We start from the raw sequence: 55,540 nt of genomic DNA, 5'->3' as shown, positions 1-55,540 counted from the left end.
GCCTCGACCTCGTCCCAGTCCCAGGAATCGTTCTGGTGATACTGGTGATGGGTCTTGATCTTGCCGGTGTTTGGATCGAGCGCGAGCACCGAAGAGGTGTAGAGATTGTCGCCGGGATGGGTCTCGCCGGGCCACGGCGCGGCATTGCCGACGCCCCAATAGACCGTCTTGGTGTCCTTGTCGTAATTGCCGGTCATCCAGGCCGAACCGCCGCCGTTCTTCCAGTCGTCGCCCTGCCAGGTCTCATGGCCCGGCTCGCCTTCGCCCGGAATGGTGAAGGTCCGCCACAGCTCCTTGCCGTCCTTGGCGTCATAGGCGGCGACGTAGCCGCGCACGCCGAACTCGCCGCCGGAGCCGCCGACGATGACCTTGCCGTCGACGATCAGCGGCATCAGGGTCATGTACTGGCCCTTCTTGTAGTCCTGCACCTTGGTGTCCCACACCACCTTGCCGGTCTTGGCATCGAGCGCGACGACGTGATCGTCGGTGGTGGCGAGATAGAGCTTGTCCTCCCAGAGGCCGACGCCGCGGCTGGTCGGGTGCAGCTGGAACAGATCGTCGGGGAGCTGCCGCTTGTAGCGCCAATATTCGTCGCCGGTCTTCGCATTCAACGCGATCACCTGCCCCATCGGGGTCGCCACGAACATGACGCCGTTGTTGACGATCGGCGGCGCCTCGTGGCCTTCGACGACGCCGGTGGCAAAGGTCCAGACCGGCGTGAGGTTCTTCACATTGGAGGTGTTGATCTGGTCGAGCGGGCTGTAGCCGTGGCCGTCATAGGTGCGTCGATAGAGCATCCAGTTGCTTGGCTCCGGATTTTCCAGCCGCTGCGCGGTGACCGGCGAATAACTCTCGATCGGGCCGGCCACGGCGGCGGTCGAGGCAAGACAGGTAAAGGCGACGAAGCCGGACAGTAGCCATTGCTTTCTGGTCATGAAAGTTTTCATGGACGTTCCCCTTTTTCATCCGTTTGAATTCTTGTGTTGAATTCTTGTCGTTCGTCCCGCCGTCCGCCCATCGGCGGATGCGGCCTCTCGTGACGCGGGCAGATCCCGCACCGTCCATCATCCCGGCTGCGCGCCACCTACCTTTCCGATGAAGTTGCCGGCGACACTGAGCGAGCCGTCAGCGAGCGCCAGCGGTAGCGCGGCGAGCCGTCGCGGCGCCGGCCCGAACACGACCTGTGCGCCCGCACGAGGATCGTACTCGGAGTTGTGACACATGCACTTGAACACCTCCTTGTCGCCGACATCGCTCTTCACCCAAGCGGTAACTGGACAGCCGGCATGGGCGCAGATCGCCGAATAGGCGATGATGCCATCGACGGCGCGCTCGCGCGTCTTGTCGTCGAGCTCGGCGGGATCAAGCCGGATGATCAGGATCTCGTTGAGCCGGGAAGCGCTGCGCACCACCGATGTCTTGGGATCCTTCGGCCAGGCATGCACCGGCGGTCCGCCGGCGGGCAGGTCGGCCGCGGTGATCAGCTTTCCCTCCTTGTCGCCTTCGGAGAAGACGAGCACATCGCCTTTCTGGGGCCGTTGGTCGGACCCAGGCGGATCCTCGTCCGCGCGTGCGTGCGCGGAACAACCGAGGCAGGCGGTGGTGGCGATTGCGCCAAGCAGAATCGTTCGCCGCGTCTGTTCGGCGCGCGCATCGGCTTCAGGTTCCGTGATGCTTTCGGACGATGAGGAATTGGTCGTGAACGATGCGCGGGACATGTCCACAAGCAGGCGCTGGAACTCTGCCGAAAACAAGGCGAAGAATTGGCGCCGCAGCGCATCAATATGGCTTTGCTCGTTTTGATTGAACGACGATCAACGCATTCAAGCGAGTTTTCGCAATTTCAACATCACACCGCGCGATCAGCATGATGATTTTGCAGGGCAGACCGAAGATGTCGGAATTGGTGCAGCGCGCTATCCATCACGCTGTGCGAACGCAGCGCGATATCGCTGCATCATTTGCAGGCAACCGGTTGAGGTCAGGACCTCAGCACGTGACGCGGCGCAGCGATTGAACCGGCGACGGTTGCCGATGCCATCTCGAAACTGTCGGCGATGCGGCGGGCCTTGTCGATGAACAGGCTGGCTGCCGGCGGCGGGCAGACCTCGCGCGCGGTCTGCTCGAACAGATCGAGCCAACGGTCGAAATGGCCGGCAACCAGACTTAGCGGCAGATGCGCCCGCATCGGCGAGCCATGATAGCGGCCGCTCATCAGCACGACCGAGGACCAGAAATCCCTGAGCCTGGCGAGATGCTCGTCCCAGTTCTGCACGGCGGCGAACACCGGCCCCAGCTCTGCATCCTCGCGCACGCGTCCGTAGAAGCGGGTGACCAGTTCCCCGATCATCTCCTCGCTGATCCCGGTGCGCTCGATCGCATCCTGGGTCAACAGGTTCCGCCGTGCGGCCGCAGCTTCGCGCTCGGCCTTCAGTCGATCCGACATGAGCTCAGTGTCCGTTCCGTTGTTCCCGTAGGGCCGCCCGCTCGACATTGTCGGGCCGATTGCGCGCGGCGTCTTTGTCGCAGCGCAAAGTGCGGGATCGGGCGGCGGACGCGAACAGGCCCGCCGCCGGCCGCCCTGATCAGGCGCTATAGCTGTAGAAGCCCTGCCCGGTCTTGCGACCGAGATGGCCGGCATCCACCATCTCCTTCAGCAGCGGCGCTGGCCGATATTTGGGATCGTTGAAGCCCTTGTAAAAGACCTCCATCACCGAAAGCATGGTGTCGAGCCCGACGAGGTCGGCCAGAGCCAGCGGTCCGATCGGATGGTTGCAACCGAGCTTCATGCCGGCGTCGATCTCCTCCGCCGTCGCGATGCCCTCCTGGAGCGCGAAGATTGCCTCGTTGATCATCGGGCACAGGATGCGGTTGACGGCGAAGCCCGGGCTGTTCTTGGCGGTGATCGCCACCTTGCCGACGCGCTTGGCGAAATCGAGCGCCTTGGCATGGGTGTCGTCGGAGGTCTGCAGGCCGCGGATCAACTCCAGCAGCGCCATCACCGGCACCGGGTTGAAGAAGTGCATGCCGATGAAGCGATCGGGGCGGTCGGTCGCGGCGGCAAGCTTGGTGATCGAGATCGACGAAGTGTTGGTCGCGACCAGCGTGCGCGGCGACAGGGTGGCGCAAAGGTCCTTCAGGATCTTGACCTTGAGCTCCTCGTTCTCGGTCGCGGCCTCGATGACGAGGTCGCAATCCGACAGCTTGGCGCGGTCGGTGGTGCCGGTGATCCGCTTGAGCGTGGCGTCGCGATCGGCCGCCGACATCTTCTCCTTCTTGACCAGCCGCTCGAGGCTGCCGCCGACGGTCGAGAGCCCGCGGTTCACGGCCGCTTCGGAAATGTCGACCATCACGACCGAGAGCCCGGCCGCCGCGCAGATCTGCGCGATGCCGTTCCCCATGGTCCCTGCCCCGATGATGCCAACGGTCTGGATCATTGCCTCGTATCCTTCTCATCCTTGCGGGCGTGCCGGCGCGGCACAGCCCATTGTTCCTGCGTCAGGGTCTAGCACCGCCGGCGGGCGGCGACGACCTGATCCGCCTTCTCCTTAAAGCATCCATGGCCGGAATAAAGCCGCCGCCGGGCCCGAAAAGGCCCGATTTGGCCGCCGGGCAAGGCAATTTGTCCCGAATCCCGCCTCGCCCGCCCGGGAGCCCCATAGCGGGGTGGACGGCCGCTCCAGCACCCATCGGTGGCTCTCGATTTACATCAATCGGATGACGCGGCGCCGCGACCGGCGTGATGAGGTCGCGGCGCAATGGCCCGCGCGAATGCCGCGCGGCGCGATTGTGAGATCGACCACATCGGCATCGTGCCCCACCCGTTAGCGTCGCGCAGATGAAGAAACATATTGCACTCCCGATCATCCTCGCCGTCCTCCTCGTCGCAACGCAAGGCCTGGCAGCCGAGATCAAAGGCGCCGGCTCGACTTTCGTCTCGCCCGTGATGACGAAATGGACCGACGCCTACAAGGCGAAGACCGGAAACATCGTCAGCTATCAAGCGGTCGGCTCGAGCACCGGCCTCAGCCTGATCAAGACCGACGCCGTCGATTTCGGGACCAGCGACATGCCGCTCGACCCCAACGAGCTCGACAGGCTCGGCCTGATCCAATTCCCGATCGTGATCGGAGGCGTCGTGCCCGTGGTCAATATCGGCGGCGTCAAGCCGGGCCAGATCCGCTTCACCGGGCAGGTGCTCGCCGACATCTATCTCGGCAAGCTCAAATCCTGGAACGACCCGGCGATCGCCGCGATCAATCCCGATATCAGCCTGCCGAAGGCGCCGATCATTGTGGTCCATCGCATTGACGGCTCCGGCACCACATTCAACTGGTCGAACTATCTTTCGAAGGTCAGTCCGCAATGGCAGAGAAGCGTGGGGGAAGGTACTTCGGTCGAGTGGCCGCTCGGCCTCGGCGGCCGCGGCAATGACGGCGTCGCCTCGCTCGTCGGTCTCATTCCCGGCGCGATCGGCTATCTCGAATACACCTACGCGCTGCAGCGGCTCGACAGGATTTCCTTCGGCATCGTGGAGAACAGCGCCGGCAATGACGTGGTGCCTGATGCCGCGTCATTCCAGGCCGCGGCTTCGAGCGCGAACTGGAAGGCGGAGCAGGATTTTCACCTGGTCCTCACCAACGCGCCGGGCGAAGACGCCTACCCGATCACGGCCACGACCTTCGTGCTGATGCCCAAAACAGCAAAATATCCGGAGCGCTCCGCAGCTGCCATCGACTTCCTCCGCTGGTCACTCGGGAACGGCAAGTCCGAGACCCAGACGCTCAACTACGTCCCGCTCCCTCCCGCCCTGATTGAGCAGATCGAGCGCTATTGGCGGGACAGCATTGGGACAGCGCCGACGGTTTCGGCATCTGCCATTGGCAAGCGTTGATGCCGAGCAGGCCGCGCGTCCGCCCGCCCGCGACTTGAATTCCAGCCGAATTGGGTTTGCAAACCGCTCCACCTGAGTATTCTGTGATTGGCCTGCTGCGAGGAGAGCCCCTCCCGTCGCAGGCCAAAGCACAAGTGCCTGCGGGACGCGATCGCGCCACCGCATTGCACTGCGCCACTCGCAGGAAATCCTCCGTGAAACGCCTCTCCATTCCCGACACCAACGCCCCCGCGGCACTCCGCCTGGCGCCGACGCCCAGGCTCGGATGAGCGATTTCACCCAATCCGTTGGCGCTGCGATCTCACTCATCGGCGAAGCCGACGCCGAGCTGCTCGGCATCGTCGCATTGTCGGTGCGCGTCAGTCTGACCGCGAGCGTCATTGCCCTCATGGTCGGCGCACCGATCGGGGCCTTGCTCGCGATCACCCGTTTCCGCGGGCGGCAGGTGATCATCGTCCTGACCAATGCGCTGCTCGGGCTTCCACCTGTCGTGGTCGGGCTCGCGCTCTATCTTCTGCTGTCGCGCTCGGGCCCGCTTGGGGTGGCCGGACTGCTGTTCACGCCGGCCGCCATGGTGATCGCCCAGACGCTGCTGGCGACCCCGATCGTGGTGGCGCTGGTGCACCGGCCCGCAAGTCTTTTGTGGGCGGAGTACGGCGATCTCGCACGGATCGACGGCCTGTCGGCCTTCCGCAGCATGGCGCTCCTGTTCGCGCTCGGCCGGACCTCGCTGCTGACGGCCTTTCTCGCGGCGTTCGGGCGCGCGATCGCCGAGGTCGGCGCTATCATCATCGTCGGCGGCAACATCCGCGGCTTCACGCGCACGATGACGACCGCGATCGCGCTGGAGACCAGCAAGGGCGACCTGCCGCTGGCGCTCGGCCTCGGACTGATCCTGCTGGCGCTCAGCGTGGCGGTGTCGACCGTCGCCTTCGTGCTAGTGGGACGCGTTGGGGAAAAATAGCTGCTCGCCGCCGACCTTGTAGCCGGCGATCGCGTTCTGCCCCTTCGACGACACCAGCCAGTCGATGAAGGCCTGCCCGTCCTTCACCTTGACGTTCGGGTGCTTCTCGGGATTCACCAGCATGACACCGTACTGGTTGAAGAGGCGCTTGTCGCCCTCGGTCAGGATGGCGAGTTCGCCGCGGTTCTTGAATGACAACCAGGTGCCGCGGTCCGACAAGAGATAAGCGTTCGACGACGAGGCCATGTTCAGCGCCAGGCCCATGCCCTGACCGATCTCCCGGTACCAATTGTCCTTGCCCGCACTGAGATCGACGCCCGCCTCTTTCCACAGCCTCAGCTCGGCCGCGTGCGTGCCGGACTTGTCGCCGCGCGAAATGAACGGGGCCTTGGCCGCCGCGATCTTGCGCAGCGCGTCCGTGACGTCCTTGCCGCCGGCGATCTTCGCAGGGTCGCTTCTGGGGCCGACGATGATGAAGTCGTTGTACATGACGTCGAACCGCTTCACGCCCTGCCCTTCCGACATGAATTTGTCTTCGGCAGCCTTGTCATGGACGAACACCACGTCGGCATCGCCGCGCCGTCCGATGTCGAGTGCCTGCCCGGTGCCGACGGCAACGACCTTCACGCTGATGCCTTCGGCCTTCTCGAACAGGGGCAGCAGATAGCCGAACAGGCCTGATTGTTCCGTCGACGTGGTCGAGGCCACCGTGATGGCGCGATCCTGCGCGAACGCGATGGCGGACCAGAGCAGAACCGCTCCGATGGCGACTATTCGTTTCATGTCTCGTCCTTGCAGATGCCGGGTGTCCCGAAACTACCCTGCGAGAACGGTGCAGGGAACCCTACATTCGGCGCACGCACTCGCCTGCGGTGCGGTTGGCCAGGAACGTCCGTCCCGCGCGGAGGTTGTCCTGACGATGAACCCAGGAGGACGGGATGCAGAAGATCATCTTGGCATCGGCATGCATCATGGCGTTGGCGACCGGTGGCGCTTTCGCACAGACACAACCTGCGCCGGGCGCGTCCGCTCAGAGCGCGGTCGGCCCCTCATCGCGAGGCCCCGCGACCAAGGGCATGACCACCGGACGCGCGTCGAATATGCAGAATGAGGCCAGCGACAGCAAGGGTGCGCAGCAACCTTCAGCCGGCGGCACCAACACCAATAACATGGGCAGCCAGGCCGGCGGCTCCGCGGGCTCCGGCAAATAGCCGGAAGAGCAAAATTGCGGGAGCGGATGGCGATCCCCTCCCGCATGCCCAGCAGCGTCGATCAACGACCCGGGCAATAGCGCATCACACGGCGGACGCCCTGCGGTTCCGGCTCCTTCATCCAATCGATCTTCCAGGCCAGCCAAAGCTTGTCATCATCGATGACATAGGCGAAGGACGACGTCGAAAGGCCCCGGTCGTTGCGAACCGTGACCTCGCCGCAGACCACCTCGATCGCACGGCCCTCGGGGTCGGACGCGGGGCTGGTCCAGGAGATGTGGATTTCCGCATTGGGCGGAATAAGGTGAGCGGCGATTTTCGGCGTCAGTTCGTCTGCGAGCGCCGGCATGCTGATGAAGGCGGCGATGGCTGCAGCCAGGCAAGTCCTGTGGATCACGTTTGCTCTCCTTCGCTTTGAAGAAGAGCGTGTCGATTTCCAGGCGGCTTGACTGTGGTCGCTGTCACATTGACTGTCACCCCGTAGAACCCACGGCCATCACCGGCCTCGTGGTGATGGCTGACACCTCATGCGGCACACCGCACATGCCTGACATTGCGGATGTTCTGCAATTGATCTCGCCTGCATTGACAGGGGTGTGACGGGCGGGGCAGTTTTTCACATTGCTGACGAATCAGCGATTGCCCTCACGCCGAGTACCGCTTGGACAACTCCTAGTGCTTTCGAGACTGATATCGTTGCTGCGCCGTATCCCGGCGGTGAAATGGGCATTCACCCGGCTTCGGCCCGTGCCGCATGACGGCAGCCTTGACGCCACGCCGGTCGCCGAAGACGTCTCGCCCGTCATCGCCGAAGAGAGTGTGGCTGAGTGCATTGCGGCCCAAGACGTCGTGGCCCCGGACATCACGGCCCAAGACACGACAGCCCAAGAGACGACAGCCCAAGACACCACGGCAGAGCGCACTGAGCTCGAAGGTCTTGCGGAATCCGCACCGACCGACATCAGCGAGACCAGCACAGTTTCAGTGCAGGACGATGCCGAGATCGCGGCCGTCGCGCCCTCTGCCCAGCATGATGCCGCGATCGCCGTCATCGCGGAGAGCCCGCCGGCAGCACCAACCCATGCCGGCGTCAGCGAGGGGTCCTCCCGCGAGGCGCCATCCGACATCGCGGGAGTCGCCGAGGAGGAGACTGAGGTCCCGGCCATCGAGGTCGCCGAGATCGAAACTGCTGCAGAGGCCGTTCCCGATCCTGCCACGAGCATCAATTCTGTCGCGGAGATCTCGGCTGAGGTCGAGTCCCCCGACGCGGAACCTGTCGATGTCGTCAGCGAAGTGATCGACGCCGCCGACCTCGTCGTCAGCAACGATCCCCTTCCGGCCGAAGCCGGGCCCGTCGTCACGGCGGAAGCGTCGCCGTTGCCCGTCGAGATCGAGCGTGCGCCGCTTGACGTCCCCGCCCTCGTGATCGTTGATGATCATTCCTCCGACGTCATCGTCGACGTTGAGCCGGCCATGATCGAGCCGTGCGTCACGCCGGCCGATGCCGGAGTTGTGGCAGAGGCCGCTCCGGAGGATGATCTCGACAACGTTCCCTCGCCAGCCGACGCAGTCATCATCGAGCCGGCAGCAGTGGAGATCGTGGCGCCCGTCGCCACGGTGGAGGCGGGTTCCACCAATGCCGCCAGCATCGTCACCGACATCGCGCCGGCTACGGCACTCGTGTCGCTGTCCCCCGAGGTCCGCAGCGCACCGAAGGTTCGCACGCGCCCCGCCGAGCCTGCCGATCGCGCCGCGCTGATCCGGCAGCGCTGGGCGGAAAGCGGGATCAGGATGTGGAATCCGCGCCTTCACGGCACCGGCGAAGCCACGCTGAACATCCAGGGCAGCGTTGGACTGCTGCCGCCCGAGCCCGGCGAGACGATGCCGCGCTACGACAAGCTGGAATTCAAGCTGCTCGGCGGACAGATCGTCTGTGAGGGCGTCATCGTCGAGCCCCCCGCACAGGCGAGCCATCGCAGCTTCACGCGGCTCGCCGAGCCTGGGAAGCCCGAGCGCGCCCGCGAGCCGGCGCGCGAACGCCGGGCCGCTCTCGCCTGATCCTTTCTCCTGCGACTGCCGTTCGCGATGTGCTAGGCTGTTATCCCGACATGGGAGATCGCCTATGCGCGCAAGCCCGTTGCTTCTGGTCGTGATCGCCGCCGTCTACATCTCACAGCCGGCCATCGCCGCGGACAAACGGCCACCTCATGCAGTCGCCGCGGTTCCCGCAACCGATGCAGCCGCGCCCTACAAGACCGATCGGCTTTCGTCCTCGCGCGGAGAGCCGATCTTGAACACGCCCGGCCAGACCACCGTGCTGACCCGGCAGGTCCTGGACGACATGAAGGCGACCAGTCTGCGGGATGCCATGCGCTCCACCGCCGGAGTGACGATCGGGCGCTAGGCTCGCGCGCGGCCGACACCATACGCGCCGATACGCCCACCCAACGATGATTTCTTGCGAACGCAAGGCTGTTGCCCTGAACACCGGCCACGACGTAACTTACGCACCGCTCGGACCACGAGGCCCGTGCCCGATGAAAACGACAAGAACACTGCGGGAGGCAAACTATGAGAACGCTGACGGCCGCGCTGTGCGCACTGACCCTGCTCTCGACTGGCACGCAGGCGCAAACCATCAAGGATTTTCTCGCAGCGGTCATGCAGAAATGGACGGCGCCATTCGAGCCGTTCCAGCTCATCGGCAACATCTACTATGTCGGGACCGAAGGCATTGCCGTCTACGTCATCAAGACATCGCAGGGACTGATCCTGATGGACACGGCGATGCCTCAGTCGACCGGCACGATCAAGGACAGCATCGCCAAGCTCGGCTTCAAGGTCGCCGACATCAAGATCATCCTCAACTCGCACGCGCATCTCGATCACACCGGCGGTTTCGCCGAGATCAAGAAGGAGACGGGCGCGCAGCTCGTGGCGGGTGAGCGCGACAAGCCGCTGCTCGAAGGTGGTTATTATCCCGGTGACGAGAAGAACGAGGACCTCGCTTTCCCGCCGGTGAAGGTCGACCGTGTCGTGAAGGAAGGCGACAAGGTCACGCTCGGCGACACCACGCTCATCGCGCATGCAACACCCGGCCACTCACCGGGCTGCACGAGCTGGGAAATGACCGTCAAGGATGGCGGCCAGAACCGCGAGGTGCTGTTCTTCTGCAGCGGCACGGTGGCGCTGAACAGGCTGGTCGGCCAGCCGACCTATCCCGGCATCGTCGACGACTACCGCGCGACCTATGCCAAGGTGAAATCGATGAAGATCGACGTGCTGCTCGGGCCGCACCCGGAGGTCTATGGCATGCAGGCCAAGCGGGCGCAGATGAAGGACGGCGCGCCGAATCCGTTCGTCAAACCGGACGAGCTGGCCACCTATGCGACCGGCCTGTCGGAGGAATTCGACAAGCAGCTCGCCAAGCAGACCGCGGCCCTGGAAAAGAAGTAACCGCCGCCGGATGGGGGCCTGTTACCTCTCCCCGGCAGGGGAGAGGTGCGGCAAGACGTTGCGCCGGCGCGCATGGTTAGCAAAGTGTAGCGGCAGCTCAACCGCATCGCGCGACTGATACTGCTCGCGTCCGCGGCCTGATATCGTTAACACGGCCTCACCAAAGCACGCGGCCGGACCTGATGCGGTAGCGCGCAACCCACGCCCGCCTTGCTCGCGGAACTCGTCTAACGAGCCCTTTACCCCCGCCGTGCAAGATCCCCCTCGTTTTTGAAGGGATCCGGGGCGCGTATTGCAATGCCTGTCGCAAATTTGAAGTCTCATATCGCCGCCGCAATGCGGCTGTTTCACGTTCCGGCCGACAATCCGGATCTGATGCGCGCGCAGTTCGACGCCTTCTCCAAGCAGGTCCCGCTGCTCTACTTCATCCTGATGAGCAACACGATCGCCGTCGCCTACACCTACGTGAACGTGGCGCCGGACTGGCTGACGCTGATCGTGCCGAGCGTGCTGACAGTGCTCGCAGGCCTGCGAACCTATTGGTGGCTGCGCCAGCGTCACCTGGTGCGCAGCGACGCCGACATCCTGCGCAATCTGCGCGCCACCAACTGGCTGACCTTGCCGATCGGCGCCGGCTTCACCGCCTGGTCCTTCGCGCTCTACCCCTATGGCGATCCCTTCGCCAAGAGCCAGGTCGCCTTCTACATGGCGGTCACCGTGATCGGCTGCATCTTCTCGCTGATGCATCTGCGCTCGGCGGCACTGATCGTGACGCTGATCGTCGACGTGCCCTACGTGCTGTTCTTCTTCGCCACGGGGGAGCCGACACTGAAGGCGATCGCCGTCAACAATTTGCTGGTGTCCGGCGCGATGGTGACGGTGCTGTTCATCTACTACCGCGACTTCGCCGACCTCGTCGCCAGCCGCAAGTCTCTGCTCGCGCAGCAGGCGGCGACGCAGGCGCTCTCGGACGAGAACTTCCGCCTCGCCAATCTCGATTCCCTCACCGAGCTGCCGAACCGCCGCCGCTTCTTCGCCGAGCTGTCCAGCGCCTTTGCCGACGCCGAGCGCAGACACGTTCGCGTCGCCGTCGGCATCATCGACCTCGACGGCTTCAAGCCGATCAACGACAATTACGGCCACTCGGTCGGCGACCGCGTCCTGATCGAGGCGGGCAAGCGCATCCGCGAGGTCTGCGAGGGCTTCGGCCCGCAGCGCGTCGAATTCGCCCGGCTGGGCGGTGACGAGTTCGGCCTCGTGGTGTGTGGCGATCCTGAAGACACGGACCTGATGCGGCTCGGCGAACGCATCGGCAGCCAGGTCAAGCTGCCCTACCAGCTCGACACCGCCCATACCGGGTTGTCCTGCTCGATCGGCTTTGCCTTGTTCCCGGACTCGGCGACGACGTCGGAAGCGCTCTATGAATGCGCCGACTACGCGCTCTATCACGCCAAGCGCCATCAGCGCGGCCGCACCGTGATCTTCTCGAGCGAGCTCGAAGCCGAGATCCGCAGCCGCGGCGTCATCGAGAACCTGCTGCGCACCTCCGATTTTGGCGCCGAGATGGAGCTGGTGTTCCAGCCAATCGTCGATGCCATGAGCGAGCACACCGCGGGTTTCGAGACCCTGGCACGCTGGAATAGCCCCCGCCTCGGCTGGGTCTCCCCCGCCGACTTCATTCCCGCCGCGGAGCGCATCGGCCTGATCCGCCCCCTGACGCAGGTGCTGCTGGCGCGCGCGCTGGCGACGGCCAGAACCTGGCCCGACCATATCCGCCTGTCGTTCAACCTCTCCGCCCATGACGTCTGCGCCGCCGAAGGCATATTGCCGCTGATCTCGATCATCGAGAAAAGCGGACTGTCGCCCCGCCGGATCGATTTCGAGATCACCGAGACGGCCGTTACCTTCGATTTCGTGCGCGCGCAGCAGTCGATCGCGACGCTGAAGGCAATGGGTTGCGGCATTTCGCTGGACGATTTCGGCACCGGCTATTCATCGCTGAGCCACGTGCACCGGCTGCCGCTCGACAAGATCAAGGTCGATCGCAGCTTCGTCGCCGAGATCAACGAGAACCCGGTGAGCCACAAGATCATCAAATCGCTCGCGGGCCTCTGCGACGACATGGAGATCGCCTGCGTCGTCGAAGGCGTCGAGACCAGCGCACAGCTCGACAGCCTGCGCCGGCTCGGCTGCGAATTCATCCAGGGCTACCATTTCGCAAAACCCATGCCGGCCGATGCGATCGCCGATTATCTTGCGAACGAACGGCGGCGCCTCGACGGCACCGGGGCCAAGGTGGTGGCCTGACCTCAGACCGCGCAGTAGCGCTCCTGGATGTCTTTGTCCGCCAGCAGCGCCGCAGCGCTGCTCTGGTGCACGACCTCGCCCTGATCGATGATCACCGCGCGGTCGGCCAGCCGCAGCGCCCATTCGACATTCTGCTCCACCAGCAGCAGCGTCTTGCCCTCGTCGCGCAGGCGGCGGAACAGCATGCCCATCTCCTCGACGAGCACGGGCATGATACCTTCCGACGGCTCGTCGAGCAGGATCATTTTGGGATCTGCGATCAGCGCGCGGGCGATTGCCAGCATCTGCTGCTCGCCGCCCGAGAGCGTGACGCCCTCCTGGTCGAGCCGTTCCTTCAGGCGCGGGAAGGTTTCGGCGATCTCGTCGATCGCCGCCCGTTCCTCGATGCCGCTGCCGGCCGCGACGAGCCCGAGCCGCAGGTTCTCGCGCACGGACAGCCCGGGAACGATGCGGCGCTCCTCGGGCACGTAAGCGAGGCCGAGGTGGAAGCGCTGATGGGCACGCAGCGGCAACAGCTCCTGGCCCGCAAAGCGCACGCGTCCCTCGGCCTTCGGCATCAGGCCCATCATCGCCCGCAAGGTCGTGGTCTTGCCGGCGCCGTTGCGGCCGACCAGGGCGACCACCTCGCCCTCCTTCACCTGCAGCGAGATGCCGTGGAGGATGTGGCTTGCGCCATACCAGGCGTGGAGATTCTCGATGTCGAGCAGCGCGGTCTCAGCCATAGCCTTCACTCTGTCCGAGATAGACCCGGCGGACTTCCGGATTGCTCCTGATCTCGTCAGGTGCGCCATCCGCAAGGAGCCGGCCGTGATGCAGCACCACGACGCGCTTGGACAGGCCCAGCACCATCTTCATCTTGTGCTCCACCAGGAGCACAGTGCGCTTGTCGGCGAGCCGCTCCAGCAGCGCGACCATGTCCTTGGTCTCCTCCGGGCCCATGCCGGCGGTCGGCTCGTCGAGCAGCAACAATTCCGGCTCGGAGACCAGTGCGATCGCGATCTCCAGCGCGCGCTGCTGGCCATGCGAGAGGAACTTAGCCAGTTCACCCCGTCTGCCGAGCAGCCCGACCGCATCCAGCGCCGCATCGGCCCGCGCATGCAGCTCGGTGAGCCGCGTGCGGTTACGCCAGATGTCGTAGCTCACGGTCAGCGCCTGCACTGCGACGCGGACGTTCTCGTGCACCGACAGGTCCGGAAAGATGTTGGTGATCTGGTAGGAACGCGAGATGCCCTGATGCACGAAGCGGTGCTGCGGCAAGCCGTTCAGCTCGCGCCCCCTGAAATGCAGCTTGCCGGACGTCGGCGTCAGCGCGCCGGAGAGGATGTTGAAAAAGGTGCTCTTGCCGGCACCGTTCGGCCCGATGATCGAGGTGAGCTGTCCCGCCGCGAACGACACGCTGATGCCTTCGAGCGCGACGAAGCCGCCGAAGCGTTTGCCGATCCCCTCGGCGCGGAGCAGTTCGCCGCTCATGTCACTCTTCATGGCCGCGCCTTTCCGACGCCGAGTGCATCCAGCATCGTGCCCCAGATGCCCTTGGGCAGGAACAGCACGAACAGCACGAAGATGGCGCCGACGAAGATCTGCCAATGCGGCGTCCAGAGCGAGATGACGTCCTCCAGGATCAGGAAGCTCGCCGCGCCGACGAAGGGCCCGAAGAAGCTGCGGGCGCCGCCGAGCAGCACCATCATCACGATCATGCCGGAGGTCTGGTAGTGCAGGATGTCCAGCGGCACGATCGACAGATGCAGCGCCAGCATGCAACCGCCGAGCGAGGAGATCGCACCCGACAGCATGAATACGACCAGCTTGCTGCGCTCGACGTCGTAGCCGCAGGCCCGCGCCCGTTGCTCGTTCTCGCGGATCGCCTCGATGACGGCGCCAAACGGCGAGTTCAGGATGCGCGACTGGAACCACATCGCCAATCCCGCGAAGGCCATCAGCACGTAGTATTTGTTGACGGGGTCGAGGAAATTGACATGCAGGCCGAACAGGCTGATGCGGTCGACCGTGAAGCCGCGCAGGCCGTTCTCGCCGCCGGTGAAGGACGCCGCCTGCAGCGCGACGTAATAGACCAGCTGGGCCAGGGCCAGCGTCACCATGGAGAAATAGATGCCGCGGGTGCGCGTCGAGACGATGCCGATCGCGGCAGCGAGGCAGGTGCTGAGGAATACTGCGATCGGCACCGCCGCGAACCACGGCACGCCATAGCGGCCGATCGCAATGCCGGTGAAATAGGCGCCCGCGCCGAAGAACGCGGCCTGGCCGAACGACAGCAGCCCGGTGTAGCCGAACAGGAGATTGTAGCCCATCACCACGACGCCGTAGATCAGGACGTTGACGGCCAGCGCCTTGGACGGCAGCAGCCACGGCAACAAGGCCAGCACGACGATGGAGAGCAGGACGCGATGGTCGAGAATCCGGCTGAGCCCGCTCGGCGCTGGTTCGGCGATGACCTCGCCGCTCGGTGGTGACGTCACGCCGTCCTCCCTCTCACGCCGAACAGGCCTTGCGGGCGGATCAGTAGCACCACGGCCATCAGCGCGAACATCACGATGGTCGCCATTTCAGGGGCGAACAGCGCCACCAGGCTGATCGAGATGCCGACCATCAGGCCGGCGACGACCGCCCCGACGATCGAGCCGAGGCCGCCGATCACGGTCACCACGAAGGCTTCCGCGAGCACGAGCGAGCCCATCTCCGGATTGACGCTGCGCATGGGTCCCGCCAGCACGCCGCCGAGCGCGGCCAGTCCGACACCGAGCCCGAAGATCGCAAGCCAGACCCGTCCGATATCGACGCCGAGCACCTGCATGATGGTGGGATCGCGGGCGCCCGCACGGACGATCAGGCCGATGCGGGTCTTCTCCAGCGTCAGCCAGAGCGCCAGCAGCACCACCGCCACCAGCGCGATGACGAACAGGCGATACCGCGGAAAGAAGCCGATGCCGAGATCGAGCACGCCGATCAGCTGCGGCGGGGTCGGAAACGGAATGCCGTCGCTGCCGAACACGATGCGCACGCCCTCGACCAGGATGTAGCTGAGGCCGAAGGTGAGCAGCAGCGGATCATCGATTGAGCGTCCATAGAGCCGGCGGATCAGCACGAACTCGATCAGCATGCCGAAGGCGCCGATCAGGATGGGCGCCAGCAGCAATCCCCACCAGAAGCTGCCGGTGAGGGAGGCCAGATACAGCCCCGCATAGGCTCCGATCATGAACAGCGCGCCATGGGCGAAATTCACCACCCCGAGCATGCCGAACACGATCGTCAGCCCGAGCGCAGTGATCACCAGGACCGCCCCAAGGGCGATCCCGGAGAGAAGCTGCATGATGATCAGCGACAGGTCCATCGTCACAGGTCTTAGGTCGCGTGGCCGAGCTCGCTGCAGCTGCGCAGCATGTCGTCCGAGCCGGTGTCGTTGGCGAGAATCGCGAACAGGTCGTTCTCGCCCCCCATCGCCGACTTCTTCTTTGACTCCAGCACCAGCACCGACTGCACCGACTGGTGGTCGCATTTGCGGTAATGCTGCGGGCCCTTGGTCAGATCATATTGCAGCTTCTCCAGCGCATCGACCACCTTGTCGATGTCGGTGCCGCCGGCGGTCTGCATCGCCGCCAGCAAGGAGCCGACGCCGGAATAGCCGTAGGCGCCGTAGTCGGTCGGAATGGCGCCGCCATTGGCGGCCTTGAACGCGGCGTTGAAGGCGGCGGCCGACTTGCTCTGCGCCTCCAGGCCCCAATAGTAATTGGCGCCGCCGACCACGCCCTCGAACACGTCGGGGCCGACCGCCAGGCGCTGATTGTGCAGGATCACGGGCACCACGATCTTCATCTGCTGCTTGACGCCGAAATCCACGGCCTGCTTGATTGCATTGGCCTGATCGCGGCCGAAATTGGAGATGCAGAGCACGTCCGGCCGCATCGACATCAGGCGCGGCATGAAGGTGGAGTAATCCGCCGCGCCGAACGGATGCAGTATCTCGCCGACATTGTCCGCGCCGATCGCAGCCTGCGCGCGCTTGAAGCCGCGCAGCATCTCATGGCCATAGGCATAGTCCGCGACGAGGTGCGCGACCTTCATGCCCTTCTTCAGCGTCTGCCGCGCCACCGCCGCCGTCGTCATGTGCGGGTTCAGCGCCTCGTGGAAGGTGTATTTGCTGAAATCCTTGGCCTCGTTGATGGTGTCGGACTGGCTGATCGAGACGTAGATCACGCCGCGGGCGCGGGTGACCTCGTTGACCGCGAGCTGCACGGCGCTGGAGAGCGCGCCGACCACGGCGTGAACCTTGTCCTTCTCGATCAGCTCGAGCGTGCGGGTCGCCGCTTCGCCGGCATTGAGCTTGTCGTCGCGCACCAAGAGCTCGACCTTGCGGCCGCCGATGCCGCCCTTGTCGTTGACGAGCTTGACGGCGAGCTCGGCGCATTTGACCTGATCACGGGCTTCGGCGGCGAACGGGCCGGTGAGCGGCGTCGGAAAGCCGATGCGGATGGTCTCGTCGGCAGCGCGACCCAGACGGGGCATGGCGAGCAGCGCCGCGCTGGCCGATAGGCCGGCGAGCGCGGTGCGGCGGGATATCTTCGACATTGAACCGGTTTTGGACATGATTTCCTCCAATGGTCTTTTTCTAGAAACGCTTCAGGGCTTTCAGGACTTTGGCAGGCGTGATCGGGATCGAGTTGATCGTCGCATCGAACGGCATGAGCGCATCGTTGACGGCGTTGAGCACGCAAGCCGAAGCTGCCGCCGTGCCGGCTTCGCCAACACCCTTGGCACCCAGCACGGTGTCGGCGGTCGGCGTCTCGACATGGGCGATGACGATGTCGGGCATCTCCATCGGCATCGGCACGAGATAGTCGGCGAGCGAGCCGTTCATGAGCTGGCCGGTGTCGCCGTAACGGCACTCCTCGAACAGCGCCGCGCCCAGCCCCTGCACGATACCGCCGCGCAGCTGCTCCTCCACCAGCATCGGATTGATGACGCGACCGCAATCCTCGACGATGAAATGCTTCAGCAGCTTGATGAGACCGGTCTCGACATCGACCTCCAGCGCGCAACCCTGAATGCCGTTGGTGAAGGCAAACGGATAGCCCTGCGGCGCGAAATGGTGGCTGACCGTGAGCTGCGCCTGCGTGCCCGGCGGCAGCGTGTCGGAGCGGAAATAGGCGATGCGCGCGATCTCGGCGATCGGCAGGCGCGGCTTGCGCGTCGCGGCGTCCACGACCTCGCCGTCGACGATGTCGAGCGCCGAGGGCTGCTGCTGCAAAATGAGCGCGGCGATCTCGAGGATGTTGCGCTTGAGCGCCCGCGTGGCCTGCAGCGCGGTTTCACCGCCGATGCCGGCGCCGCGGCAGGCCCAGGTGGCGCCGCCATGCGGCGTCACCTCGGTATCCCCGGTGACGACCTTGACGTGCTCCTGCGCGAGGCCGAGCTGATCGGCCACGATCTGGCTGATGATGGCCTCGGTCCCCTGCCCCTGCTCGGTGACCGAGATCAGGCAGCGCACCTCGCCGGACGGCGTCAGGCTGAGGATCGCACCGTCCTGCGAGGAGATGCGCGCGCCGCCGACGCCGTAGAACGCAGGGCTCGGATTGGTGATCTCGACGAAGGTGGCAATGCCAATGCCGCGATAGCTGCCGCGCTTGCGCAGATCCACCTGCTCGGCGCGGAGCGCGTCGTAGTCCATGATCTCGTGCAGGCGCTTCAGGCAGGCCTGATGCGACAGTGCCTCGAAGCGGTAGCCGGTCGGCGAGGTCTGCGGATAGGCATCGTCGGGGATCACGTTCTGCGCACGGATTGCGAAAGGATCGAGGCCGACTTTGCTCGCGGCCATGTCCACCAGCCGCTCGGTGACGGCGCAGGCGATGGGATGCCCGACGGCGCGGTACTGGCTGGTCTGCACCTTGTGCTGGAAGATGACCTCCAGCGTGGCGCGATAATTCTTGAAACGATAGGGTGCGCCGATCAGGCGGATCACCTGGTTGCCCTCGACCACGCTGGTGCGCGGATAGGTCGAGAACGCGCCGATCGCGGTGAGGTCCTCGACGTCCATCGCCAGGATCTCGCCCTTGGCATCGAGCGCCATGCGGGCGCGGACGCGGTGGTCGCGGGCGTGGATATCCGAGACGAAGGACTCCATGCGGTCGGCAACGTATTTCACGGGCCGACCGAGCAGGATCGAGAGGCCGACCACCGCCATGTCCTCGTGATAGACATGCAGCTTCATCCCGAAGGAGCCGCCGATGTCGGTGGCGATGACGCGGACACGCGCTTCCGGAATGTTGTAGTGCCGCGAATAGAGATCCTGAAACTGATACGGCGTCTGCGTGCCGTGATGCACGGTGAGCATGCCGGCGGCGGGGTCGTAATCCGCGACAATCGCGCGCGGCTCCAGCGTCACCGCGGTGTGGCGGCCAAAGGAAAATTCCTCCTCCACCACATGGGCCGCATGCGCAAAGGCATCGTCCACGGCGCCGTTGTCGAGCTGGCTGCGGAAGCAAATGTTGTTGGCGCTGCCGGGATTGACCAGCGCACCGCCGGCCTCTCGCGCGCCGTCGATGTCGACGACAACGGGGAGGTCCTCGTAATCAACGTCGATCAGCTCCAGCGCATCCTCGGCGATCGCCCGGCTCTCGGCGACGACGGCAACTACCGCCTGTCCGGCCCAGACCACGCGGTCGAGCGGCAGCGGCCATTGCGGCGCCGAATTCATGCCTTTGAAGTGATCGAGCGTTCCCGTCCACGGCGTGCAGATTTTCGCGAGATCCGCACCCGTGGCGACGAGATGCACGCCCTCGTACGCACGGGCCGCGTCGGCCTTGATCGAGGCGATCTTCGCATGCGCATGCGGGCTGCGCAGGAACGCGGCATGGAGCATCCGCGGCAGCTTGAGATCGCTGATATAGCGTCCGCGCCCGGCCAGCAGCCGCTTGGCGTTCGGACGCGGCACGGAGCGGCCGATATAGGAATTCGGGCGATCGAGCGAGGTTAGCGGTGCGCTCATGAGGCGCCTCCGCCTGCGTTGCGCGACTTCGAACGCTCCTTGGCCACCGCGTCGATGGCATCGACGATCGCCTCATAACCGGTGCAGCGGCAGTAATTACCCGACAGCGCGTCTCGGATTTCGTCGCGGTTCGGCTGCGCCAACTGCGAGAGCAGCTCTTGCGCGTTGACCAGCATGCCCGGCGTGCAGAAGCCGCATTGCAGGGCGTTACGGCGATGGAATTCAGCTTGCAGGTCCGCGATCACACCGCTTTCCGACAGCCCTTCGATGGTGTCGATCCTCGCGCCATCGGCCTGCACCGCGAAGACCAGGCAGGAATGCACGGCTTGGCCGTCGAGCTGAACCAGGCAGGCGCCGCAGGCGCCCATCTCGCAACCGGCATGCGTACCCGTCAGCTCGAGCTTGTCGCGCAGGCAATCGACCAGCGTGTCGCGCGGCGCGACCTCGCAGGCGACCTTGCGGCCGTTGACGACGAAGCGAACCCGCAACGTCTCGTCGACCTCATCCAGCAGGGTTTCGCCGAGGCCGTTCATGCGCCCTCACCCAGACGTCCGAGCAGGCGGCCAAGCAAGACGCGGGCGAGGTGCAGCCGCATCGCCGGCGGCACCTCGTCACTCTCGGGCGGGGCGAGATCACCTTCAAGCGCTCCCTGCGCGGCCGCGATACGTTCCGCATCGAGACTCGAGCCGATCAAGGTCGCCTCGGCCCCCTTCACCCGGATCGGCGTATTGCCAACCGAGAAAAAGGAGATGCGGATGTCATCGATACGCTCACCGGTAAAGGTTGCGAGCATCCCGCAGCCGACCAGCGCATAATCCCCGCGCCGGCGCGCCAGCTCGTCGAACGCAAAGCGCTGGTCGGCCTTGAACAGCGGGACGTAGATCGCGGTGATCAGCTCGCCGGGCTGCAACGCCGTCTCGAACAGGTCGATGAAGAAATCGTCGGCCTTGACCCGCCGACGGCCTGAGGGGCCGACGATCTCGATCTCGGCATCCAGCGCCAGCGTCATCGCCGGAAATTCGGAGGCTGGATCGGCGAGCGCGACGCTGCCGCCTAACGTGCCGCGGTTGCGGATCGCGGGATGGGCGACGAAGGGTGCTGCCGCATGCAGCAGCGGCGCGAACTCGGCGATCAGCGGCTCGCTCAGCATCTCGCAATGCCGCGTCAGGGCCCCGATGCGCAAATAACCGCCATCGCGCCTGATGCCGCGGAGCTCGTCGATGTGGGTGATGTCGATGAGGAGCCGCGGCGCCTGCAGCCGCAGCGACAGCGCCGGCACCAGGCTCTGGCCGCCGGCAATGAAGCGCGCCTCGTCTCCGGCGCGTGCGTGAGCATCCAGCGCCTGGTCGATCCTCGCCGCACGAAAATAGCTGAAAGCCCTCGCCTTCACTGCCGTTTCCTCGAGATCCATCGGCTCATCAGCCGGGATGCCAGATTTGTAACCATCTGGTCTCAAAATCCTGACACGACGCCCAGGGCCGGTCAACAGGAAATGACCATTTGGTCACAAATGCGCCATGGGCTATGAAGGTTCGTAAACACGCGATTCAGCGACGAAATGGCCCGAAAGACGCAGAAAACGGCAAAGCGACCGGTTCGGAAGCGAGCCGAGACCGACAGCAAGTCCGCGCCAAAGCGTCGCAACATGCGCGCGCCTGACCGCGAGCGCACGATCGTGGAGGAAGCCATCCGCTTCTTCGCCGAGCGCGGCTTCGAGGGGCAGACCCGCGAGCTTGCAAAACGCATGGGCATCACCCATTCGGCGATCTACCGCCATTTCCCGAGCAAGGAAGCGCTGATCGAGCGGGTCTACCAGGAGGTCTATCTCAGCCGCTGGTCGCCCAATTGGGGCCCGATGATCCGCGATCGTTCACTGTCGCTCGAAGCGCGGCTGACACGCTTCTATCTCGACTATGTGGAACGCGTGTTCGAGTATAATTGGGTGCGGATCTTCGTGTTCTCCGGCATGAAGTCGTTCGGCATCACCGGCCGCTATCTCGACATTATCCGGCGCGAGATCATCGAGCCCGCGGCGGCCGAGCTGCGCTTTGAGCTCAAGCTGCCCGACGCGAAGGCTCATGCATTGAGCGAGCGCGAGACCGAGCTGTTCTGGGGCCTGCACGGCCGCATCTTCTATCTCGCTATCCGCAAGTTCATCTACGGGACGCCGATCCCGTCCGACCTCGACGCCATCGTCCGCGACGCCGTCCAGACGTTCATGGACGGCGCCAAGACGACGATGCCGAAGCTGCTGGTGAGCGAGTAAGCGTCGCTATTTCGCAACACTCGGCAGATCGAGCCCTTTCTCGCGGGCGCAGTCGATCGCGATGTCGTAGCCCGCATCCGCATGGCGCATGACGCCAGTGGCGGGATCGTTCCAGAGCACGCGCTCGATACGCTTGGCGGCCTCGGGCGTGCCGTCGGCGACGATCACCATGCCGGCGTGCTGCGAATAGCCGATGCCGACGCCACCGCCATGATGCAGCGACACCCAGGTCGCGCCGCTGGCGCAATTGAGCAGCGCGTTCAGCAGCGGCCAGTCGGACACCGCATCCGATCCGTCCTTCATCGCCTCGGTCTCGCGGTTGGGGCTCGCCACCGAGCCGCTGTCGAGATGATCGCGCCCGATCACGATCGGCGCCTTGAGCTCACCGCGCGCCACCATCTCGTTGAAGGCAAGACCGAGTCGATGGCGGTCGCCGAGGCCGACCCAGCAGATCCGCGCCGGCAGGCCCTGGAACTTGATGCGCTCCTTGGCCATGTCGAGCCAATTGTGCAAATGCTTGTCGTCAGGCATCAGCTCCTTGACCTTGGCGTCGGTCTTGAAGATGTCCTCGGGATCGCCCGAGAGAGCTGCCCAGCGAAACGGGCCGACGCCGCGGCAGAACAAGGGGCGGATATAGGCGGGCACGAAGCCGGGGAAATCGAACGCGTTCTTCAGGCCCATGTCCTGCGCCATCTGGCGGATGTTGTTGCCGTAGTCGAGCGTCGGAATGCCCTGCGCGTGGAAATCGAGCATCGCCTGGACGTGCTCGACCATCGACGTCTTGGAAGCGCGCTCGACCCCCTTCGGATCAGACGCGCGCTTGGTTTCCCAATCGGCCAGCGTCCAGCCTTTCGGCAAGTAGCCATTGACCGGATCGTGCGCGCTGGTCTGGTCGGTGACGACGTCAGGCTTGACGCCACGGCGCACCAGTTCCGGGAAAATCTCCGCGGCATTGCCGAGCAGGCCGACCGAGACCGCCTTCTTGGTCTTTGCGGCATCCTCCATGATCGCCAGCGCTTCATCGAGCGTTGCGGCCTGCCGGTCGAGATATCCGGTGCGCAGGCGCATCTCGATGCGGCTCGGCTGGCATTCGACCGCGAGCATCGAGGCGCCGGCCATGGTCGCGGCCAGCGGCTGCGCGCCGCCCATGCCGCCGAGGCCGGCGGTGAGGATCCATTTGCCGGCGAGGCTGCCGCCATAATGGCGACGGCCGACCTCGACGAAGGTCTCGTAGGTGCCCTGCACGATGCCCTGGCTGCCGATATAGATCCAGGAGCCGGCCGTCATCTGGCCGTACATCATCAGGCCCTTGCGATCGAGCTCGTTGAAATGGTCGAGCGTCGCCCAATGCGGCACGATGTTGGAATTCGCGATCAGCACGCGCGGCGCATCGGCGTGGGTGCGGAAGACGCCGACCGGCTTGCCGGACTGGACCAGCAGCGTCTCGTCGCCCTCGAGCTTGCGCAGGGCCGCGACGATCCGGTCAAAACTCTCCCAGTCGCGCGCCGCACGGCCGATGCCGCCATAGACCACGAGCTCGCTCGGGCGTTCCGCAACATCAGGGTCGAGATTGTTCATCAGCATGCGCAGCGGCGCTTCCGTCAGCCAGCTCTTGGCGCTGATCTCGCTGCCGCGGGGGGCGCGAATGGTGCGATCGTTATCCAGTCGGCGGTTCATGGGAGCCCCTTTAGTCAAGTCTCGGAAACGGATCGGATGAAAGTGCGGCAATCGCGACGGCCGGCAGCGTATCGGCTTCAATCAGCGCGGCAGCCTTGGCGAGATCGCCGGCCATATAGCGGTCGGCCCCGAGCGCCGGCACCTGCTCGCGCAACATTGCGATGACGGCGACCAACGGCGCGCTGGTCGCATGCGGTGCGCGCAAGGTGATGCCTTGGGCTGCCACCAGAAGCTCAATGCCCAGAATGGCGGCGAGATTGTCGGCCATGTCGGCGAGGCGCCGGGCCGCATGCGCCGCCATCGAGACATGGTCTTCCTGGTTGGCGCTGGTTGGCGTCGAATCGATCGAGCAGGCGAGCGCGCGCTGCTTGTTCTCGGCATAGAGCGCGGCCGCCGTCACCTCGGCGATCATGAAGCCTGAATTGATGCCGGGATCCGGGGTGAGGAACGGCGGGAGGCCGAAATTGAGCGCGGGATCGACCAGCGTCGCGATGCGCCGCTCGCTGATCGCGCCGATCTCGGACAGCGCCAGCGCGATGGCATCGGCGGCGAATGCCACGGGCTCGGCGTGGAAATTACCGCCGGAGACGATCTCCCCGGTGTCGACCAGCACCAGCGGATTGTCCGTGACGGCATTGGCCTCGACGATCAGCGTGCGCGCCGCCTGTGCGATCAGATCGAGCGCGGCACCCGCGACCTGCGGCTGGCAGCGCAGGCAATAGGGATCCTGCACGCGTTCGTCGCCTTCGAGATGCGACAAACGGATGTCGCTGCCCTCGAGCAATGCGGTCAGCGTCGCGGCGGCAGCAATCTGCCCGGCATGCCCACGCAGCGCCTGGATTTCGGGGCGGAACGGTGCCGTCGACGCCATCGCCGCATCGACCGACAACGCGCCGGTCACGAGAGCAACGCGCGCCAGGCCAAAACCGCGCAGCACGCCGGAGATGGCATAAGCCGTCGAGAACTGCGTGCCGTTGATCAGCGCGAGCCCCTCCTTGGGGCCGAGCGTCAGCGGCGCAAGTCCGACCACGGCAAGCGCCTCGCCGCCGGACACCGTCTTGCCATCAACGATCGCCTGCCCCTCGCCGATCATCACCGCCGTCATGTGCGCGAGCGGCGCGAGATCGCCTGAGGCACCGACCGAGCCCTGCTGCGGCACCAGCGGAGTGACGCCCAGCGCCAGCATCGTCTGCAATTGCTCGATCACCTCGCGGCGCACGCCGGAGGCACCACGCCCGAGCGAGATAATCTTCAATGCCATCATCAGCCGCACGATGGGCTCCGGCGTCGCCGCGCCGACGCCGCAGCAATGCGAGACGATCAGATTGCGCTGGAGCAGCGCGGTCTGGTCGGGCGGAATGCGCTTCGACGCCAGCTTCCCGAAACCGGTATTGATTCCATAGACCGGCGTCGCCGCCTGGGCGGCCTTCGCGACGATCGCCGATGCCGCTTCGACGCGCGGCCAGAACGAGGAATCGAGGACGACAGGCGCGCCAGCGAGCACGCGCGCGAGATCGTCGAGGCTGACCGTTCCCGGCTTGACGACGATCGCTGCGCCCTGCTCGGTCACTGTCCCCTCCACACCCGGCGATGCAGCGGATTGAAGCCGATGCGATAGACGAGCTCGGCAGGCCGCTCGATGTCCCAGATCGCGAGGTCGCACCACTTCCCGGCTTCCAGCGTGCCGGTCTCGCTCAGCACACCAAGCGCCCGCGCGCCTTCTCGGGTGATTCCGGCAAGGCACTCGCCGACCGTCATGCGGAACAACGTCGCGCCCATGTTCATGGTGAGCAGCAGCGAGGTCAGCGGCGAGCTGCCGGGATTGCAGTCGGTCGCGAGCGCCATGTGCACGCCATGCCTGCGGAACGCCTCGACCGGCGGCTTCTGCGTCTCGCGGATGAAGTAGAAGGCGCCGGGCAGCAGCACGGCGACCGTTCCGGCCTTCGCCATCGCGGCGGCACCGGCTCCGTCGGTATGCTCGAGATGATCGGCGGACAATGCCGAGAATTTTGCGGCGAGCGCGGCGCCGCCGAGGTTCGACAGCTGGTCGGCATGCAACTTGACCGGCAACCCGAGCCTTCTCGCCGTCTCGAACACCCGAGCCGTCTGCTCGGCCGAGAATGCGATGCCCTCCATGAAGGCATCGACGGCGTCGGCGAGGCCGGCCTTTGCAACAGCCGGCAGCATCTGCTTGCAGACGAGATCGATGTAGCGATCCTTGTCGCCATCCGCTTCCACCGGCAGCGCATGCGCCCCGAGGAAGGAGGTGCGGATCGCAACCGGCCGCTGGCGACCGATGCTGCGCGCAGCCGCGAGCTGCCGCATCTCGGTTTCGGTGTCGAGGCCATAGCCGGACTTGATCTCGACCGTGGTCGCGCCCTCGCCGATCAGCGCATCGAGCCGCGGCAGTGCGCTTGCGACCAGCTCCGCCTCGCTTGCCTTGCGCGTTGCGGCCACCGTCGAGACGATGCCGCCCCCGGCGCGGGCGATTTCCTCGTAGCTCGCGCCCTTCAGGCGCAGCTCGAATTCGTGCGCGCGATTGCCGCCGTAGACGAGATGCGTGTGGCAGTCGACGAGGCCGGGCGTGATCCAGCGCCCCTCGCAATCGATCCGCTCATTCGCGTCCGCATCGGCAGGAAAATCCGCCTTTGCGCCCGCATAGGCGATGCGGCCGCCACGCGCGGCGATCACGCCATGCTCGACCTCGCCGACCTCAGGACGGTCGGCCTGCATCGTTGCAAGGCGGGCATTATGCCAGATCCGGTCGAAGCGCTCTGCCATGCGGGTATCCATTCGCCCTGGGATGCTTGACTTATATGTCTAGACATATAATCGTAAGCCCGTTCTGTCCAGCCGGCGTGTCATCAATCATGTCCCGACTGCATTTCGCCTCCGCGCTCCTGCCTTCGGGCTGGGCCAATGACGTGCAGGTGGTGATCACCGCCGGCGCGATCGCGGCGGTGACAGCGGACGTGCCGCCGGCAGCGGGCGACGAGCGCCACGCCATCGCGCTTCCGGGATTGGCGAGCCTGCACAGCCACGCCTTCCAGCGCGGCATGGCCGGCCTTGCCGAGCTGCGCGGCGACAGCACCGACACCTTCTGGACCTGGCGCGAGACGATGTATCGTTTCGCCCTCGCGATGACACCGGACGACGTCGCCTCCGTCGCGACGCTGCTTTATGTCGAGATGCTCGAGCAGGGCTTTACCCGCGTCGGCGAATTTCATTATCTGCATCACGACCGCGACGGCTCGGCCTATTCCGATCCCGCCGAAATGGCCGCACGGATCGCACAAGCGGCCGAAGCCTCCGGCATTGCGCTCACGCTGCTGCCGAGTTTTTATGCGCATGGCTCGTTCGGCGGCGCGGCGCCGCATGACGGCCAGCGCCGCTTCATCTGTTCAGTCGATCAGTTCGCCGCGCTGGTGGCCGCATCGCGCAAGGCGATCGGCGCATTGCCAGGCGCCAACATCGGCATCGCGCCGCACAGTCTGCGTGCGGTGACGCCGGACGAGCTCGCAGCGATCATTCCGCTGGCCGAAGGCGGGCCGGTGCATATCCATGCCGCCGAGCAGACCCGGGAAGTCGATGATTGCCTGGCCTGGTCGGGCCGGCGTCCGGTGCAATGGCTGCTGGAGCACGCGCCGGTCGACCGGCGCTGGTGCCTCATTCATGCGACACACATGACGGATGAGGAAGTCGACGCATTCGCCGCGACCGGCGCGGTCGCGGGCCTCTGCCCCATCACCGAAGCCAGTCTTGGCGATGGCATCTTCGCCGCGCGCGAATTTCTCGCCGCCGGCGGCAGGTTCGGCATCGGCACCGATTCCAACGTGCTGGTCGGCATTGCCGACGAGCTGCGCCAGCTCGAATACGGCCAGCGGCTCAAGCATCGCCAGCGCAACGTGCTTTCCAGCGGCGCCGGCCGATCGACCGGGCGGACGCTGTTCGATCACGCGCTTGCGGGCGGAGCGCAGGCGCTGGCGCAGACGCCCGCCGGCCTCGCGCCCGGCGCACGCGCCGACATCGTCACGCTCGACGCCACGCATCCATCGCTGGCCGGACGGGCGCACGACGCGCTCATCGACGGCTGGATCTTTGCCGCAGGCGGCGGCGCGATCGATTGCGTCTGGGCGGGCGGCCACAAGGTCGTCGAGGGCGGGCGGCACAGGCTGCGCCAGATCGCGCGCGAGCGCTTTAACGCCACGGTGCGGAGGCTCGTCGCATGAGCCTTGCCACCGACGCAGCCGACAAGCCCACGCTCTACAAGCGCATTCGCGCCGACATCGAGAAGCGCATCCTCACCGGCGAGTGGCCGCCGGGCCACCGCATTCCGTTCGAGCATGAGCTGGTCGCACGTTACGGCTGCTCGCGCATGACCGTGAACAAGGCGCTGTCGGAGCTGGCACAAGCCGATCTGATCGAGCGGCGGCGGCGCGCGGGCTCCTTCGTGCGCCGGCCGCAGCACATGTCGGCGGTGCTCAAGATCGCCGACATCCGCGCCGAGATCACCGCGCTGGGGCGCGCCTACGGCTACGAGCTGATCCATCGCAAGCTCCGCACTGCAACCACCGCCGACCGCGATCGTCTCGGCGTCAAGAAGGCCGGCAAGGTGGTCGCCATCACCTGCCGGCACAGCGCCGACAACGTGCCGTTCGCCGTCGAGGACAGGCTGATCGACCTGTCGTCCGTGCCTGATGCCGCGACCGCGGACTTCTCGCGCGAGCCGCCGGGCTCCTGGCTGCTTCATCACGTTCCCTGGACGGAGGCCGAGCACACGATCAGCGCCATCGTCGCCGACGATCGCACGGCGGACGCGCTCGGGATCGCCGTCGGCGCCCCCTGTCTCGTGATCGACCGCTTCACCTGGCGCAGCGCCCGTACGATCACCACCGTGCGTCTGCTCTATCCCGGTGACTCTCACCGCCTTGTCGCGCGATTCAAGGGAGGCTGAGATAATATGTCGGCACAAATCGTGCAACGCTTCGAGCAACGGCCCATAGGGCCGACATGAAGAGATCAACAGGACGTCAATCCATCGATCGGCAGAGGACGACAATCATGCGTAGTTCGACGATATTTGCGACAATCATTGCTCTTGCAGCCGCCACTCCCGTGCTCGCCGACGACATCAAGGTCGGCGTCGGCATCTCCGGATGGACCGGCTTCGCGCCGCTGACGCTGGCGAAGGAAGCCGGCATCTTCAAGAAGAACGGGCTCGACGTCACCATCAAGAAGATCCCGCAGAAGGACCGGCATCTCGCCGTCGCCTCCGGCGACATCCAGTGCGCGGCGACCACGGTCGAGACCTGGATCTCCTGGAACGCCAATGGCGTTGCGACCAAGCAGATCTTCCAGCTCGACAAGAGCTTTGGCGCCGACGGCATGGCCGTGCGCAACGACGTCGCCGCGATCAAGGACCTCAAGGGCAAGACCGTCGCCGCCTCCGCGCCCGGCACCTCGCCGTATTTCGCGCTGGCCTGGATGCTCAAGAAGAACGGCCTCACCGTGAAGGACGTCACCGTGGTCAACCTCGAGCCGGCCGCGGCCGCGCAGGCCTTCGTCTCCGGCCAGAACGACGCGGCGATGACCTATGAGCCGTATCTGTCGACGGTGCGCGCCGCGCCCGACAAGGGCAAGATCATCGCGACCACGCTGGACTATCCGATGGTCATGGACACCTTCGGCTGCACGCCGAAATTCCTGACCGAGAATCCCAAGGCTGCGAAAGCGCTCGCCGACAGCTATTTCGAGGCGCTCGACATGATCGCCAAGGATCAGGCCAAGGCCTATGAAATCATGGGCGCCGACGTGAAGCAGACCGGCGAGCAGTTCGCCAACTCGGCGAAGTATCTGCGCTGGCAGGACAAGGCCGCCAACCAGAAGTTCTTCGCCGGCGACTTCCTGACCTTCAACAAGGAGGCCGCCGAGCTCCTGCTCGAGATCGGCATCATCAAGGCTGCGCCGAAGGTCGAGGACCTCTTCGACGCCAGCTTCATCAAGTAAGTCGCTTCAAAAAGCTGCCGGCTCCCCCTCGCGGCGGGGCCGGCACGTCTCACCGGCCGGATAAATCGTCGATGCGTCCTCTTGACCCTGTTACATCGAAGCAGCGCCTGGCTTACGGCCTTGCGTTCTTCGTCGTGTTCGTTGCCCTGTGGTCGTGGGCGACCTTCGGCGGCCATGTGTCGAAAGTGTTCCTCGCCAACCCGCTCACCATGGTGCAGGAGGGCGTTGATCTCATCACCAAGCAGGGCTTCCTGTACGACATCGGCATGACGATCTGGCGCGTCGTCGGAGGTTTTGTGCTCGCTGCAGTCATCGCAGTTCCGCTCGGGCTGTTGATGGGGGCCTACAAGCCGGTCGAGGCCTTCCTCGAACCGTTCGTCTCCTTCGCCCGCTATTTGCCCGCCTCCGCCTTCATTCCGCTCCTGATCCTGTGGGCCGGCATCGGCGAATTGCAGAAGCTGCTCGTGATCTTCATCGGCTCGGTGTTCCAGGTCATCCTGATGGTCGCGGTGACCGTCGGCGCCACGCGGCGCGATCTGGTCGAGGCGGCCTATACGCTCGGGGCCGGCGACCGCGGCATCATCCGCCGCGTGCTGCTGCCCTCCTCCGCGCCTGAAATCGCCGAGATCCTGCGGCTGGTGCTGGGCTGGGCCTGGACCTACGTCATCGTCGCCGAGCTGATCGGCTCCTCCTCCGGCATCGGCCACATGATCACCGACAGCCAGGCGCTGCTCAACACCGGCCAGATCATCTTCGGCATCATCGTGATCGGGCTGATCGGCCTGCTCTCGGACTTCCTGTTCAAGGCGTTCAACGCCTGGCTGTTTCCGTGGAGACTCGCATGACGATCCTCAAGGTCGAGCAGGTCTCGCGCACCTTCCCCGCGCGCCACGGCAATGCGCCGACCAGAGCGCTGGAGCCGACCGACCTCGTCATCGGCAACAACGACTTCGTCACCATCCTCGGCCCCTCCGGCTGCGGCAAGTCCACGCTGCTGCGCATCGTCGCCGGGCTCGACCGCCCGACCAGCGGCCGCGTCACGCTCGACGGCCGTGAAGTCACCGGCCCCGGCGCCGACCGCGGCATGGTGTTCCAGTCCTACACGCTGTTCCCCTGGCTCACCGTGCGCGAGAACATCGCCTTTGGCCTGCGCGAACGCGGCGTGTCCGAGGCCGAGCGCAACAAGGTCGCAGACGCCTTCATCCGCCAGGTTGGGCTGTCCGGCTTCGAGAACCACTGGCCCAAGCAGCTCTCCGGCGGCATGCAGCAACGCACCGCGATCGCGCGCGCACTCGCCAATGACCCGAAAATCCTGCTGCTCGACGAGCCGTTCGGCGCGCTCGACAACCAGACCCGCGCGCTGATGCAGGAGATGCTGCTCGGCATCTGGGAGCGCGACCAGAAGACCGTTCTGTTCGTCACCCACGACATCGAGGAAGCCATCTTCCTCGGCAGCCGCGTCATCGTCATGAGCGCGCGCCCCGGCCGCATCAAGGCCGAGATTACCGTGGACCTGCCGCATCCGCGCTCCTACAAGATCAAGACCACGCCGGAATTCGTCCAGCTTAAGGAACGGCTGGTCGAGGAAATCCGCACCGAGGCGCTGAAGGTTGCCGAACATGCCTGACATCAAGCCGCGCGCCGACGGGAAGCGCGTTCTCGCCGATCTCAACGCGCTACGCGCCATCGGCACCTACAAGACCGGCGTGCACAAGCCGACCTTCTCCGAGCCGCACCGGCTTTCGCTGGACTGGCTGGTGCAGAAGCTGCCCGATGCCGGCCTCACTGCGGCGATCGACGGCATCGGCAACGTGTTCGGGACCAGCGCGAAGGCGGGACCGAAGCTGCTGGCCGGCTCGCATCTGGAGAGCCAGAACTATGCCGGCTGGCTCGACGGTCCGCTCGGCGTCGTCTATGCGCTCGAGGCCGCGCGCGTGCTCAATGCCGACCCCTCGCTCAAGGGCGCGGTCGAAGTCGCCGCCTGGTGCGATGAGGAAGGTCATTTCGGCAGCTTCCTCGGCTCGCGCTCCTATGTCGGTCAGGTGACTGACGCCGAGATCGACGCCGCGCGGGACCGCACCAGCGGCCGTACCATGCGCGATGCGCTCGCGGAGATGGGGCTCGCCGGGCGCCCGCGCGTCGGCGTCGAGCCGGGCCGCCATGTCGGATATCTCGAGGCGCATATCGAGCAGGGCGACACACTCGAGAGCGGCAAGCTTGCGGTCGGCGTCGTCACCTCCATCGTCGGCATCTGGCAGTACCGCATCAATTTCACCGGCGAACAAAATCATGCTGGCACCACGCGCATGGCCGTGCGCAAGGATGCCGGGCTGGCGCTCGCCAGATTCTGCGTCGCCATCGACGAGCGCTTTCCGGCCGCCTGCGGCCCCCGTACGGTCTGGACCACCGGCCGCATCACGCTCGATCCGGGCGCGCCGAGCATCATTCCCGGCGGCGCCGAGATGCTGTTCCAGATCCGCGACGACAACCCGGCCGTGATCGCGCGGCTCGAGGAGTTGCTGCAAGCCATGGCGGCCGGGGCCACAGCGAAGGGCCCCTGCTCGGTCAACGTCGAGAAGATCCGCACCGGTGCGCCCGCCATGATGAACCCGGGCATTCAGGATGCGATCGACGCCGCGAGCAAGGCTCTGGCCGGCGGACGTTCCATTCGTATGCCCAGCGGCGCCGGCCACGATGCGCAGATGCTCGCAACGGTCATGCCGGCCGGCATGCTGTTCGTGCCGTCGATCGGCGGCATCAGCCATCACTGGACCGAGAACACCGCGGACGCCGATATCGTCACCGGCGCAGAGGTGTTCGTCGATGCCTGCCGGCGGATCCTGAGCGCCTAGGATCATTCGGCACCCGGCGCAGAACGAGCCATATCGCATTTCCGCGTGAACCTTGAGCAGGATCGTGCAAGGCGCGACCGGTTTAGGAAAGACACCGGTTCGAACGACGCCTAGCCTGCCTCGCCCCACGCGAGAACGCTCACGATGTCCGACGTCCCTGCCGCAACGCCCGCCTCGATCGTTGACGCCCTGAAGGCCGTCGCCGGCAATCCGCCAAAGGTCCGCGCGAGCTTCGCCAAGGGCTCGTGCGTTCGCGGCACCTACACCCCGTCGGACCGGGCCGGGGAAGTCACGCGATCGCAGAGTTTTACGAAACCATCGCGCGTTCTGGCGCGCTTCTCGGTGGGCGGCGGCAATCCTGCAGTCGCCGACACCGACAATCTGGTGCTGCGCGGTTTCAGCTTCAAGCTCGGCGACGACGATCACCGCTCCGACATTCTCGCGGAGAGCGCGCCCGTGCATTTTGCGCGAACGCTGGACCAGATGCAGGCTTTCCTCGAGGCCCGCATCCCGGGGCCGGACGGCAAGCCTGACATGGCGAAGGTCAAGGCCTTCTCGGCGGCCAACCCCGAGACGCTCAACCAGGCGAGTTACGTCGCCGCACGCCGGCTGCCCGGAAGCTTTGCCGGCACGACCTATTGGGGCGTGCATGCCTTTCCGGCAACGAACGAGCAAGGCGAGACGCGCTTCATCAAGTTCAAGATCGTCCCGACCGGCGGCGAGATCACGCTGAGCGACGACGAAGCGAGGGCGAAGCCGGCCGACTTCCTGCGCGCCGAACTGGGCACACGCATCGCAGCGGGTCATGTCCGCTTCAACGTGATGGCCCTGCTCGACCGCCCCGGAGATCCCGTCATGGATGTGACCATGCGCTGGCCGGATGAGGATAGCCGCGACGAGGTGCGGCTGGGCACGATCGTGATCACGGGATTCGAACCGGACCCGGCCTGCGACGCCTCCATCTTCAATCCAGCCAATCTCGCCGACGGTATCGGCCAGCCACCGGACGAGATCTTCGCGGCGCGGCGCGCCGCCTACGCCATCTCGCTCACCAAGCGTCGCTGAGGACGAAAGCCCCCCGAATTTACGCTTCGCCGCTCGGAGCACCGAGCGCGTCGCGGCGCCAGACGGCCGGACTGACGCCGGCGATCGACGAAAACACCCGCGTGAAGTGACTCTGGTTGGCGAACCCGGCAGAGATCGCGATCTCCGACAGCGGCAGGTCGCGGACGGTCATCAATTGCTTGGCGGCCTTCACGCGCTGATGCAGCAGCCATTGGTGCGGCGGCAGGCCGACTGAGATTCGAAACGCGCGCGAGAAATGACTGACCGAGAGATCGAGCTCGGCCGCGACCTTCTGCAACGACAGCCTGCCGCCGAGATCCGACTCGAGCCTCTCGCAGGCGCGCTTCGCCTGCCACGGTGCGAGACCGCCGCGCGCGAGCGCGGACGTGCGCTGAAGCCCGCCATAGGCCTGGGCGACATGAGCAGTCAACCCGAGCATCATGTGGTCGATGAAGAGCTGGTTGGCCTCGTTCGGCCTGCGCAGGCCTTCCTGCAGCGACGCACCGATGTGGCGAATGATTCCATCATCATGCCCGACGCCGGCCTGACAGTCGAGCTCGTCGACCCGCGGCACCTTGCTCTCTTCGACGATGCTGTCGAGCGCCGAGCGCGGAATGTAGAAGAACAGCGAGTGGAACGGCTTGTCGATCACGTAGCGCGGATCGCGCTTGAGGTCATAGAGATAGGTCGCGCCGGCGCGAACGTCCGCCTTCATGACGGGCTTGCCGCGCTCCCAGAGCTCGCAATCCGGGTAGTCGTGCAGCTTCAGGCTGACCAGAAACGCATCTTCAGCCGCCAGCGAACCGGAGAGGCCGGGCACCGGGTGGTCGTTCCGTGTTTCGGTGACCGCGAGCTCGGCGCTGCGCAGCGAGCGCGTGACCAGGGCGCGCGGCGCTTCCTTCAGGTGCAGGAATTGCCCGAGCTTCGATCCGTAGGCGCCTGCCTGTGCCATTCAATGAGTCCTTCTGTGGCAATTCACGTGCAGGCCACAGCGTCCTGGGATTTGCGGAGCGGTATTATCCGGCATCCGCAAATGACTGTCCACGCGGCAAACGTTGCGAGCACGATCGCCGCGATGCTCGTGTCCCGCGCAGCGGAACGATTTCACAGCAACTTCAACGCGATGTCACGGCGCGGCGGTCTTCGGCCCCCATCACGCGTTTTCACAAATGCACGACAATGCGCGCGACCCGTGGTCGTGCCGCATCAGTTAGAACGACGTTCCACCGCCGAACCTGAACTCCTGGACGATGTCGTATTTGCCCTTGGTGATCGGCACGGCATAGTCGAAGCGCAACGGTCCGAACGGGGAAGCCCAGATCAGGCCGACGCCAACCGACGATCGCACCGTGTTGCCGTCGTCATATTGCAACCCGCAGGTCGGGCACGCCTTGGTGTTGACCTCACCCGTGGCCGACCACGAGGTGGGCCCCTGATAGCCCCAGAGCGAGCCGGCATCGGCATAAACCGCTCCCTTCAGGCCGACCTCCTTGGGCAGGAACCAGAACGGCATCTGCAGCTCCGCGGACGCGCCCCAATATTTCGTGCCGCCGAGCGCATCGCCGTTGGAGCCGTAGTTGTAGTAGGTGATGTCGCGCGGACCGATACCGTTCGATGCGAAGCCGCGCACCAGGTTCGGCCCCATCTGGAAGTGGTCCAGCATGCGCAGATCCTGGTTGCCGAGCTTGCTGAGAAGGCCGCCCTGGAGATGGATCACGCTGACGATGTCGGAGACGAGCGGCGTGTAGTACTTGGTGTCCAGCGCGGTCTTCAGATAGGTGACATCGCCGCCGACCCCGGCGAAGTCCTGCTTGAAGTCGACCAGCAAGCCGTCCGTCGGGTTCTTGGTGTTGTCGAGCGTGTTGTAGCTCAGCGTATAGCCGAGCGCCGAGGTCCAGGTCGCGCCGTTCGCCAGTTCCTTCCGGACCGGCAGACTCGACTCGCCGTCGCCATAGCAGCCGTAGCCATAGACTCCCGAACTCGTCGAGTTGGTCGGGTCCACGCCGGCCAGGACGTTCTGGATGTAGGCCGGCGTCGGATTGAAGGCCAGCGAGCTGTTGGACGCGTTGTTGTTGCAGTTGTTGTAGGCGCTGGCGAGCGTGATGCTCTGCTGATAGAGCGAATAGCGCAGCTGGAGCGAGAGGTCTTCGCGCAAGGCAAGGCCGATGCGGGGAGAGAAGCCGAGGGTCGTCACGCCGTAGCTCGTATAGCTGTTCGACTTCTGCTGCTTCCAATACGTGTCGAATCCGAGCGCCATCCGGTAGTCGAGCAGATACGGCTCGACGAAGGACAACGATATGCCGCGCGAATATTGGCCGTAGCTGACGGAGGCCTTGGCGTAGAGTCCCTTGCCGAGCAGATTGCGCTCGGAGACGGAGACTTCGGCGAGCGCCCCGTCGGTGGTGGAGTAGCCACCCGAGATCGAGAAGTCGCCGGTCGATTTCTCCTCCATCTCGACGACCAGGATGACGCGATCGCTGGAGGAGCCTGGCTCGGTGACGATCTTGACGCTCTTGAAGTAGTCGAGATTCTTCAGCCGTCGCTCGGCGCGGTCGACCAGCGCGCGATTGTAGGCATCTCCTTCCGAGAGGTCGAATTCGCGGCGGATCACGTAGTCGCGGGTGCGGGTGTTGCCGCGCAGGGTGATGCGCTCGATATAGGTGCGCGGGCCTTCGTCGACATTGAACACGATCGAGACCGTGTGCGCCTCGAAATTGCGGTCGCCGCCGGGACGGACCACGGCAAAGGCATAGCCGCGGCGCGAGGCCTCGATCTGCATCTCCTCGACCGACTTTTCGACCTGCTCGACGTTGTAGAGCGAGCCGGCACTGACACGCGAATAGGTGCGGAGCGTGCCCTCGTCGAAATTGGCAATACTGGAGCGGAACTCGACGGAACCGACGCGGTATTGCGCGCCTTCCTCGATCTTGAAGGTGACGTTGAAGCCCTTCTTTTCCGGATCGTATTCGGTGAGCGCGGCGACCACCTGGACGTCGGCAAAGCCGTTCTTGAGATAGAAGCGGCGGATCAGGTCACGGTCGGCTTCGACGCGGTCCGGATCGTAGATGTCACCGCTGGTGAGGAAGCTCAGCAGGTTCGATTCGCGGGTCTTGATGACGTCCCTGAGGCGATAGGACGAGAACGCGCTGTTGCCGACGAACTCGATCGACTTGACACCGGTCTTGGCGCCCTCCTCGACCGTGAACACGAGATCGACACGGTTGTTCGGCTGCTCGATGATTTCAGGCGTGACGCGGACGTCGTAGCGGCCGGAGCGCCGGTAGATCTCGGCAATGCGCAGCGTGTCGGACTGCACCAGAGCGCGCGAGAACGTCCCGCGCGGCTTGGACTGGATTTCCGCCGAGAGCTGCTCGTCCTTGATCTTCTTGTTGCCCTCGAAGGCGATGCGGCCGATCACGGCATTCTCGACCACGGACACCACGATACGGCCACCGGATCGGTCGATCTTCACATCCTGAAACAGACCGGTCGCGATCAGCGCCTTGAGCCCGTCGTCGATGGCGGATTGATCGAGACGTCCGCCCGGGCCCGGCCTGAAATAGGAGCGGACCGTCTCGGCCTCGACGCGGCGGTTACCTTCGACCACGACCGTTTCCACGCCTTGCGCCGCCGCCGGTTGCGGCAACAGTGCAAGCGAGCCTGCAATCGATACGGCACTCATCGCCACGGCGATCAGCCAGGCCCGCAAATACGACATTCCACACCTCGAACAGCACGTCACATGCTCTGAAACGGGAATGCTGTGGCGGCGATGTGGCTTTGAGATTTCCGGATTGTTTCTGCTCGTTGAATTTCGTGTGGGGAGAAGGGTGCAGGCCGCGCGTGTCCCGCACAGGCCGCAGCGCACAGCGTTGCGGCTCAGAGCCGGGACCCAGGTGGCGCGGCGCGATGCGGATGGATGGGCCCCGGCTCTGCAGCGCACCGTCCCCCGGACAATGCTTCGCAGCGCCGGGATGACGCTGCGCTGCGTCCGGGGCACGGGAGCGGAGGATGGGGCGTGCTGTCTCCCCGCAATGACGAAGTGTGAGTGACGGCCTGCTTCTCCAAATGACGCTGTCATTCCCCGCCTTGTGCGCAATTGCGCACTGGCCGGGCGATGACACTGAGTGTGTGGCGGCAGTGCCGTAGGGTGGGCAAAGGCGCATAGCGCCGTGCCCACGATCTTTCTCCATGAGCAACAGGACGTGGGCACGCTTGCGCTTTGCCCACCCTACGACATCGCGCGTTTGGCACGTAGCTCGGCTTGCAGACATACCTTCTCAGCCTCGCGGCTTGTTTTGCCCGAGCTTTGCTTCGTCTCGCGGCCCTCAAATCCAAGAGGGCACAGGGAAGGCCGGGTGCCGACAGGCACCCGCGGTCCGCTGCGCGAAATGCACACGCAGGAAGAACCGCACAGCAGCATACAGGTGGTGCCGATCACTCGGCCTTCCCTGCGCGATGGTCGGACGGCTTATGCCGTGCTCTCCCGGGAGCCGAACTTTCCTTCTGGCCTCCCTCGCCGTTCGAATTGGATGATGCCGTCCACCCGGTTGGGCTCGCGCACATCTTCGATCCGGCTTGACCGTAGCAACGACGGCCAGGACCACACGGTTTTGCCGTACGCGTTCAGCGCCGCTCGTCTGCACGCGGGGTTCGGGCTCACAGGGACTACCCGCCCTGCCCGTCCCATCTCGTGCCGTCGCTGCCGCGTCCACCGCAAGCCCGGCTCGCGATCAAGACGACGACGAGATCGCCCCTCTTGGTGAGCCGGGATGAGCGATGGATACGACAAAACCGAATTTCGGTAAAGTGGAATATTTTTATGTGGGCGAATTGACAGAGCGCGACCACAGGCACGGTGCCGTAGGGTGGGCAAAGGCGCGCGCTTGCGCGACGTGCCCACGATCTCTCTCGGTTCACAGGCAGAACGTGGGCACGGCGCAAGTGCGCCTTTGCCCACCCTGCGAGAGCCTCACCCCTTCCGCGACACCGGCCTCCCATCCGCCATCGTCGTCACGCCCTTCCGTTCCACGATCATGCCATAGGCATGCGGCTGGCGGTGGACGTCGAAATTGAAGGTGGTGCGCTTGTAGGAGTTGCAGAGATCGAGATCGCAGCGGGCGAGCGCGAGCTCGTCGCCCTTGGTCGTGCACCGCGCGATGATCTCGCCGGGGGGCGCGATGATGCAGCTGCCGCCGATATGGTCCACCCCCTCCTCGACGCCGGCCTTGGCGACGCCGACCACGAAGGTGCCGTTCTGATAGGCGCCGGACTGCATGACGAGATGATTGTGGAACAGCGAGAGATCGTCATGCTCGGGCGCGGGCGGATTGTGAACCGGCGTGTTGTAGCCGATCATCACCATCTCGACGCCCTGCAGGCCCATCACCCGATAGGTCTCGCTCCAGCGGCGGTCGTTGCAGATCGCCATGCCCATCACCCCGCCGAAGGCATGGACCACGCCGAAGCCGCGGCCCGGCTCGAAATAGCGCTTTTCCAGATGCTGGAATTTCCGCCACGGCTCGTGCTCGGCATGGCCGGGCAAATGGACCTTGCGGTACTTCAGGACGATCTCGCCGCTCTTGTCGACCAGGACGGTGGTGTTGTAGCGGCGAACGATACTGTCCTCGACGGTCAGCTCGGCGTAGCCGAGATAGAAGCCGATACCGAGCGCGCGGGCGAGATCGAACAAGGCTCGCGTGTCCTCGCCCGGCATCTCGCGCTCGAAGAAGCTGTCGATCTCGGCCTGATCCTCGAAATACCAGCGCGGAAAGAACGTCGTCAGCGCAAGCTCGGGATAGACGATCACATCGCAGCCGTTGGCGTGGGCCTGGCGCATCAGCGCCATCAGCCGCGCCACCACCTCCGTCCTCGTCTCGCTCCTCGCGACAGGGCCAAGCTGGCCGGCCGCGACAGTCACAAATCTTGCCACGCGTCATTCCCTCGTTGTCCGAAGTGCGCCCGGCCTGGACTCTATTGAGCGGCGCACCGCGCACACAGGCCGGTCCATCTCGTCGTCGTCAGGCGACACAATCAAATTTCGTGCCGGTGGGTATCATCGTGAGGCGGCTCGCGACCGCTCTTGACCAGATCACGGGAACTTCGTTGCGGATATGCAACGGTTCCCCACGGTCTGAAGCCCGACAAAACAAACTCCCATTCCGGCCACGAACCACTCTCACAAGGCCGTGAGACTATCAGGGGAACGACGATGCGTGCACAACGCGTTTGGAAAGTGAATGGGGATGCCAGCATCGGGCACCTCCAATCGAGACTGGATGACCTCAACAAGCGTCTCGGTCAGCTCGAAAGCCAGCATCCCGAGAGCTGGAAGCTCGAGGAACTCAAAGCCAGCGCGCTCAGCCTGTCGCGCGAGATCGACGACATCCGCTGCGCCGAGGCGACGGCGGCCTTGAGCGAGTTGCTGCGCAAGTAATCGGCACAGGCTGAACTCGTCGATTCCGGGCGCCGAAGGAACCAACGTCACGTGCCGCCATTTCCATGCAGAGCATGGAGCACGATCATGACCAGGCACCTGACGCGAACCCATCTCGCGCGCGGCGTGGCCGGCGCGGTGTCCACGCTGGTCCTGTGCGCGACGCTGGCCTTCGGCCTCGCGCGCCACTTTGCGCTGTGAGGAATTTTTCATGGCGTCCGATCCCGAGGAGCAGGTGCGGCTGCAAGGCTTTGGCGAGATGACGTTGCGCACCGCGGTCGCGACGCTGATGCAGCTTCCCCCGCGCGAACGACCGGATGCGGCGATCTTCCGCGTCCGCGATGGCGTGCGGCTGGCATCGAGCGAAGTCGCCGAGCTCGCATCAAGCTGGGGCATCGAGCCGGCGCCGCAGGTGCGATCGCCGCGGCTGGTCCCGGAGCAACACTGGCCGGACATCGTCCGCGGCATGGTGCGCGAGGCACCGCTGCCGGCGCTGCTGGTGGCGTTTATGGTGGGGATGGTGGTGACGCGGCGATGACCAGCAGGATGGGTAGACCAAAGCGAAACGCCTCACTTCCCTGCCCGTCGAAACCTTCGATGGGTTTCGCTTCGCTCCGCCCATCCTACGAACTGTAGTCCTCTGACGTACCAGGCAATGTCGGATCGTTAGCTCGCGACGAGCCATGCCGCCGCAGCAAGCCGCCCTGCCCGGCCAAATCGGCCGTGGACCCGCTTTGAAAATCGTTGCAAAAAGGTGTTCCGAGGCGGCGGCGGCCGGTCTGCCAAGCCTCTGGAAAACGTCGACTTTTGGAAGAATGGTCGGAGTGGCAGGATTCGAACCTGCGACCCCTGCGTCCCGAACGCAGTGCTCTACCGGGCTGAGCCACACTCCGACAAGAGGCCGGCTTATAGCGTCGGGCTTGGCGCACCGCAAGCGGCCGAGATGAGGAATTTTGTCCCTGTGAAAACGGGTGTTGAAACGCTGATTTTACCGGCCGGCGCGGCCGGCGCGAAGGCTGCCGCCCGCACCCTGGCGGCCGGCGGGCTGGTCGCGTTCCCGACCGAGACCGTCTACGGGCTCGGCGCGGACGCCGCCAACGCGACCGCGATCGCCCATCTCTACGCCGCCAAGGGGCGGCCGGCCTTCAATCCGCTGATCGCCCATGTGCCTGATATCGCCGCCGCCCGTCGGATCGGGCGATTCGATGCGCGCGCCTTGAGGCTGGCCGAGGCGTTCTGGCCGGGGCCGCTGACGCTGGTGGTGCCGAAGACGGAGGGCTGCCCGGTGGCGGAGCTCGCCACCGCCGGCCTCGACACGGTCGCGATCCGCATTCCCGCCCACCCCGTGGCGCAGGCGATCCTGCGCGCCTTCGGCGGGGCCGTGGTGGCGCCGTCCGCCAACATCTCCGGCCACGTCTCGCCGACACTGGCCGCCCATGTCGAGAGCGATCTTGCGGGGCGGATCGACCTGATCGTCGACGGCGGGCCCGTCACGGTCGGTGTCGAATCGACCATCGTCGGCTGCTTCGACACCGCGATGCTGCTGCGGCCCGGCGGACTGTCGCGCGAGCGGATCGAGGCGGTGCTCGGCGCAGCGCTGGCGCGACCGCCAGTGGAGGCCGAACGCGACGACAGCCAGCCGCTGGCGCCGGGCATGCTGGCCTCGCACTACGCGCCGCGCGCACCCGTGCGCCTGCGCGCGCGGGAAGTGGCGCCGGGCGAAGCGCTGCTGGCGTTCGGCTCCGAGCGGCTGCCCGGCATGGAGACCGCCGCCGTCATGAATCTGTCGCCCAGCGGTGATCTGGATGAAGCCGCCGCCAACCTGTTCGGCTATCTTCGCGCGCTGGACGCGAAGGGCCCGCTGGGGATCGCGGTGATGACCATTCCCGAGGTCGGCCTTGGCGAAGCGATCAACGACCGGCTGCGCCGGGCTGCCGTGGCGAGATGAGAGTGGAAGAAGAGACAAGACGATGAACATCAATCAATCCGCCACCCCTCCGCTTGCGCCCGAGCTGATCGCCCAATTCCGCGAGATCGTCGGCGACAGGCACGCCATCACCGATGCGACCGACATCCAGCCTTACGTCACCGAGGAGCGTAATCTGTTCCACGGCCGCTCGCCGCTGGTGCTGCGTCCGGGCTCGACGGCGGAAGTCTCGGCGATCTGCAAGCTCGCCTCCGCGCACAGAATCGCGCTGGTGCCGCAGGGCGGCAACACCGGGCTCGTCGGCGGCCAGACGCCGCATAACGGCGAGGTGGTGGTGTCGTTGCGGCGGCTCGACAAGATCCGCGAGGTCGACACCGCCTCCAACACCATGACGGTCGAGGCGGGCGTGGTGCTGCAGGTGGCGCAGCAGAAGGCCTCCGACGTCGACCGGCTGTTTCCGCTCTCGCTCGGCGCCGAAGGCAGCTGCACCATCGGCGGCAATCTCTCCACCAATGCCGGCGGCACCGCCGCGCTCGCCTATGGCGTGGCGCGCGAGATGGCGCTGGGGCTCGAGGTCGTGCTCGCCGACGGGCGCGTGCTCAACGTGCTGTCGAAGCTGAAGAAGGACAACACCGGCTACAATCTGCACAACCTCTTCATCGGCGCCGAAGGCACGCTCGGTATCATCACGGCGGCGACGCTCAAGCTGTTTCCGAAGCCGCGCTCGATCGAGACGGCCTATGTCGGGCTGAAGTCGCCGGCGGCGGCGCTGAAGCTGCTGACGATCGCACAGAGCGAAGCTGCGAACGCGCTGACGAGCTTTGAGCTGCTCTCGGAGATGGCGGTTGACTTCTCGGTCCGGCACGGCATCGACGTGCGCGATCCGCTCCAAGGGAAGCACCCCTGGTACGTGCTGATGGAATTGTCCGCGGCCAGCGACGATGCCCGCACGCCGCTCGAGACGATCCTCGCCCGCGCCATGGAGGAGGAGATCGTCGACGACGCCGTGATCGCGGCGAGCCTTTCCCAGCGCAACAATTTCTGGAGGCTGCGCGAGGAGATGTCGGCGGCGCAGAAGCCCGAGGGCGGCTCGATCAAGCACGACATCTCGGTGCCGATCGCCGCGGTGCCCGCCTTCATCGAGGAAGCCAACGCCGCCGTGGTCAAGCTGATCCCGGGCGCGCGCCCGGTGCCGTTCGGCCATCTCGGCGACGGCAATCTGCATTACAATGTCAGCCAGCCCATTGGCGGCGACACGGCCGATTACCTCGGGCGCTGGCACGACATGAACGCCGTGGTGTTCGAGATCGTGCTGCGCATGGGCGGCTCGATCTCGGCCGAGCACGGCATCGGCGTGCTCAAGCGCGACGAACTGCCTGACGTCAAGGACAAGACCGCGATCGAGCTGATGCGCGCGATCAAGGCGATGCTCGATCCGCTCGGCATCATGAATCCGGGGAAGGTGCTGTGAGCGCGCTCGCGATCGACGCCATCACCGACGCCGACGTCGAGGCGGTCGTCGCGCTGTGGCGGCGCTGCGGCCTGACGCGGCCCTGGAACGACCCGCATGCCGACATCGCGCTGGCGCGGCGGCGCGACAATTCCACCGTGCTGGTCGGCCGCGACGGCGGCGCGATCGCCGCGACCGTCATGGTCGGCCATGACGGCCATCGCGGCTGGGTCTATTACGTCGCGGTCGATCCCGACATCCGCAAACGCGGCCATGGCCGCGTCATCATGGCAGCGGCGGAGGACTGGCTGCGGGCGGCCGGCATATCGAAGCTGCAGCTCCTCGTCCGTCGCGAGAACGCACAGGCCAATGCATTCTACAACTCGCTCGGCTTCGAGCTGTCGACCTCCGTGATGTTCCAGAAGTGGCTCGACGGCCGCGCCACGCCAAGCAATTGAGAATCCTGTCATGTCCATTTCCGACCGCGTCCGCATCAAGGACGTCAGCGTGCTCTCGAACGGCTGGACGCCGCTGAAGACCACGACGTTCGAGTACCGGCGCGCCAGCGGCGAATGGCAGACGCAGAAGCGCGAGACCTATGAGCGCGACAACGCCGCCGCGGTGCTGCCCTACAATCTCGCCGGGCGCACCGTGATCCTGGTGCGCCAGTTTCGTCTGCCGGCCTTCATCCGCGGCTATGACGACCTCTTGATCGAGGCGGCCGCCGGCGTGCTCGACAACGCCGAGCCCGAGGAGCGCATCCGCGCCGAGGCGGAGGAGGAGACCGGCTATCGCCTGCATCACGTCCACAAGGTGTTCGAGGCCTTCATGAGCCCCGGCGCCATCACCGAGAAGCTGCATTTCTTCGTCGCCGAATACGAGCCTTCGATGCGGGTCAGCGACGGCGGCGGCCTCGCGCACGAGGGCGAGGACATCGAGGTGCTGGAGCTTTCGATCGACGAGGCGCTGGCGATGATTGCTGACGGCCGCATCATCGACGCCAAGGCGATCATGCTGCTGCAATACGCGGCGCTGCACGTGTTCAGGTAGATGCTGCTCTTACCCTGCCCTGGAGGGGGAGGGTCGGCTCACATTGAGCGCAGCGAAATGTGAGACGGGGTGGGGTGACGGTCCCTCTTCGTCCACGGTGCCCGTGTGGAGAGATCACCCCACCCCGCTCGCGCTTCGCGCGATCGACCCACCCCCCAGGGGAGGGTAAGAGGCACCGCCCCCTGTCCGCCATTCTCATCTGCAATTCTGTCCTGTGCCGCGGCTCCCCCCATTGAGCACCCCCGAAACTCCCTCTAGTCTGGTCCCAACCAAGAACCAGGAGACGCGCCCATGTCCGCGCCGCGCGACGATGAATTCGGCTTTGCGCCCGACTATGATGCTCCCATCCCCTACATGCAGCGCACGCGCGATTATTACGCGGCGATCGGCTACACCACGCCGTATCGCTGGGCGCATTACACCTCAGCGCCGTTCCAGCCGCTGAAGAAGCCGCTGGCCAAGTCGCGCGTCACCATCATCACGACCGCCGCGCCCTACGATCCGACCAAGGGCGATCAGGGGCCGGGCGCGGCGTATAATGGCAGCGCGAAATTCTACCAGGTCTATGACGGCGACACGTCGCAGGCGCACGATCTGCGCATCTCGCATATCGGCTACGACCGCAAGCACACCTCGGCGACCGACAACGGCACCTGGTTTCCGCTGCCGCAACTGTTGAAGGCGTCCGCCGCCGGACGTATCGGCGAGGTGGCCCCGCGCTTCTTCGGCGCGCCGACCAACCGCAGCCACCGCGTCACGCTCGACACCGACGCGCCGGAGATTCTGGCGCGCTGCCTTGCCGACAAGGTCGACGTCGCGGTGCTGGTGCCGAACTGCCCGGTCTGCCACCAGACCACCGCGCTGGTGGCGCGGCATCTCGATGCAGGCGGCATTCCGACCGTGGTGATGGGCTGCGCCAAGGACATCATCGAGCATGCCGCGGTGCCGCGCTTTTTGTTCTCGGACTTCCCGCTCGGCAACTCCGCCGGCAAGCCGCACGACGTCGCCTCGCAGGCGCAGACGCTGGAGCTCGCGCTTCTGCTGCTCGAGACCGCGAGCGGCCCGCAGACCACGATGCAGTCGCCGCTGCGCTGGAGCGAGGATGCCTCCTGGAAGCTCGACTACAACAACGTCGCGCAGCTGTCGCCGGAAGAGCTGGCGCGCCGCCGCGCCGAATTCGACAAGCAGAAGGAGATCGCGCGCGGCAACCGCGCCGCCTAAAGCGCGATGGATAGTCATCGCGCTTTAGATTGTTGTTTGCGCATGATCTTTCCGGAAAACCGCTTCGCACTTTTCCGGATCATGCTTTGACGTCCTCCAATAACAACAAATATCGGGGAGAGCGACGTGACGCGACCGTTCGAGGGCGTGAAGATCCTGGACTTCACGCAAGTGCTGGCCGGCCCCTATGCGAGCTACCAGCTCGGGCTGCTGGGCGCCGACGTCATCAAGGTCGAGCGGCGCGAGGGCGAGGACATGCGCCGCACGCCGCTCTCACGCGAATGGGCCGATCGCGGCCTGGCACCGGCGTTCCAGGCCATCAACGGCAACAAGCGCAGCCTGACGCTCGATCTGCAGAAGCCGGAGGCGATCGCGATCGTGAAGAAGCTCGCGACGAGCGTCGACGTCGTCATGGAGAACTTCCGCCCGGGCGTGATGGACAAGCTCGGCATCGGCTACGAGGCGCTCTCGGCGATCAATCCGAAGCTGATCTATTGCGCGGTGTCGGGCTTCGGCCAGACCGGCCCGGATCGATTGCGGCCCGGCTATGACGGCAAGATGCAGGCGCTGTCGGGCATCATGGCGATCACGGGCCATCCCGAGACGGGACCGACGCGCGCAGGCTTTGCGGTGTGCGACGTGCTCTCCGGCGCCACCGCCGCGTTCGGCGTCTCCAGCGCGCTGTACCAGCGCGACCGCACCGGCCAGGGGCAACTCATCGACGTCTCCATGCTGGAGGCGACGGTGGCGTTTCTGTCGGGCCAGATCGCGGACTGGTCGGTCGCCGGCCATCGCCAGACGCTCTCGGGCAACCAGGCGGTGAGCCGCCGAACCACGGCGAATTTGTTCAGATGCGGCGACGGCCACATCCTGCTCGCCGTCAACAACGAGAAGCAGTACCGCGCGCTGATGGCCGCGCTCGGCCGCGAGGACACGCTGTCTGATCCGCGCTTTGCCGACTGGTTTTCGCGCAACGAGAACGAGCCGGCCCTGCGCGCCATCATCGAGGAGGCGCTCGCAGCCAAGCCCGCGCGCGAATGGGAGACCATACTGGAAGACGCCGGCGCCCCCTGTGCCAGCATCTGGAAGGTCGAGGAGGTCATCGACCATCCGCAAATCAAGGCGCGCGGCGCGATCCAGGAGCTGGACACGCCCTATGGCCGCCTGCGCCTCGCCGGCAGCGGCTTCAAGCTCGCCCATGGCGGCGGCAGGCTCGACCGGATGGCGCCGGAGCTGGGGGCGGATACGGATGCGGTGCTGGACGAGCTGGGATTCGATGCCGCAGAGATCGCGCGGCTGAGGGCCGCGGAGATCGTGTGAAGGTATCGCCTCACATTCTCCTCGTCGTCCCGGGGCGCGCGTAGCGCGAACCCGGGACCCATAACCACAGGATCGCGTTTGACGAAGACTCGTGGTGCACAGTTCGCCCCATAACCTCACCCTGTGGCTATGGGTCCCGGATCGGCGCGCGCTTTGGGCGCGCTTGTCCGGGACGACAGCGGCGTGAGTGGTGGCACCGCTAGAACAACGACCCTTGCCCGTCATCCGATGAGCCGGCCGCAACCTTGCGCGTCGCCTTCTTCGGCTTCACCGCCTCGGCTTCTGCCTCCATCTCCTCCGCACTGATCGGCAACACGAGCTGCTCGTCGTCATTGGCGACGCGGTTGACGCGGGTGGAGACCGGGTGCCAGGCGAATTCGCCGATGCGCGGGGGCCTCATCAGCGGCAGGATCGCATCGACCTCGTCGCCTCCAGTGTCGAGCCAGCGCTCGAAATCACCCTCGCTGATGGTGACGGGCACGCGGTCATGCAAGCTCGCGAGGTCCTCGCCCGCCGCGGCCGTGACGATCGCAACGGTGTCGAGCTCCTCGCCGTTCGGCCCGGCCCAGGTCTCGAACACAGCGGCGAACCCAAGCGGCGCGCCGTCGGCGCGGCGGATGAAGAAGGGCTGCTTACGGCCGCCTTCCGACTTCCACTCATAATAGCCGTCGGCCGGGATCAGGCCGCGGCGGCGGCGGATCGCGCGCTTGAACGCGGGCTTCTCCAGCACCGTCTCGGAGCGGGCATTGATCAGGAGCGTAAAGCCCTTGGGGTCCTTGACCCAGCCCGGCAGCAATCCCCAGCGCATCAGGCGAAAATGGCGGGCGCCGTTCTCGACCAGCACCACCGGAATCGGTTGTGTCGGGGCGACATTGTACCGGGGCGGGAAGTTGGGCTGCTCGACATAGCCGAACAGTTGCCGCAAAGCCGCGGGGGCCGAAGTTATGACGAAGCGTCCACACATCCTTGGGCGTCTATATAGGGTCCGTTCAGGTCCTTTTAACCCCGAACGTTAACACTGCGGCAGATGAGCTCAATGGCCTCGCAACCCGCGCGGACGCATGTACAGACGGGCCCCGAGGCGCAAGCCTGGGCCGAACGGCTGCGCGTGGCCAACATCAACCCGCGGACCGGGCTTGCCACTGACTATCTCAACCATTTCAATGAAGCCGTGATGCTGCTGGAAATGGTTCCGGACATGCCGGAATGCGCGGATGATTTTTTGACCTGGTCGCCGCTGTCCTATGCCGAGCATTTCACGGCGTCGAATTTCAAGGCACGCGACCTCGCCATCGAGGCCTATGAGAAGGCCGATCCCAACGTCCGCGCCCAGTTCGACCACCTCACGGATACCATGACCTCGATCCTGACCGCAGTCGGCACGGCCATGCGCGAGGTCGAGAAGGACACCACGCGCATCCGCCTCGCCGAGCAGGCCGCTCTCTGGGTCAAGCCGCTGATCGCGGCCTGCGGCGGCATCATCCATGGCGGGGCCGAAGCCGACGTCGACACCATCATGGCGAACTGAGCCAGATCCTTTAAGAACAGGTCCTTCAAACGGGTCCTTTGAAATGGCTTCAGTCGTCCAGCCCACCCACCCCCAGCTTGCCGTCAGCGCCGCAATTTTCCGCGACGGCAAGGTGCTGCTGACCCGCCGGGCCCGCTCGCCCGCCAAGGGCTTCTATTCGCTCCCGGGCGGCCGGGTCGAATTCGGCGAATCGCTGCATCAGGCCCTGAGCCGCGAGGTCGACGAGGAGACCGGGCTCGACATCGCGATCGTCGGCCTCGCCGGCTGGCGCGAGGTGCTGCCGGCCGCGCCCGGCGCCGGCCATTATCTGATCATGTCGTTTGCCGCCCGCTGGGTGGCCAGGGAGCCGTCACTCAACGACGAGCTCGACGACTACCGCTGGATCTCCCCTAGCGCCCTGGCGGGCCTTGGTGACCTCAAGCTGACCGGGGGGCTGGAGGAGGTCATCCAGTCCGCGGCCCTGCTGCTCGGGGCCTGACTGCCCGCCTTGCGTCCACGGGCCCAAGGGGGCATACACGCCGCCGATGTCCACGCGATTTCTGGCCATTTTTGCCCTGATTCTCGCCTGCGCCTCGGCGCCCGCCAGGGCCCAGGACGTGGCGGCGCCGTTTGACGCCGATTTGCAGCGGCTGGCGGAGATCCTCGGTGGCCTGCACTATCTGCGCGGCATCTGCGGGGCCAACGAGGGCAACAAATGGCGCAACGAGATGCAGGCGCTGATCGACGCCGAAACCCCCTCCGGCGAGCGCCGCACCCGCATGATCGCCGGCTTCAACCGCGGCTATAACGGCTTCCAGCAGACCTACCGGAGCTGCACGCCCGCCGCGACGGTGGCGATCCGGCGCTATATCGAGGAAGGCTCGAAGATCTCGCGCGATCTGACGGCACGCTACGCGAACTGAGCCGTCATTCCGGGCTCGCGTGAGGGCCCGACGGGAACCCTGTCATCGACTTTGTTCACAGCCGTTAACCGTTCTTAAAGATGTGGCCTAGCGGGCGTTAATACGCGTGCTACACCTCTCGCACAGCGCATCGCCGTGGATCGCGCCCCAGCCCTGATCGAGTTTCATGAGCCAGCCGATTTCCTACGCACCCGACCGCGCGCCGCTGCCCGATCACGAGCAGAAGCAGGCCGCACTGAGTTATCTCAACGAGGCCTGGGCCGAAGCGCGCCATGAGGGCGTCGACGGCGACTGCCTGGCACAGGCGAGCCTGTTTGCGGCCTTTGCCGAACTCGTCGGCACCTATGGCGAGGACGCGGTCGCCAAGTTCGTCGAGGGCTTTCCCGGCCGCATCCGCAATGGCGAGTTCTCGGTCACGCTCGCAAGGCAGTAAGCCCGGCGAAAATGACCCCGCCACGCGGGCGGGGCCAGTCAACGGATGAATGACTTTGCAAAGCGGATTTTGCGAAAGGCTTCGCGAAGTCTGCGGCGTTTATCGCACGGAAGCCGCTTTCAGCGCACAAGCATTAGTCTCGCAGCCATCGGGAGATGTTCCCGCCGCGGGCGGGATCGCGTCTAATCCGTCTCGATCGGCAGTGCCGGGTCCCTCGCCCATTCGCCCATCGAGGCGTCGTAGAGCGTCAGCTTGTCGTAGCCGAGCTGGGTCAGCATCAGCAGGTCGATCGTCGCCGAGATGCCGCCGCCGCAATAGAGAACCACATTCTTGTCGCGCGTGACGCCGGCCGCAGCGAACTTGGCTTCGGCGTCGGCGAGTGTCGTCAGGGTCTTGTCGGCATTGGTGAGCGTGGCCGCGGGAACGTTGACGCTGCCGGGAACGCGGCCCGGCCGGCCGTAGCGGCTCGGCTCGAGGCCGCGATGAAACTGCGGCCCGAGCGCATTCACGATGACGGTCGCGGGATCGCCGATCCGCGCCGTCACGGCAGTCTTGTCGACGAAGAAGCCGGCGCGCGGCGCGGCCTTGAAGGTCGTCGCTGGATATCCCTTCGGTGCGCCCGTCTCGATCGGTCGCCCCTCCTCCTTCCATTTGTCGAGACCGCCATCGAGCACGCGGGCATCGACACCGAGCGAACGCAGCATCCACCAGAACCGCGTCGACCACATCATGGTGCCGATGCTGTAGAGCACGATGGTCTTGCTCGCATCGAGGCCGTGGCGGCCGAAGGCGGCCTCGAGCTGGGCGACGTCGGGCATCATGAAGAACTGCGACGACGAGGCGTCGGAGAACTCGCCCTGCAGGTCGAGGAAATCGGCGCCGGGGATGTGGCCGGCCGCGAAGGTCTTGTCGCCGGGCACGGCGCGGTACGGCACGTCGCTGCCCGGCGGCACCGGCTCGTTGTAAGTCGTGCAGTCGTAGAGGCGGAGATTGGAATCGCCGAGGATCGCGGAGAGTTGCTCGGTGGTGATGACGGGTGTCGGTTGGGACATCGGAATGCACTCCGTTCGAGAGGAAGTGTAGACTCCTCCCCTTGTCATTGCGAGCGCAGCGAAGCAATCCAGACTGCCACCGCGGATACAGTCTGGATTGCTTCGTCGCTCCGCTCCTCGCAATGACGGGGGATGGAGTGTCGTCCCCCGACGAGGCCCCCTACGGCTTCAGCGTCTCCAGAAACCGCACCGCCTCGCCCTGCGCGGGCGTGACGAGCTCGCCCTGCCACATCACGCGGCGGCCGCGGATGAAGGTGCCGACGGGCCAGCCGGTGACGCGCACGCCATCATAGGGCGTCCAGCCGGCCTTCGACGCCACCCATTTGTTGGTGATGGTTTCGCTGCGCTTGAGGTCGACGATGGTGAAATCGGCGTCGTAGCCGGCGGCAATGCGGCCCTTGCAGGCCATGTTGTAGAGCCGCGCGGGGCCGGCGCTGGTGAGGTCGACGAACCTTGCCAGCGACAGGCGGCCGGCATTGACGTGATCGAGCATCAGCGGCACCAGCGTCTGCACGCCCGTCATGCCGGAGGGCGAGGCCGGATAGGTCTTCTGCTTCTCCTCCAGCGTATGCGGGGCGTGGTCAGAGCCGAGCACGTCGATGATGCCCTGCTCGATGCCGCGCCAGATGCCGGCGCGGTGATCGGCGCCGCGCACCGGCGGGTTCATTTGCACCAGCGTGCCGAGCCGCTCGTAGCATTCGGGCGCGACCAGCGTGAGGTGATGCGGCGTCGCCTCGCAGGAGGCGACGTCCTTGTGGTCGCGCAGGAACTCGATCTCTTCCTTGGTCGAGATGTGCAGCACGTGGATACGCTTGCCAGTCTCGTGCGCGAGCTTGACGAGGCGCTGCGTCGCCATCAGCGCCGCCGTCTCGTCGCGCCAAACCGGATGCGAGCGCGCATCGCCCTCGATGCGCAGCGGCTTGCGATCATTGAGGCGATACTCATCCTCGGCATGGAACGCAGCGCGGCGGCGGATCACCTGGAAGATGCGGCGCAGGCTGTCGTCGTCCTCCACCAGCAGCGCACCGGTCGAGGAGCCGATGAACACCTTGACGCCGGCGCAGCCCGGCGCGCGCTCCAGCACCGGCAGGTCCTGCACGTTCTCGCGGGTGCCGCCGATGAAGAAGGCGAAATCGCAATGCATGCGGTGATGGGCGCGCTTCACCTTGTCGGTAAATTCGGTCTCGGTCACCGTGAGCGGCGAGGTGTTCGGCATCTCGAACACGGCGGTGACGCCGCCCATCACGGCGCTGCGCGAGCCGGTCTCGAGGTCTTCCTTGTGCTCCAGCCCGGGCTCGCGGAAATGCACCTGCGTGTCCATCACGCCGGGCAGGATGTGCAGGCCCTTGCAGTCGATCACCTCGACCGCGCTGCCTTGCGACAGCGGGCCCAGCTCGGCGATGCGGCCATTGCTGATGCCGATATCGCGAATAGTCTCGCCGTCCTGGTTGACGACGGTGCCGTTCTTGAGGATCACATCGAAGCGCTGGGTCATGGCTGAGGGCCTCTCTCATCCCCAAGCGCAGGGCTCGAGGTCTTGTCGTTTATGCCTCGCGGGCTTACGTTCCGGAGCACCATGTCGCAAGAGATTTTCGCATGAAATCAGCGTTTCTTCCTGACCGGGGCGTCGTCAAGGTCGCGGGCGAGGATGCGCGCAACTTCCTCAACGGCCTCGTCACGACCGATGTCGACAGGCTGAAGCCGGGCCTGGGGCGATTCGGCGCGCTGCTGACGCCGCAGGGCAAGATCATCGTGGATTTCCTGATCACCGAGGTGCCTGCGGGCCATGGCGGCGGGTTCCTGATCGACTGCCCGAAAGTGCTGGCCGAGAGCCTCGCCACCAAGCTGAAATTCTACAAGCTGCGCGCCAAGGTCACCGTGGAAAACCTCGATCTCGGCGTGCTCGCGGCCTGGGATGGCCAGCCTGCGGCGCAGCCGGACCTCGCCTTCGCCGACCCGCGCAACGAAGCGCTCGGCATCCGCATCCTGATCCCCGAAGACCTCAAGCAGAAGCTGTCCGATCTCATCGGCGCCGACCTGGTCGACGCCGCGGACTACGAAGCGCACCGGATCGCGCTCGGCGTGCCGCGCGGCGGGCTCGACTTCATGTACAACGATGCTTTCCCGCACGAGACCAACATGGACCGCCTCGCTGGCGTCGATTTCGACAAGGGCTGCTATGTCGGCCAGGAGGTCGTCTCGCGCATGCAACATCGCGGCACCGCGCGCACGCGCAGCGTGAAGGTGCTGCTCGACGACTTCTCGCCGGAAGCCGGCGTCAGCGTCATGGCCGGCGACAAGTCCGTCGGGACCATGGGCTCGTCGGCGCAGGGCAAGGGCATTGCCCTTGTGCGCATCGACCGTGTCGCAGAGGCGCTCGATGCCGGCCAACCCCTCACCGCCGGCGGCCTCGCGTTGCAGCTGGCAGAGCCTGATGTCGTCCGTATCCCTGCAAAACAGCCCATCGCATGAGCCGAGCCCCCCGCCTGCATCCCGACGGAAAGACCCGCTGCCCCTGGCCGGGCGAAGATCCGCTCTACGTCGCCTATCACGACACCGAATGGGGCGTGCCGGAATATGACGACCGCGCGCTGTACGAGAAGCTGATCCTCGACGGTTTCCAGGCCGGCCTGTCCTGGATCACGATCCTGCGCAAACGCGACAATTTCCGCAAAGCGTTCGACGATTTCCAGCCGGAGAAGATCGCACGCTACACCGACAAGAAGGTGCATGCGCTGATGAACGACGCCGGCATCGTGCGCAACAAGGCCAAGATCGACGGCGCGATCCTCAGCGCGAAATCCTATCTCGACATCATGGAGAAGGGTCCGGGCTTCTCGAAGCTGCTCTGGGACTTCATGGGCGGCAAGCCCAAGGTCAACAATTTCAAGACCAGCGCGAGCGTGCCGGCCTCGACGCCGCTGTCGATACAGATCTCGAAAGAGCTGTCGTCGCGCGGCTTCAAGTTCGTCGGCCCGACCATCGTCTATGCCTTCATGCAGGCGACCGGCATGGTCAACGACCATCTGGTCGACTGCCACTGCCACGCGAGCTGCAGCAAGCTGCAGCGCAAGCCGCGCCTCAAGGCCAAATGAGCGCCAGGAAGACGGCACACGGCGCGGAGTCCCGCGCCTGGCAGCGCATGCTGTCGGGCCGCCGGCTCGATCTGCTCGATCCCTCCCCGCTCGATGTCGAGATCGCCGACATCGCGCATGGGCTGGCGCGCGTTGCGCGCTGGAACGGCCAGACCACCGGTGCCCATATCTTCTCGGTGGCGCAGCACACGCTGCTGGTCGAGACCGTGCTGCGGCACGAGATGCCGAATGTCGATCAGCGCATGCGGCTCGCCGCGCTGCTGCACGATGCGCCCGAATATGTCATCGGCGACATGATTTCGCCGTTCAAGGCCGTGCTCGCCGGCAACTACAAGGCGGTGGAGATGCGCCTGCTCGGCGCCATCCATATCCGTTTCGGCCTGCCGCCGGTGTTGCCGGAGGAGATCACGCAGGCCATCAAGGCCGCCGACCGCGGTGCGGCCTATCTGGAGGCGACCGAGCTGGCCGGCTTCAGCGCCGCCGAGGCCAAGCGCCTGTTCGGCAAGGATCCGGGCCTCTCCGACGGCGTCCGGCGCGACTATCTCACGCCCTGGACCGCGGCGCGGGCGGAGAAGCAGTTTCTGGAGCGGTTCGGCGCGGTGTTCGCGTGAGCGTTGCTGTGGGCTGGTGGCGCTGCAAATTCCGCCGTCGTCCCGGCGCAGGCCGGGACCCATAGCCACTGGGAGAGGTTGCGGCGCAAGACTGGTAACCACGAGTCTTCGCCAAACCGCATTTTGTGGCTATGGGTCCCGGATCTGCGCGCGCTTTGGGCGCGCTCGTCCGGGACGACGATGTGGATGCTTTGCCCGCCCTACGGCACCGGCTATAATCGGCGCCAAAAAGGTTCGCCATGATCCACGTCTGTTCCCTCGCCGCGCTTCCCGAAACCGTCCGCCTCACCAGGGCCAGCCATGTGCTGACCGTGATGGCCAATGTCGAGCAGGTGCCGCGGCCGGTCTCGGTGCTCCCCGCCAATCATCTCAAGGTCTCGATGGACGACATCACCGAGGAGATGGATGGTTTCACCGCACCGTCCGAGACGCACATCGATCAGGTGCTGAATTTCGTGCGCGGCTGGGACCGCAGCGCACCGCTGGTGGTGCATTGCTATGCCGGCATCAGCCGCTCCACCGCGAGCGCGTTCGCGGCGGTCTGCGCGCTCAATCCCAACCGCGACGAGCTCGAAATCGCCAGGAAGATCCGCGCGGCCTCGCCGATCGCCTCGCCGAACCGGCGCATCGTCGGCCTCGCCGACCGTGCGCTGGGACGCAACGGCCGCATGCTGCGCGCGCTCGACGAGATCGGCCCGGGCGCGATGATGGTCGAGGGCCGCCCCTTCGTGATCGAGCTCGAATGACAGCTGGGCGCGACATCGCAGGTGCGCTCCCTCTCCCGCTTGCGGGGGAGGGTCGGGGTGGGGGTGTCTCG

At 65.6% G+C, this 55,540-nt stretch carries 54 protein-coding genes and 1 tRNA gene (1 of these 55 cut by a window edge); 31 read left to right on the top strand and 24 right to left on the bottom strand.

The window, feature by feature from the left end; genetic code table 11:
• From Q0743_RS07060 to Q0743_RS07045, 4 genes are all read right to left on the bottom strand, one after another.
• Window positions 1–935, bottom strand: the 5' portion of a protein-coding gene (locus tag Q0743_RS07060; protein WP_298240850.1) for a methanol/ethanol family PQQ-dependent dehydrogenase. Its footprint begins 793 nt before the window's first position; 935 of the gene's 1,728 nt are visible here — the first part of the coding sequence; the start codon lies at window positions 933–935; its stop codon lies beyond the left edge, outside the window.
• Between the two features lie 129 nt (window positions 936–1,064).
• On the bottom strand, window positions 1,065–1,718 hold the full coding sequence (locus Q0743_RS07055) for a ubiquinol-cytochrome c reductase iron-sulfur subunit (protein ID WP_298240849.1): 654 nt from the start codon (window positions 1,716–1,718) through the stop codon (window positions 1,065–1,067).
• A gap of 263 nt (window positions 1,719–1,981) precedes the next feature.
• Window positions 1,982–2,446, bottom strand: coding sequence for a group III truncated hemoglobin (locus Q0743_RS07050; RefSeq protein WP_298240848.1), 465 nt, complete (start codon window positions 2,444–2,446; stop codon window positions 1,982–1,984).
• A 139-nt stretch (window positions 2,447–2,585) separates the two neighbouring features.
• Complete coding sequence (locus Q0743_RS07045; protein ID WP_298240847.1) at window positions 2,586–3,437, bottom strand: 3-hydroxybutyryl-CoA dehydrogenase; 852 nt, start codon at window positions 3,435–3,437, stop codon at window positions 2,586–2,588.
• Window positions 3,438–3,838: 401 nt separating this feature from the next.
• On the opposite strand from Q0743_RS07045, the gene pstS reads away from it, so the two are divergent.
• Together pstS and Q0743_RS07035 are read left to right on the top strand one after the other, a co-directional pair.
• Window positions 3,839–4,894 (top strand): phosphate ABC transporter substrate-binding protein PstS, encoded by a 1,056-nt coding sequence (pstS, locus tag Q0743_RS07040; protein ID WP_298240846.1) that lies wholly within the window; start codon window positions 3,839–3,841, stop codon window positions 4,892–4,894.
• Window positions 4,895–5,159: 265 nt separating this feature from the next.
• Window positions 5,160–5,858, top strand: coding sequence for an ABC transporter permease (locus Q0743_RS07035; RefSeq protein ID WP_298240845.1), 699 nt, complete (start codon window positions 5,160–5,162; stop codon window positions 5,856–5,858).
• On the opposite strand, the gene Q0743_RS07030 is transcribed toward Q0743_RS07035, so the two are convergent.
• Complete coding sequence (locus Q0743_RS07030) at window positions 5,832–6,641, bottom strand: substrate-binding domain-containing protein (RefSeq protein WP_298240844.1); 810 nt, start codon at window positions 6,639–6,641, stop codon at window positions 5,832–5,834. The two genes, Q0743_RS07035 and Q0743_RS07030, sit on opposite strands and share 27 nt — an antisense overlap.
• Before the next feature lie 155 nt (window positions 6,642–6,796).
• Between Q0743_RS07030 and Q0743_RS07025 the strand changes: the two genes are divergently transcribed.
• The gene (locus Q0743_RS07025; RefSeq protein WP_298240843.1) at window positions 6,797–7,069 is read left to right on the top strand and encodes a hypothetical protein; all 273 of its coding nucleotides are present in this window, start codon (window positions 6,797–6,799) and stop codon (window positions 7,067–7,069) included.
• 61 nt (window positions 7,070–7,130) lie between these two features.
• Here Q0743_RS07025 and Q0743_RS07020 read toward each other — a convergent pair whose 3' ends face one another.
• Window positions 7,131–7,466 carry a hypothetical protein gene (locus Q0743_RS07020; RefSeq protein ID WP_298240842.1) on the bottom strand — a complete coding sequence of 112 codons (336 nt, stop codon included), beginning with the start codon at window positions 7,464–7,466 and terminating at the stop codon, window positions 7,131–7,133.
• A 299-nt stretch (window positions 7,467–7,765) separates the two neighbouring features.
• Here Q0743_RS07020 and Q0743_RS07015 point away from each other — a divergent pair, with 299 nt between their 5' ends.
• The 4 genes from Q0743_RS07015 to Q0743_RS07000 all read left to right on the top strand — a co-directional run bounded on the left by Q0743_RS07015 (window position 7,766) and on the right by Q0743_RS07000 (window position 12,832).
• Window positions 7,766–9,127, top strand: a complete 1,362-nt coding sequence (locus Q0743_RS07015) for a hypothetical protein (RefSeq protein ID WP_298240841.1) — start codon at window positions 7,766–7,768, stop codon at window positions 9,125–9,127.
• A 64-nt stretch (window positions 9,128–9,191) separates the two neighbouring features.
• On the top strand, window positions 9,192–9,473 hold the full coding sequence (locus tag Q0743_RS07010) for a TonB-dependent receptor plug domain-containing protein (protein WP_298240840.1): 282 nt from the start codon (window positions 9,192–9,194) through the stop codon (window positions 9,471–9,473).
• Window positions 9,474–9,640: 167 nt separating this feature from the next.
• Window positions 9,641–10,525, top strand: a complete 885-nt coding sequence (blaBJP, locus tag Q0743_RS07005) for a BJP family subclass B3 metallo-beta-lactamase (protein WP_298240839.1) — start codon at window positions 9,641–9,643, stop codon at window positions 10,523–10,525.
• Between the two features lie 297 nt (window positions 10,526–10,822).
• Window positions 10,823–12,832, top strand: a complete 2,010-nt coding sequence (locus Q0743_RS07000; protein WP_298240838.1) for an EAL domain-containing protein — start codon at window positions 10,823–10,825, stop codon at window positions 12,830–12,832.
• 2 nt (window positions 12,833–12,834) lie between these two features.
• On the opposite strand, the gene Q0743_RS06995 is transcribed toward Q0743_RS07000, so the two are convergent.
• Genes Q0743_RS06995 through Q0743_RS06960 form a run of 8 tightly spaced genes read right to left on the bottom strand, consistent with a single transcriptional unit; the run spans window position 12,835 to window position 21,222 of the window.
• Window positions 12,835–13,554, bottom strand: coding sequence for an ABC transporter ATP-binding protein (locus tag Q0743_RS06995; RefSeq protein ID WP_298240837.1), 720 nt, complete (start codon window positions 13,552–13,554; stop codon window positions 12,835–12,837).
• Window positions 13,547–14,302, bottom strand: coding sequence for an ABC transporter ATP-binding protein (locus Q0743_RS06990; protein ID WP_298240836.1), 756 nt, complete (start codon window positions 14,300–14,302; stop codon window positions 13,547–13,549). Before Q0743_RS06990 ends, Q0743_RS06995 begins: the two co-directional genes overlap by 8 nt.
• A gap of 8 nt (window positions 14,303–14,310) precedes the next feature.
• Window positions 14,311–15,309: a branched-chain amino acid ABC transporter permease gene (locus Q0743_RS06985; RefSeq protein ID WP_298240835.1), complete on the bottom strand. Its 999-nt coding sequence runs from the start codon at window positions 15,307–15,309 to the stop codon at window positions 14,311–14,313.
• The gene (locus tag Q0743_RS06980) at window positions 15,306–16,181 is read right to left on the bottom strand and encodes a branched-chain amino acid ABC transporter permease (protein WP_298240834.1); all 876 of its coding nucleotides are present in this window, start codon (window positions 16,179–16,181) and stop codon (window positions 15,306–15,308) included. Before Q0743_RS06980 ends, Q0743_RS06985 begins: the two co-directional genes overlap by 4 nt.
• Before the next feature lie 11 nt (window positions 16,182–16,192).
• The gene (locus tag Q0743_RS06975) at window positions 16,193–17,434 is read right to left on the bottom strand and encodes an ABC transporter substrate-binding protein (protein WP_298240833.1); all 1,242 of its coding nucleotides are present in this window, start codon (window positions 17,432–17,434) and stop codon (window positions 16,193–16,195) included.
• A 22-nt stretch (window positions 17,435–17,456) separates the two neighbouring features.
• Complete coding sequence (locus tag Q0743_RS06970) at window positions 17,457–19,832, bottom strand: xanthine dehydrogenase family protein molybdopterin-binding subunit (RefSeq protein ID WP_298240832.1); 2,376 nt, start codon at window positions 19,830–19,832, stop codon at window positions 17,457–17,459.
• Window positions 19,829–20,365, bottom strand: a complete 537-nt coding sequence (locus tag Q0743_RS06965; RefSeq protein ID WP_298240831.1) for a (2Fe-2S)-binding protein — start codon at window positions 20,363–20,365, stop codon at window positions 19,829–19,831. Before Q0743_RS06965 ends, Q0743_RS06970 begins: the two co-directional genes overlap by 4 nt.
• Window positions 20,362–21,222 (bottom strand): xanthine dehydrogenase family protein subunit M, encoded by an 861-nt coding sequence (locus tag Q0743_RS06960; RefSeq protein WP_298240869.1) that lies wholly within the window; start codon window positions 21,220–21,222, stop codon window positions 20,362–20,364. The genes Q0743_RS06965 and Q0743_RS06960 overlap by 4 nt, the downstream gene beginning before the upstream one ends.
• Before the next feature lie 255 nt (window positions 21,223–21,477).
• Here Q0743_RS06960 and Q0743_RS06955 point away from each other — a divergent pair, with 255 nt between their 5' ends.
• Entirely contained in the window at window positions 21,478–22,098 is a 621-nt protein-coding gene (locus Q0743_RS06955; protein WP_298240830.1) for a TetR/AcrR family transcriptional regulator, read from the top strand.
• A 6-nt stretch (window positions 22,099–22,104) separates the two neighbouring features.
• Here Q0743_RS06955 and hutU read toward each other — a convergent pair whose 3' ends face one another.
• From hutU to hutI, 3 genes are read right to left on the bottom strand one after another with little or no spacing between them, the layout of a single operon-like run.
• Entirely contained in the window at window positions 22,105–23,775 is a 1,671-nt protein-coding gene (hutU, locus tag Q0743_RS06950; RefSeq protein ID WP_298240829.1) for a urocanate hydratase, read from the bottom strand.
• A gap of 10 nt (window positions 23,776–23,785) precedes the next feature.
• On the bottom strand, window positions 23,786–25,345 hold the full coding sequence (gene hutH / locus Q0743_RS06945; protein WP_298240828.1) for a histidine ammonia-lyase: 1,560 nt from the start codon (window positions 25,343–25,345) through the stop codon (window positions 23,786–23,788).
• Window positions 25,342–26,556, bottom strand: coding sequence for an imidazolonepropionase (gene hutI / locus Q0743_RS06940; protein ID WP_298240827.1), 1,215 nt, complete (start codon window positions 26,554–26,556; stop codon window positions 25,342–25,344). Before hutI ends, hutH begins: the two co-directional genes overlap by 4 nt.
• A gap of 89 nt (window positions 26,557–26,645) precedes the next feature.
• On the opposite strand from hutI, the gene Q0743_RS06935 reads away from it, so the two are divergent.
• The 7 genes from Q0743_RS06935 to Q0743_RS06905 all read left to right on the top strand — a co-directional run bounded on the left by Q0743_RS06935 (window position 26,646) and on the right by Q0743_RS06905 (window position 33,698).
• A complete protein-coding gene (locus Q0743_RS06935; RefSeq protein WP_298240868.1) occupies window positions 26,646–28,004 on the top strand; it encodes a formimidoylglutamate deiminase in 1,359 nt (452 codons plus the stop codon).
• Complete coding sequence (gene hutC / locus Q0743_RS06930; RefSeq protein WP_298240826.1) at window positions 28,001–28,729, top strand: histidine utilization repressor; 729 nt, start codon at window positions 28,001–28,003, stop codon at window positions 28,727–28,729. Before Q0743_RS06935 ends, hutC begins: the two co-directional genes overlap by 4 nt.
• Window positions 28,730–28,836: 107 nt before the next feature.
• The gene (locus Q0743_RS06925) at window positions 28,837–29,781 is read left to right on the top strand and encodes an ABC transporter substrate-binding protein (RefSeq protein WP_298240825.1); all 945 of its coding nucleotides are present in this window, start codon (window positions 28,837–28,839) and stop codon (window positions 29,779–29,781) included.
• 71 nt (window positions 29,782–29,852) lie between these two features.
• Window positions 29,853–30,626, top strand: coding sequence for an ABC transporter permease (locus Q0743_RS06920; protein ID WP_298240824.1), 774 nt, complete (start codon window positions 29,853–29,855; stop codon window positions 30,624–30,626).
• Window positions 30,623–31,408: an ABC transporter ATP-binding protein gene (locus Q0743_RS06915; protein WP_298240823.1), complete on the top strand. Its 786-nt coding sequence runs from the start codon at window positions 30,623–30,625 to the stop codon at window positions 31,406–31,408. Before Q0743_RS06920 ends, Q0743_RS06915 begins: the two co-directional genes overlap by 4 nt.
• Entirely contained in the window at window positions 31,401–32,633 is a 1,233-nt protein-coding gene (locus tag Q0743_RS06910; protein ID WP_298240822.1) for a Zn-dependent hydrolase, read from the top strand. Before Q0743_RS06915 ends, Q0743_RS06910 begins: the two co-directional genes overlap by 8 nt.
• A gap of 144 nt (window positions 32,634–32,777) precedes the next feature.
• Window positions 32,778–33,698: a catalase family peroxidase gene (locus tag Q0743_RS06905; protein WP_298240821.1), complete on the top strand. Its 921-nt coding sequence runs from the start codon at window positions 32,778–32,780 to the stop codon at window positions 33,696–33,698.
• A gap of 19 nt (window positions 33,699–33,717) precedes the next feature.
• Here Q0743_RS06905 and Q0743_RS06900 read toward each other — a convergent pair whose 3' ends face one another.
• The 3 genes from Q0743_RS06900 to Q0743_RS06890 form a co-directional block, all read right to left on the bottom strand.
• The gene (locus Q0743_RS06900; RefSeq protein WP_298240820.1) at window positions 33,718–34,650 is read right to left on the bottom strand and encodes an AraC family transcriptional regulator; all 933 of its coding nucleotides are present in this window, start codon (window positions 34,648–34,650) and stop codon (window positions 33,718–33,720) included.
• 258 nt (window positions 34,651–34,908) lie between these two features.
• Entirely contained in the window at window positions 34,909–37,416 is a 2,508-nt protein-coding gene (gene bamA, locus Q0743_RS06895) for an outer membrane protein assembly factor BamA (protein ID WP_298240819.1), read from the bottom strand.
• A gap of 1,254 nt (window positions 37,417–38,670) precedes the next feature.
• The gene (locus Q0743_RS06890; protein ID WP_298240818.1) at window positions 38,671–39,630 is read right to left on the bottom strand and encodes an N-carbamoyl-D-amino-acid hydrolase; all 960 of its coding nucleotides are present in this window, start codon (window positions 39,628–39,630) and stop codon (window positions 38,671–38,673) included.
• 279 nt (window positions 39,631–39,909) lie between these two features.
• Between Q0743_RS06890 and Q0743_RS06885 the strand changes: the two genes are divergently transcribed.
• A complete protein-coding gene (locus tag Q0743_RS06885) occupies window positions 39,910–40,134 on the top strand; it encodes a hypothetical protein (RefSeq protein ID WP_298240817.1) in 225 nt (74 codons plus the stop codon).
• 211 nt (window positions 40,135–40,345) lie between these two features.
• Complete coding sequence (locus Q0743_RS06880; RefSeq protein ID WP_298240816.1) at window positions 40,346–40,672, top strand: hypothetical protein; 327 nt, start codon at window positions 40,346–40,348, stop codon at window positions 40,670–40,672.
• Window positions 40,673–40,950: 278 nt separating this feature from the next.
• Here the strand turns inward: Q0743_RS06880 and Q0743_RS06875 are convergent.
• A tRNA-Pro gene (locus Q0743_RS06875) sits at window positions 40,951–41,027 on the bottom strand.
• 68 nt (window positions 41,028–41,095) lie between these two features.
• Between Q0743_RS06875 and Q0743_RS06870 the strand changes: the two genes are divergently transcribed.
• The 6 genes from Q0743_RS06870 to Q0743_RS06845 all read left to right on the top strand — a co-directional run bounded on the left by Q0743_RS06870 (window position 41,096) and on the right by Q0743_RS06845 (window position 47,102).
• Complete coding sequence (locus tag Q0743_RS06870; RefSeq protein ID WP_298240815.1) at window positions 41,096–42,082, top strand: L-threonylcarbamoyladenylate synthase; 987 nt, start codon at window positions 41,096–41,098, stop codon at window positions 42,080–42,082.
• 22 nt (window positions 42,083–42,104) lie between these two features.
• Window positions 42,105–43,532: an FAD-binding oxidoreductase gene (locus tag Q0743_RS06865; protein ID WP_298240814.1), complete on the top strand. Its 1,428-nt coding sequence runs from the start codon at window positions 42,105–42,107 to the stop codon at window positions 43,530–43,532.
• The gene (locus tag Q0743_RS06860; RefSeq protein ID WP_298240813.1) at window positions 43,529–43,969 is read left to right on the top strand and encodes a GNAT family acetyltransferase; all 441 of its coding nucleotides are present in this window, start codon (window positions 43,529–43,531) and stop codon (window positions 43,967–43,969) included. Before Q0743_RS06865 ends, Q0743_RS06860 begins: the two co-directional genes overlap by 4 nt.
• Window positions 43,970–43,979: 10 nt before the next feature.
• On the top strand, window positions 43,980–44,561 hold the full coding sequence (locus Q0743_RS06855) for an NUDIX domain-containing protein (protein WP_298240812.1): 582 nt from the start codon (window positions 43,980–43,982) through the stop codon (window positions 44,559–44,561).
• A gap of 291 nt (window positions 44,562–44,852) precedes the next feature.
• Window positions 44,853–45,782, top strand: coding sequence for a glycine/sarcosine/betaine reductase selenoprotein B family protein (locus Q0743_RS06850; RefSeq protein WP_298240811.1), 930 nt, complete (start codon window positions 44,853–44,855; stop codon window positions 45,780–45,782).
• A 126-nt stretch (window positions 45,783–45,908) separates the two neighbouring features.
• Entirely contained in the window at window positions 45,909–47,102 is a 1,194-nt protein-coding gene (locus Q0743_RS06845) for a CoA transferase (RefSeq protein ID WP_298240810.1), read from the top strand.
• A gap of 199 nt (window positions 47,103–47,301) precedes the next feature.
• Here Q0743_RS06845 and Q0743_RS06840 read toward each other — a convergent pair whose 3' ends face one another.
• Complete coding sequence (locus Q0743_RS06840; protein WP_298240809.1) at window positions 47,302–48,066, bottom strand: SOS response-associated peptidase; 765 nt, start codon at window positions 48,064–48,066, stop codon at window positions 47,302–47,304.
• Between the two features lie 63 nt (window positions 48,067–48,129).
• Between Q0743_RS06840 and Q0743_RS06835 the strand changes: the two genes are divergently transcribed.
• From Q0743_RS06835 to Q0743_RS06820, 4 genes are all read left to right on the top strand, one after another.
• Window positions 48,130–48,630: a hypothetical protein gene (locus Q0743_RS06835; RefSeq protein WP_298240808.1), complete on the top strand. Its 501-nt coding sequence runs from the start codon at window positions 48,130–48,132 to the stop codon at window positions 48,628–48,630.
• A gap of 43 nt (window positions 48,631–48,673) precedes the next feature.
• Window positions 48,674–49,108, top strand: coding sequence for an NUDIX hydrolase (locus Q0743_RS06830; protein ID WP_298240807.1), 435 nt, complete (start codon window positions 48,674–48,676; stop codon window positions 49,106–49,108).
• 46 nt (window positions 49,109–49,154) lie between these two features.
• Window positions 49,155–49,532 (top strand): TIGR02301 family protein, encoded by a 378-nt coding sequence (locus Q0743_RS06825; RefSeq protein WP_100176238.1) that lies wholly within the window; start codon window positions 49,155–49,157, stop codon window positions 49,530–49,532.
• Window positions 49,533–49,698: 166 nt separating this feature from the next.
• A complete protein-coding gene (locus Q0743_RS06820; protein ID WP_018323382.1) occupies window positions 49,699–49,965 on the top strand; it encodes a hypothetical protein in 267 nt (88 codons plus the stop codon).
• A 182-nt stretch (window positions 49,966–50,147) separates the two neighbouring features.
• Here Q0743_RS06820 and Q0743_RS06815 read toward each other — a convergent pair whose 3' ends face one another.
• Window positions 50,148–51,017 (bottom strand): sulfurtransferase, encoded by an 870-nt coding sequence (locus Q0743_RS06815; RefSeq protein WP_298240806.1) that lies wholly within the window; start codon window positions 51,015–51,017, stop codon window positions 50,148–50,150.
• 160 nt (window positions 51,018–51,177) lie between these two features.
• A complete protein-coding gene (locus tag Q0743_RS06810; protein ID WP_298240805.1) occupies window positions 51,178–52,512 on the bottom strand; it encodes a dihydroorotase in 1,335 nt (444 codons plus the stop codon).
• A gap of 101 nt (window positions 52,513–52,613) precedes the next feature.
• On the opposite strand from Q0743_RS06810, the gene Q0743_RS06805 reads away from it, so the two are divergent.
• From Q0743_RS06805 to Q0743_RS06790, 4 genes are all read left to right on the top strand, one after another.
• The gene (locus tag Q0743_RS06805) at window positions 52,614–53,489 is read left to right on the top strand and encodes a folate-binding protein (RefSeq protein ID WP_298240804.1); all 876 of its coding nucleotides are present in this window, start codon (window positions 52,614–52,616) and stop codon (window positions 53,487–53,489) included.
• Window positions 53,486–54,112 (top strand): DNA-3-methyladenine glycosylase I, encoded by a 627-nt coding sequence (locus Q0743_RS06800; protein ID WP_298240803.1) that lies wholly within the window; start codon window positions 53,486–53,488, stop codon window positions 54,110–54,112. Before Q0743_RS06805 ends, Q0743_RS06800 begins: the two co-directional genes overlap by 4 nt.
• Complete coding sequence (locus tag Q0743_RS06795; protein ID WP_298240802.1) at window positions 54,109–54,723, top strand: HD family hydrolase; 615 nt, start codon at window positions 54,109–54,111, stop codon at window positions 54,721–54,723. The genes Q0743_RS06800 and Q0743_RS06795 overlap by 4 nt, the downstream gene beginning before the upstream one ends.
• A gap of 239 nt (window positions 54,724–54,962) precedes the next feature.
• Window positions 54,963–55,469, top strand: a complete 507-nt coding sequence (locus Q0743_RS06790; RefSeq protein ID WP_298240801.1) for a protein tyrosine phosphatase — start codon at window positions 54,963–54,965, stop codon at window positions 55,467–55,469.
• Window positions 55,470–55,540 lie beyond the last annotated feature (71 nt).

This window comes from uncultured Bradyrhizobium sp. (assembly GCF_936943645.1).
Classification (GTDB): Bacteria; Pseudomonadota; Alphaproteobacteria; order Rhizobiales; family Xanthobacteraceae; genus Bradyrhizobium.
Note: the sequence above shows the minus strand (reverse complement) of the source record. Positions and strands in the feature narration are given on the sequence as shown.

What these genes read in the sequence shown, in the direction of transcription:
- hutU (WP_298240829.1), bottom strand. Translation starts at nt 23,775, where the DNA reads ATGAACCGCCGACTGGATAACGATCGCACCATTCGCGCCCCCCGCGGC.
- Q0743_RS06990 (WP_298240836.1), bottom strand. Translation starts at nt 14,302, where the DNA reads ATGAGCGGCGAACTGCTCCGCGCCGAGGGGATCGGCAAACGCTTCGGC.
- pstS (WP_298240846.1), top strand. Translation starts at nt 3,839, where the DNA reads ATGAAGAAACATATTGCACTCCCGATCATCCTCGCCGTCCTCCTCGTC.
- Q0743_RS06850 (WP_298240811.1), top strand. Translation starts at nt 44,853, where the DNA reads ATGTCCGCGCCGCGCGACGATGAATTCGGCTTTGCGCCCGACTATGAT.
- Q0743_RS06835 (WP_298240808.1), top strand. Translation starts at nt 48,130, where the DNA reads ATGAGCTCAATGGCCTCGCAACCCGCGCGGACGCATGTACAGACGGGC.
- Q0743_RS06965 (WP_298240831.1), bottom strand. Translation starts at nt 20,365, where the DNA reads ATGAACGGCCTCGGCGAAACCCTGCTGGATGAGGTCGACGAGACGTTG.
- Q0743_RS06955 (WP_298240830.1), top strand. Translation starts at nt 21,478, where the DNA reads ATGCGCGCGCCTGACCGCGAGCGCACGATCGTGGAGGAAGCCATCCGC.
- Q0743_RS07055 (WP_298240849.1), bottom strand. Translation starts at nt 1,718, where the DNA reads ATGTCCCGCGCATCGTTCACGACCAATTCCTCATCGTCCGAAAGCATC.
- Q0743_RS06910 (WP_298240822.1), top strand. Translation starts at nt 31,401, where the DNA reads ATGCCTGACATCAAGCCGCGCGCCGACGGGAAGCGCGTTCTCGCCGAT.
- Q0743_RS06840 (WP_298240809.1), bottom strand. Translation starts at nt 48,066, where the DNA reads ATGTGTGGACGCTTCGTCATAACTTCGGCCCCCGCGGCTTTGCGGCAA.
- blaBJP (WP_298240839.1), top strand. Translation starts at nt 9,641, where the DNA reads ATGAGAACGCTGACGGCCGCGCTGTGCGCACTGACCCTGCTCTCGACT.
- Q0743_RS07045 (WP_298240847.1), bottom strand. Translation starts at nt 3,437, where the DNA reads ATGATCCAGACCGTTGGCATCATCGGGGCAGGGACCATGGGGAACGGC.
- Q0743_RS06920 (WP_298240824.1), top strand. Translation starts at nt 29,853, where the DNA reads ATGCGTCCTCTTGACCCTGTTACATCGAAGCAGCGCCTGGCTTACGGC.
- Q0743_RS06970 (WP_298240832.1), bottom strand. Translation starts at nt 19,832, where the DNA reads ATGAGCGCACCGCTAACCTCGCTCGATCGCCCGAATTCCTATATCGGC.
- Q0743_RS06995 (WP_298240837.1), bottom strand. Translation starts at nt 13,554, where the DNA reads ATGGCTGAGACCGCGCTGCTCGACATCGAGAATCTCCACGCCTGGTAT.
- Q0743_RS06800 (WP_298240803.1), top strand. Translation starts at nt 53,486, where the DNA reads ATGAGCCGAGCCCCCCGCCTGCATCCCGACGGAAAGACCCGCTGCCCC.
- Q0743_RS06855 (WP_298240812.1), top strand. Translation starts at nt 43,980, where the DNA reads ATGTCCATTTCCGACCGCGTCCGCATCAAGGACGTCAGCGTGCTCTCG.
- Q0743_RS06865 (WP_298240814.1), top strand. Translation starts at nt 42,105, where the DNA reads ATGAACATCAATCAATCCGCCACCCCTCCGCTTGCGCCCGAGCTGATC.
- bamA (WP_298240819.1), bottom strand. Translation starts at nt 37,416, where the DNA reads ATGTCGTATTTGCGGGCCTGGCTGATCGCCGTGGCGATGAGTGCCGTA.
- Q0743_RS06795 (WP_298240802.1), top strand. Translation starts at nt 54,109, where the DNA reads ATGAGCGCCAGGAAGACGGCACACGGCGCGGAGTCCCGCGCCTGGCAG.
- Q0743_RS06925 (WP_298240825.1), top strand. Translation starts at nt 28,837, where the DNA reads ATGCGTAGTTCGACGATATTTGCGACAATCATTGCTCTTGCAGCCGCC.
- Q0743_RS06830 (WP_298240807.1), top strand. Translation starts at nt 48,674, where the DNA reads ATGGCTTCAGTCGTCCAGCCCACCCACCCCCAGCTTGCCGTCAGCGCC.
- Q0743_RS06980 (WP_298240834.1), bottom strand. Translation starts at nt 16,181, where the DNA reads ATGGACCTGTCGCTGATCATCATGCAGCTTCTCTCCGGGATCGCCCTT.
- Q0743_RS06905 (WP_298240821.1), top strand. Translation starts at nt 32,778, where the DNA reads ATGTCCGACGTCCCTGCCGCAACGCCCGCCTCGATCGTTGACGCCCTG.
- Q0743_RS07050 (WP_298240848.1), bottom strand. Translation starts at nt 2,446, where the DNA reads ATGTCGGATCGACTGAAGGCCGAGCGCGAAGCTGCGGCCGCACGGCGG.
- Q0743_RS06825 (WP_100176238.1), top strand. Translation starts at nt 49,155, where the DNA reads ATGTCCACGCGATTTCTGGCCATTTTTGCCCTGATTCTCGCCTGCGCC.
- hutC (WP_298240826.1), top strand. Translation starts at nt 28,001, where the DNA reads ATGAGCCTTGCCACCGACGCAGCCGACAAGCCCACGCTCTACAAGCGC.
- Q0743_RS06935 (WP_298240868.1), top strand. Translation starts at nt 26,646, where the DNA reads ATGTCCCGACTGCATTTCGCCTCCGCGCTCCTGCCTTCGGGCTGGGCC.
- Q0743_RS07025 (WP_298240843.1), top strand. Translation starts at nt 6,797, where the DNA reads ATGCAGAAGATCATCTTGGCATCGGCATGCATCATGGCGTTGGCGACC.
- Q0743_RS06790 (WP_298240801.1), top strand. Translation starts at nt 54,963, where the DNA reads ATGATCCACGTCTGTTCCCTCGCCGCGCTTCCCGAAACCGTCCGCCTC.
- Q0743_RS07030 (WP_298240844.1), bottom strand. Translation starts at nt 6,641, where the DNA reads ATGAAACGAATAGTCGCCATCGGAGCGGTTCTGCTCTGGTCCGCCATC.
- hutI (WP_298240827.1), bottom strand. Translation starts at nt 26,556, where the DNA reads ATGGCAGAGCGCTTCGACCGGATCTGGCATAATGCCCGCCTTGCAACG.
- Q0743_RS06805 (WP_298240804.1), top strand. Translation starts at nt 52,614, where the DNA reads ATGAAATCAGCGTTTCTTCCTGACCGGGGCGTCGTCAAGGTCGCGGGC.
- Q0743_RS06885 (WP_298240817.1), top strand. Translation starts at nt 39,910, where the DNA reads ATGCGTGCACAACGCGTTTGGAAAGTGAATGGGGATGCCAGCATCGGG.
- Q0743_RS06820 (WP_018323382.1), top strand. Translation starts at nt 49,699, where the DNA reads ATGAGCCAGCCGATTTCCTACGCACCCGACCGCGCGCCGCTGCCCGAT.
- Q0743_RS06815 (WP_298240806.1), bottom strand. Translation starts at nt 51,017, where the DNA reads ATGTCCCAACCGACACCCGTCATCACCACCGAGCAACTCTCCGCGATC.
- Q0743_RS06810 (WP_298240805.1), bottom strand. Translation starts at nt 52,512, where the DNA reads ATGACCCAGCGCTTCGATGTGATCCTCAAGAACGGCACCGTCGTCAAC.
- Q0743_RS07000 (WP_298240838.1), top strand. Translation starts at nt 10,823, where the DNA reads ATGCCTGTCGCAAATTTGAAGTCTCATATCGCCGCCGCAATGCGGCTG.
- Q0743_RS06880 (WP_298240816.1), top strand. Translation starts at nt 40,346, where the DNA reads ATGGCGTCCGATCCCGAGGAGCAGGTGCGGCTGCAAGGCTTTGGCGAG.
- Q0743_RS07035 (WP_298240845.1), top strand. Translation starts at nt 5,160, where the DNA reads ATGAGCGATTTCACCCAATCCGTTGGCGCTGCGATCTCACTCATCGGC.
- Q0743_RS06975 (WP_298240833.1), bottom strand. Translation starts at nt 17,434, where the DNA reads ATGTCCAAAACCGGTTCAATGTCGAAGATATCCCGCCGCACCGCGCTC.
- Q0743_RS06915 (WP_298240823.1), top strand. Translation starts at nt 30,623, where the DNA reads ATGACGATCCTCAAGGTCGAGCAGGTCTCGCGCACCTTCCCCGCGCGC.
- Q0743_RS07010 (WP_298240840.1), top strand. Translation starts at nt 9,192, where the DNA reads ATGCGCGCAAGCCCGTTGCTTCTGGTCGTGATCGCCGCCGTCTACATC.
- Q0743_RS06900 (WP_298240820.1), bottom strand. Translation starts at nt 34,650, where the DNA reads ATGGCACAGGCAGGCGCCTACGGATCGAAGCTCGGGCAATTCCTGCAC.